This is a genomic window from uncultured Bacteroides sp. (genome assembly GCF_902491285.1).
Lineage (GTDB): Bacteria > Bacteroidota > Bacteroidia > Bacteroidales > Bacteroidaceae > Bacteroides.
In genome coordinates, this window is sequence record NZ_CABUHK010000019.1 from 1 (window position 1) to 55425 (window position 55425).

The 55425-nt window shown below is 40.3% G+C and carries 65 protein-coding genes and 1 pseudogene (1 of these 66 only partly in view); 13 read left to right on the top strand and 53 right to left on the bottom strand.

Annotation, left to right across the window (positions count from 1 at the left end; translation table 11 throughout):
• The first annotated feature begins 201 nt into the window (after window positions 1–201).
• A complete protein-coding gene (locus RDN93_RS06860) occupies window positions 202–1401 on the top strand; it encodes a site-specific integrase (RefSeq protein ID WP_308744805.1) in 1200 nt (399 codons plus the stop codon).
• 43 nt (window positions 1402–1444) lie between these two features.
• On the opposite strand, the gene RDN93_RS06865 is transcribed toward RDN93_RS06860, so the two are convergent.
• The 4 genes from RDN93_RS06865 to RDN93_RS06880 all read right to left on the bottom strand — a co-directional run bounded on the left by RDN93_RS06865 (window position 1445) and on the right by RDN93_RS06880 (window position 3472).
• Window positions 1445–2170 carry a hypothetical protein gene (locus tag RDN93_RS06865; protein ID WP_308744806.1) on the bottom strand — a complete coding sequence of 242 codons (726 nt, stop codon included), beginning with the start codon at window positions 2168–2170 and terminating at the stop codon, window positions 1445–1447.
• Window positions 2171–2289: 119 nt separating this feature from the next.
• A complete protein-coding gene (locus tag RDN93_RS06870; protein WP_308744807.1) occupies window positions 2290–2676 on the bottom strand; it encodes a hypothetical protein in 387 nt (128 codons plus the stop codon).
• Entirely contained in the window at window positions 2673–3068 is a 396-nt protein-coding gene (locus RDN93_RS06875; protein WP_308744808.1) for a D-Ala-D-Ala carboxypeptidase family metallohydrolase, read from the bottom strand. Before RDN93_RS06875 ends, RDN93_RS06870 begins: the two co-directional genes overlap by 4 nt.
• A complete protein-coding gene (locus RDN93_RS06880; RefSeq protein ID WP_308744809.1) occupies window positions 3065–3472 on the bottom strand; it encodes a hypothetical protein in 408 nt (135 codons plus the stop codon). Before RDN93_RS06880 ends, RDN93_RS06875 begins: the two co-directional genes overlap by 4 nt.
• Window positions 3473–3621: 149 nt before the next feature.
• On the opposite strand from RDN93_RS06880, the gene RDN93_RS22075 reads away from it, so the two are divergent.
• Together RDN93_RS22075 and RDN93_RS06885 are read left to right on the top strand one after the other, a co-directional pair.
• On the top strand, window positions 3622–3876 hold the full coding sequence (locus RDN93_RS22075; protein ID WP_374047370.1) for a hypothetical protein: 255 nt from the start codon (window positions 3622–3624) through the stop codon (window positions 3874–3876).
• 17 nt (window positions 3877–3893) lie between these two features.
• A complete protein-coding gene (locus RDN93_RS06885) occupies window positions 3894–4424 on the top strand; it encodes a DUF4376 domain-containing protein (protein ID WP_308744810.1) in 531 nt (176 codons plus the stop codon).
• Here the strand turns inward: RDN93_RS06885 and RDN93_RS06890 are convergent.
• The 17 genes from RDN93_RS06890 to RDN93_RS06970 form a co-directional block, all read right to left on the bottom strand.
• Window positions 4394–4933 (bottom strand): DUF4376 domain-containing protein, encoded by a 540-nt coding sequence (locus RDN93_RS06890; RefSeq protein ID WP_308744811.1) that lies wholly within the window; start codon window positions 4931–4933, stop codon window positions 4394–4396. The genes RDN93_RS06885 and RDN93_RS06890 overlap by 31 nt on opposite strands.
• A 12-nt stretch (window positions 4934–4945) precedes the next feature.
• Complete coding sequence (locus tag RDN93_RS06895) at window positions 4946–5560, bottom strand: hypothetical protein (protein WP_308744812.1); 615 nt, start codon at window positions 5558–5560, stop codon at window positions 4946–4948.
• A 15-nt stretch (window positions 5561–5575) separates the two neighbouring features.
• Window positions 5576–8080 (bottom strand): hypothetical protein, encoded by a 2505-nt coding sequence (locus RDN93_RS06900; RefSeq protein WP_308744813.1) that lies wholly within the window; start codon window positions 8078–8080, stop codon window positions 5576–5578.
• Window positions 8077–10464 (bottom strand): hypothetical protein, encoded by a 2388-nt coding sequence (locus RDN93_RS06905; RefSeq protein ID WP_308744814.1) that lies wholly within the window; start codon window positions 10462–10464, stop codon window positions 8077–8079. The genes RDN93_RS06900 and RDN93_RS06905 overlap by 4 nt, the downstream gene beginning before the upstream one ends.
• Window positions 10461–12539, bottom strand: coding sequence for a hypothetical protein (locus tag RDN93_RS06910; protein WP_308744815.1), 2079 nt, complete (start codon window positions 12537–12539; stop codon window positions 10461–10463). The genes RDN93_RS06905 and RDN93_RS06910 overlap by 4 nt, the downstream gene beginning before the upstream one ends.
• Window positions 12532–12789 carry a hypothetical protein gene (locus tag RDN93_RS06915; RefSeq protein WP_308744816.1) on the bottom strand — a complete coding sequence of 86 codons (258 nt, stop codon included), beginning with the start codon at window positions 12787–12789 and terminating at the stop codon, window positions 12532–12534. Before RDN93_RS06915 ends, RDN93_RS06910 begins: the two co-directional genes overlap by 8 nt.
• Window positions 12790–12857: 68 nt before the next feature.
• Window positions 12858–13181 carry a hypothetical protein gene (locus RDN93_RS06920; protein ID WP_308744817.1) on the bottom strand — a complete coding sequence of 108 codons (324 nt, stop codon included), beginning with the start codon at window positions 13179–13181 and terminating at the stop codon, window positions 12858–12860.
• 40 nt (window positions 13182–13221) lie between these two features.
• On the bottom strand, window positions 13222–13677 hold the full coding sequence (locus tag RDN93_RS06925; RefSeq protein WP_308744818.1) for a phage tail tube protein: 456 nt from the start codon (window positions 13675–13677) through the stop codon (window positions 13222–13224).
• A 25-nt stretch (window positions 13678–13702) separates the two neighbouring features.
• A complete protein-coding gene (locus RDN93_RS06930) occupies window positions 13703–14089 on the bottom strand; it encodes a DUF3168 domain-containing protein (RefSeq protein WP_308744819.1) in 387 nt (128 codons plus the stop codon).
• Window positions 14086–14589, bottom strand: coding sequence for a hypothetical protein (locus RDN93_RS06935; protein WP_143257516.1), 504 nt, complete (start codon window positions 14587–14589; stop codon window positions 14086–14088). The genes RDN93_RS06930 and RDN93_RS06935 overlap by 4 nt, the downstream gene beginning before the upstream one ends.
• Window positions 14582–14899 (bottom strand): phage head closure protein, encoded by a 318-nt coding sequence (locus RDN93_RS06940; RefSeq protein WP_008999302.1) that lies wholly within the window; start codon window positions 14897–14899, stop codon window positions 14582–14584. The genes RDN93_RS06935 and RDN93_RS06940 overlap by 8 nt, the downstream gene beginning before the upstream one ends.
• Window positions 14899–15195, bottom strand: a complete 297-nt coding sequence (locus RDN93_RS06945) for a head-tail connector protein (protein WP_308744820.1) — start codon at window positions 15193–15195, stop codon at window positions 14899–14901. The genes RDN93_RS06940 and RDN93_RS06945 overlap by 1 nt, the downstream gene beginning before the upstream one ends.
• A 68-nt stretch (window positions 15196–15263) precedes the next feature.
• Window positions 15264–16394 carry a phage major capsid protein gene (locus RDN93_RS06950; RefSeq protein WP_308744821.1) on the bottom strand — a complete coding sequence of 377 codons (1131 nt, stop codon included), beginning with the start codon at window positions 16392–16394 and terminating at the stop codon, window positions 15264–15266.
• Window positions 16395–16397: 3 nt separating this feature from the next.
• Complete coding sequence (locus RDN93_RS06955; RefSeq protein WP_308744822.1) at window positions 16398–16997, bottom strand: HK97 family phage prohead protease; 600 nt, start codon at window positions 16995–16997, stop codon at window positions 16398–16400.
• 19 nt (window positions 16998–17016) lie between these two features.
• Entirely contained in the window at window positions 17017–18291 is a 1275-nt protein-coding gene (locus RDN93_RS06960) for a phage portal protein (protein WP_308744823.1), read from the bottom strand.
• A complete protein-coding gene (locus RDN93_RS06965) occupies window positions 18288–20003 on the bottom strand; it encodes a terminase TerL endonuclease subunit (RefSeq protein WP_308744824.1) in 1716 nt (571 codons plus the stop codon). Before RDN93_RS06965 ends, RDN93_RS06960 begins: the two co-directional genes overlap by 4 nt.
• On the bottom strand, window positions 19987–20349 hold the full coding sequence (locus RDN93_RS06970; RefSeq protein ID WP_070750452.1) for a hypothetical protein: 363 nt from the start codon (window positions 20347–20349) through the stop codon (window positions 19987–19989). The genes RDN93_RS06965 and RDN93_RS06970 overlap by 17 nt, the downstream gene beginning before the upstream one ends.
• Before the next feature lie 222 nt (window positions 20350–20571).
• Between RDN93_RS06970 and RDN93_RS06975 the strand changes: the two genes are divergently transcribed.
• A complete protein-coding gene (locus tag RDN93_RS06975; protein WP_308744825.1) occupies window positions 20572–21645 on the top strand; it encodes a hypothetical protein in 1074 nt (357 codons plus the stop codon).
• A gap of 45 nt (window positions 21646–21690) precedes the next feature.
• Here the strand turns inward: RDN93_RS06975 and RDN93_RS06980 are convergent, their stop codons facing one another.
• From RDN93_RS06980 to RDN93_RS07050, 15 genes are all read right to left on the bottom strand, one after another.
• Window positions 21691–22020 carry an HNH endonuclease signature motif containing protein gene (locus RDN93_RS06980; protein ID WP_308744826.1) on the bottom strand — a complete coding sequence of 110 codons (330 nt, stop codon included), beginning with the start codon at window positions 22018–22020 and terminating at the stop codon, window positions 21691–21693.
• On the bottom strand, window positions 22013–22174 hold the full coding sequence (locus RDN93_RS06985) for a hypothetical protein (protein WP_308744827.1): 162 nt from the start codon (window positions 22172–22174) through the stop codon (window positions 22013–22015). The genes RDN93_RS06980 and RDN93_RS06985 overlap by 8 nt, the downstream gene beginning before the upstream one ends.
• A gap of 3 nt (window positions 22175–22177) precedes the next feature.
• Window positions 22178–22336, bottom strand: coding sequence for a hypothetical protein (locus RDN93_RS06990; RefSeq protein WP_308744828.1), 159 nt, complete (start codon window positions 22334–22336; stop codon window positions 22178–22180).
• 268 nt (window positions 22337–22604) lie between these two features.
• Window positions 22605–22790 (bottom strand): hypothetical protein, encoded by a 186-nt coding sequence (locus RDN93_RS06995; RefSeq protein WP_308744829.1) that lies wholly within the window; start codon window positions 22788–22790, stop codon window positions 22605–22607.
• Window positions 22791–23165: 375 nt separating this feature from the next.
• Window positions 23166–23921, bottom strand: a complete 756-nt coding sequence (locus tag RDN93_RS07000; RefSeq protein WP_308744869.1) for a site-specific DNA-methyltransferase — start codon at window positions 23919–23921, stop codon at window positions 23166–23168.
• 13 nt (window positions 23922–23934) lie between these two features.
• Complete coding sequence (locus RDN93_RS07005) at window positions 23935–24291, bottom strand: hypothetical protein (protein WP_308744830.1); 357 nt, start codon at window positions 24289–24291, stop codon at window positions 23935–23937.
• A 1-nt stretch (window position 24292) separates the two neighbouring features.
• On the bottom strand, window positions 24293–24622 hold the full coding sequence (locus tag RDN93_RS07010) for a hypothetical protein (protein WP_308744831.1): 330 nt from the start codon (window positions 24620–24622) through the stop codon (window positions 24293–24295).
• A gap of 15 nt (window positions 24623–24637) precedes the next feature.
• The gene (locus tag RDN93_RS07015; RefSeq protein ID WP_308744832.1) at window positions 24638–25306 is read right to left on the bottom strand and encodes a hypothetical protein; all 669 of its coding nucleotides are present in this window, start codon (window positions 25304–25306) and stop codon (window positions 24638–24640) included.
• Window positions 25239–25997, bottom strand: a complete 759-nt coding sequence (locus RDN93_RS07020; RefSeq protein ID WP_308744870.1) for a hypothetical protein — start codon at window positions 25995–25997, stop codon at window positions 25239–25241. The genes RDN93_RS07015 and RDN93_RS07020 overlap by 68 nt, the downstream gene beginning before the upstream one ends.
• Window positions 25998–26166: 169 nt before the next feature.
• Window positions 26167–26517, bottom strand: a complete 351-nt coding sequence (locus RDN93_RS07025; RefSeq protein WP_308744833.1) for a DUF1064 domain-containing protein — start codon at window positions 26515–26517, stop codon at window positions 26167–26169.
• 141 nt (window positions 26518–26658) lie between these two features.
• On the bottom strand, window positions 26659–27099 hold the full coding sequence (locus RDN93_RS07030; RefSeq protein ID WP_308744834.1) for a DUF4494 domain-containing protein: 441 nt from the start codon (window positions 27097–27099) through the stop codon (window positions 26659–26661).
• A 50-nt stretch (window positions 27100–27149) separates the two neighbouring features.
• Entirely contained in the window at window positions 27150–27962 is an 813-nt protein-coding gene (locus RDN93_RS07035) for a YqaJ viral recombinase family protein (protein ID WP_308744835.1), read from the bottom strand.
• A complete protein-coding gene (locus RDN93_RS07040) occupies window positions 27949–28434 on the bottom strand; it encodes a hypothetical protein (RefSeq protein ID WP_308744836.1) in 486 nt (161 codons plus the stop codon). Before RDN93_RS07040 ends, RDN93_RS07035 begins: the two co-directional genes overlap by 14 nt.
• A 257-nt stretch (window positions 28435–28691) precedes the next feature.
• Window positions 28692–28919 carry a hypothetical protein gene (locus RDN93_RS07045; RefSeq protein WP_308744837.1) on the bottom strand — a complete coding sequence of 76 codons (228 nt, stop codon included), beginning with the start codon at window positions 28917–28919 and terminating at the stop codon, window positions 28692–28694.
• Between the two features lie 390 nt (window positions 28920–29309).
• The gene (locus tag RDN93_RS07050; RefSeq protein ID WP_195309970.1) at window positions 29310–29489 is read right to left on the bottom strand and encodes a hypothetical protein; all 180 of its coding nucleotides are present in this window, start codon (window positions 29487–29489) and stop codon (window positions 29310–29312) included.
• A gap of 41 nt (window positions 29490–29530) precedes the next feature.
• Between RDN93_RS07050 and RDN93_RS07055 the strand changes: the two genes are divergently transcribed.
• Window positions 29531–29983, top strand: coding sequence for a hypothetical protein (locus tag RDN93_RS07055; protein WP_308744838.1), 453 nt, complete (start codon window positions 29531–29533; stop codon window positions 29981–29983).
• A gap of 26 nt (window positions 29984–30009) precedes the next feature.
• On the opposite strand, the gene RDN93_RS07060 is transcribed toward RDN93_RS07055, so the two are convergent.
• Complete coding sequence (locus tag RDN93_RS07060) at window positions 30010–30264, bottom strand: hypothetical protein (RefSeq protein WP_308744839.1); 255 nt, start codon at window positions 30262–30264, stop codon at window positions 30010–30012.
• Between the two features lie 135 nt (window positions 30265–30399).
• Between RDN93_RS07060 and RDN93_RS07065 the strand changes: the two genes are divergently transcribed.
• The 5 genes from RDN93_RS07065 to RDN93_RS07085 are packed head-to-tail and all read left to right on the top strand — an operon-like array spanning window position 30400 to window position 32990.
• Window positions 30400–31086, top strand: coding sequence for a S24 family peptidase (locus RDN93_RS07065; RefSeq protein WP_298045257.1), 687 nt, complete (start codon window positions 30400–30402; stop codon window positions 31084–31086).
• Between the two features lie 20 nt (window positions 31087–31106).
• A complete protein-coding gene (locus RDN93_RS07070; protein ID WP_308744840.1) occupies window positions 31107–31502 on the top strand; it encodes a hypothetical protein in 396 nt (131 codons plus the stop codon).
• A 19-nt stretch (window positions 31503–31521) separates the two neighbouring features.
• A complete protein-coding gene (locus RDN93_RS07075) occupies window positions 31522–31974 on the top strand; it encodes a hypothetical protein (RefSeq protein ID WP_308744841.1) in 453 nt (150 codons plus the stop codon).
• A gap of 50 nt (window positions 31975–32024) precedes the next feature.
• A complete protein-coding gene (locus tag RDN93_RS07080) occupies window positions 32025–32639 on the top strand; it encodes a hypothetical protein (RefSeq protein ID WP_308744842.1) in 615 nt (204 codons plus the stop codon).
• Between the two features lie 12 nt (window positions 32640–32651).
• On the top strand, window positions 32652–32990 hold the full coding sequence (locus tag RDN93_RS07085) for a hypothetical protein (protein ID WP_308744843.1): 339 nt from the start codon (window positions 32652–32654) through the stop codon (window positions 32988–32990).
• Here RDN93_RS07085 and RDN93_RS07090 read toward each other — a convergent pair.
• Window positions 32978–33172 (bottom strand): hypothetical protein, encoded by a 195-nt coding sequence (locus RDN93_RS07090; protein WP_308744844.1) that lies wholly within the window; start codon window positions 33170–33172, stop codon window positions 32978–32980. The genes RDN93_RS07085 and RDN93_RS07090 overlap by 13 nt on opposite strands.
• A gap of 423 nt (window positions 33173–33595) precedes the next feature.
• Window positions 33596–34420 carry a DUF3845 domain-containing protein gene (locus tag RDN93_RS07095; RefSeq protein WP_308744845.1) on the bottom strand — a complete coding sequence of 275 codons (825 nt, stop codon included), beginning with the start codon at window positions 34418–34420 and terminating at the stop codon, window positions 33596–33598.
• Between the two features lie 15 nt (window positions 34421–34435).
• Here RDN93_RS07095 and RDN93_RS07100 point away from each other — a divergent pair, with 15 nt between their 5' ends.
• Entirely contained in the window at window positions 34436–35020 is a 585-nt protein-coding gene (locus tag RDN93_RS07100) for a cyclic nucleotide-binding domain-containing protein (protein WP_308744846.1), read from the top strand.
• 34 nt (window positions 35021–35054) lie between these two features.
• On the opposite strand, the gene RDN93_RS07105 is transcribed toward RDN93_RS07100, so the two are convergent.
• The 3 genes from RDN93_RS07105 to RDN93_RS07115 all read right to left on the bottom strand — a co-directional run bounded on the left by RDN93_RS07105 (window position 35055) and on the right by RDN93_RS07115 (window position 39717).
• Window positions 35055–35957, bottom strand: a complete 903-nt coding sequence (locus RDN93_RS07105) for a helix-turn-helix domain-containing protein (RefSeq protein WP_308744847.1) — start codon at window positions 35955–35957, stop codon at window positions 35055–35057.
• 89 nt (window positions 35958–36046) lie between these two features.
• The gene (locus RDN93_RS07110; protein ID WP_308744848.1) at window positions 36047–37792 is read right to left on the bottom strand and encodes a bifunctional metallophosphatase/5'-nucleotidase; all 1746 of its coding nucleotides are present in this window, start codon (window positions 37790–37792) and stop codon (window positions 36047–36049) included.
• A complete protein-coding gene (locus RDN93_RS07115; protein ID WP_308744849.1) occupies window positions 37789–39717 on the bottom strand; it encodes a HAMP domain-containing sensor histidine kinase in 1929 nt (642 codons plus the stop codon). Before RDN93_RS07115 ends, RDN93_RS07110 begins: the two co-directional genes overlap by 4 nt.
• Before the next feature lie 117 nt (window positions 39718–39834).
• Here RDN93_RS07115 and RDN93_RS07120 point away from each other — a divergent pair, with 117 nt between their 5' ends.
• On the top strand, window positions 39835–41967 hold the full coding sequence (locus RDN93_RS07120) for a Tex family protein (RefSeq protein WP_308744850.1): 2133 nt from the start codon (window positions 39835–39837) through the stop codon (window positions 41965–41967).
• Here RDN93_RS07120 and RDN93_RS07125 read toward each other — a convergent pair.
• Window positions 41939–42835, bottom strand: coding sequence for a type II CAAX endopeptidase family protein (locus tag RDN93_RS07125; protein WP_308744851.1), 897 nt, complete (start codon window positions 42833–42835; stop codon window positions 41939–41941). The genes RDN93_RS07120 and RDN93_RS07125 overlap by 29 nt on opposite strands.
• Window positions 42836–42938: 103 nt before the next feature.
• On the opposite strand from RDN93_RS07125, the gene RDN93_RS07130 reads away from it, so the two are divergent.
• Window positions 42939–43988 (top strand): leucine-rich repeat domain-containing protein, encoded by a 1050-nt coding sequence (locus RDN93_RS07130; RefSeq protein WP_308744852.1) that lies wholly within the window; start codon window positions 42939–42941, stop codon window positions 43986–43988.
• Window positions 43989–44052: 64 nt separating this feature from the next.
• Here the strand turns inward: RDN93_RS07130 and RDN93_RS07135 are convergent, their stop codons facing one another.
• The 10 genes and pseudogenes from RDN93_RS07135 to RDN93_RS07180 all read right to left on the bottom strand — a co-directional run.
• Complete coding sequence (locus tag RDN93_RS07135; protein ID WP_308744853.1) at window positions 44053–45402, bottom strand: DUF4143 domain-containing protein; 1350 nt, start codon at window positions 45400–45402, stop codon at window positions 44053–44055.
• 117 nt (window positions 45403–45519) lie between these two features.
• Window positions 45520–45645 (bottom strand): annotated as a pseudogene (locus RDN93_RS07140) (type II toxin-antitoxin system RelE/ParE family toxin); the annotation flags it as partial.
• A 119-nt stretch (window positions 45646–45764) separates the two neighbouring features.
• Window positions 45765–46418 carry a leucine-rich repeat domain-containing protein gene (locus RDN93_RS07145; RefSeq protein WP_308744854.1) on the bottom strand — a complete coding sequence of 218 codons (654 nt, stop codon included), beginning with the start codon at window positions 46416–46418 and terminating at the stop codon, window positions 45765–45767.
• 234 nt (window positions 46419–46652) lie between these two features.
• A complete protein-coding gene (locus RDN93_RS07150) occupies window positions 46653–46883 on the bottom strand; it encodes a hypothetical protein (RefSeq protein ID WP_073348387.1) in 231 nt (76 codons plus the stop codon).
• Between the two features lie 7 nt (window positions 46884–46890).
• Window positions 46891–47556, bottom strand: a complete 666-nt coding sequence (locus tag RDN93_RS07155) for a hypothetical protein (RefSeq protein ID WP_308744855.1) — start codon at window positions 47554–47556, stop codon at window positions 46891–46893.
• Between the two features lie 57 nt (window positions 47557–47613).
• Complete coding sequence (locus RDN93_RS07160) at window positions 47614–51384, bottom strand: DUF6443 domain-containing protein (protein WP_308744856.1); 3771 nt, start codon at window positions 51382–51384, stop codon at window positions 47614–47616.
• A 15-nt stretch (window positions 51385–51399) separates the two neighbouring features.
• Window positions 51400–54549 carry a hypothetical protein gene (locus RDN93_RS07165; RefSeq protein ID WP_308744857.1) on the bottom strand — a complete coding sequence of 1050 codons (3150 nt, stop codon included), beginning with the start codon at window positions 54547–54549 and terminating at the stop codon, window positions 51400–51402.
• Window positions 54550–54651: 102 nt separating this feature from the next.
• Entirely contained in the window at window positions 54652–54747 is a 96-nt protein-coding gene (locus RDN93_RS07170) for a smalltalk protein (RefSeq protein WP_308744871.1), read from the bottom strand.
• 94 nt (window positions 54748–54841) lie between these two features.
• Complete coding sequence (locus tag RDN93_RS07175) at window positions 54842–55294, bottom strand: N-acetylmuramoyl-L-alanine amidase (protein WP_308744872.1); 453 nt, start codon at window positions 55292–55294, stop codon at window positions 54842–54844.
• 43 nt (window positions 55295–55337) lie between these two features.
• Window positions 55338–55425, bottom strand: partial view of an HU family DNA-binding protein gene (locus RDN93_RS07180; RefSeq protein WP_308744858.1) — the 3' portion only. The gene runs 431 nt beyond the window's last position; the window shows 88 of its 519 coding nt (coding positions 432–519); the start codon falls outside the window, past its right edge; its stop codon occupies window positions 55338–55340.

Sequence of the window (55425 nt, forward strand, 5' to 3'; positions counted from 1 at the left end):
GGGAAGAGGATGTTTTCATGATGCAAAAATAAGAATTTTAACGCAATCCCCCAAGTTTTCAGACTGAGCCGTTTTTAGGCGTTATAAACGGGTATCATCAAAGGAGAAAATGCAAATTTAATGCAAATTTTCATCACGCGTTTTTGTCGCGCTACCCGATTAATACGCTGTTTGCGTATATATACTAAAAATGATAATAATATGGCGACAGTTAGTTTTTACTTAGACACTCGCAGAGAAAAGAAAGACGGTACATACCCGGTTAAATTACAAATCAGACACAAAGGGCAAATAATGCTATGTACTGATTTTTGCGCTACGCCGGAAACATGGACGGGCACGGAGTATAACAAGAATGCAAAGAATCATAAAGCTAAGAACGTAGCGATTCGAAATCTTATTAATCGCGTTGAAATGCTACTCGTTATCCTTGACGACAATCAGAAATTAAAAAACATGAGCGACACGGCTTTAAAAGCATACATTTTAAAGTCAATCAAAAACGAATCAACTACTAAAGCATTCGTTAACTACATAGACGAGTTTATAGCCACTAAGACAAAGGGCAATACAAGAGAGGTGTATAAAGGTACAAAGAATAAAATTCTTGCTTATGATCCAGGGTGCACATTTGAATCTATGACTAAGAAATGGTTAGAAGCATTTAACAAGTGGCTAAAAGATACCGGAATGAAAACCAATTCAATATCTATTCACCTAAGAAATATTAGGGCGATTTTCAATTATGCGATAGACAATGAAGAGACGGAATTATATCCGTTCAGGAAGTTCACAATAGAAAAAGAAGAAACAAGAAAACGCTCGTTAAAGTCGGATCAACTTGTTACTCTAAGAGACTTCATCGGCGAAGAATATCAAAAAGAGTATCAAGATATATTCATGCTTATGTTTTATTTAATTGGAATAAACGGAATTGATTTATTCCACGTTAAACAAATAACCGACGGACGCATAGAGTACAAACGAGAAAAAACCGGAAAATTATACTCTATCAAAGTAGAACCGGAAGCAATGGAGATAATAAGCAGGTATAAAGGAAATAAATTTCTACTAAACACGCTCGAAACCAACGATTACAATTATAGAAAGTATATGGCAGCAATGAATAGAGGTTTGCAAAAACTGGGAAATTTCGAACGAAAAGGATTAGGCGGGAAAAAGATTAGAGATATTTTATTTCCCGACATCACCTCGTATTGGGCGCGCCATACATGGGCTACAATAGCGCATAAAATAGGAATATCGAAAGATGTAATATCTTTAGCTTTGGGGCATGAGTTCGGATGCAAAACAACCGGAATTTATATAGATTACGATTTAGAGCAAATAGATAAAGCGAATAGAAAAGTAATAGACTATATTAATTCGTTATTGCTTTAACTTAGTTAACCCCGCAAACTGAAATATGCGGGGTTAATATATTCTAACCATTAAAGATTTTTTTCTTTTTAATACTATATATTTCTAGCCTTCTCATCAATGATGTATAATCTATTAAAATATCACTATGGTCAAAACCTATTTTAGTTCGTTCTAATCCCATACTCATTAAATTTTCGTATAATCTAAGCCTATTGAAAAATTTACTATCCTCTATTTCTGATAAAAGTAAAACAAGATCACTATCTAATAATGAAAACTTTGATAAAATTTGCTCAACAGTCCTAGTTGTTTCGTTTTTAAAGTTGATACAATATTGATTCCATGTAGCAAAAATCGGGGGATGTGATAACCCCAAAATTAAAGGAGCATCTGCTTTAGCTTTATTCCCTGAAATTATTTCACAGATTTTTTTAAAATCATCATCTGACAAAAATTTGTAGTATTCTATCTTAGCATAGCTACACATCTCTTTTATTACTGTTTCGTATTGCCCTAAAATAAGATCAAGCTTAGGTAATACATATTTGTTTATACATTTTTGATCATACCACTCTTTATAATGTACTACCATTAAATGAAACATAAAACCTGTTACATACGCAAAAGATATATCATAAAAAATCTCCCCCCAAATGGATGCACCCGCAAATATCTCATCTATTTTTATTAAGAAAAATTTATAGATAATAATATATAAAATTGAAAGAATAAACGCTTTAAGCAATCCTTTTCTTACAGTTTTTATGAAATTAAGAAATGAGTTCATATCATTTTATTTAGTTGATAATTAATTATAATGGAGATAACTATTTAATTGAGACAAGATTTCTCTGTCACGGACTAAACACTTGTATACTCACTTTTAGCAAAGGTATTACTTATTTTTTACTTATGTACTATTCGTCCGATTATTATCAAAATAAAAACAATAACGATCCCGAAAGCCCATCCGCCTATCTCCATCTTTAAACTTTGCCATCGGTTCAACTTCTTTTCGACCGGATAAGGTACACAAATAGAATCGTTTTTAAGAATCGTATCGGTGCGATTCGTTGTTAGATAGCGATACAGATATTTATATCTATACTGATAGACTGTATCGCCCTTTACGAGCGTATAAATGCTGTCATGCTGATAGATACTATCAAATCGGATACTATCACGTGTCTTGTATTCAGTGCGAACAGACTCGACTGGGATATATTGAGTCCGGCATGATACAAAACATATTGCTAACATCAGCAATATGATAATATAGACTAGCCGTTTCATAGCTTTAAGACTTGTTTCCGGTTGCGTCCCTCTCTGAATGATACGTGCACCCAGGAGAAATCTTTTTCGTCGATTAACTGGTCGAAAGGCAATTCGCTTTTAATTATTTCGAATAGTTTCCGGTTCTCTTCTTTACTTCCTACCGTAATATCAGCGGCTTCTCCAAGTCGATGTTGGCTAGATGTCGCACCGTTCACACTGCGATTAAGAATCGCACTACGATACCCAGAACTAACGCGGATCGGCTTCCCATATTTCTCGCGTAGAGGATCGAGTACATTATCTACTAGCTTTGTTAAATTGCTGATAGCTTCCGCCGTAGGGAAATTATCAATCCCTTTCGCTAGTGCCGTGTCGGAGTGCGAAAGCTCTTTAATGGTAAAATGTTTCATTCTGTTGTCTCCTTATTATTTTGATTAATAGTTATCGGTCTACGCGGTGGCGTTCTTCGATTACACTCGCTATCTGGTCTATCACATCGGTTGTGTTCTGCATCTTTCAAGACTAATTCAAACTCGTAGTATTTTCGCATCCAGTTTTGACACTCTGTTTGTGCGGTTCTCCATTCTCGATAAATCGTATCTACTTTCTCGTCACGTTGTTTTAATCGTTCGTCGTATCGTTCGATCTGCTTGTTTAGATTGTCAATGATAGAAAGTAAATTTTGAAGTTCCATAGAATCTGCAGAAGCCTTTTCTTTTCTGGCATTCGTTTTTCGATTTGCTAGAAAAGTAACAGTAAATCGGATCGCCTCTAATCCACCTAACGCGCCTATGATTTTTAGCCATTCATCCATGTTTTTATTTGTATTCCTGCTTTTCTTGTTTTGGTAGCTTGACAATTTCGCTAAGTTCTCTCGGAACTAATGCAGCATTGAAAGACTTTTCAAATGTTACGACAAAATCGTTAGGACAGAACGGGTATTATAAGTTCCCTGATGGCTTAATGATGCAATGGGGAAACTCGAGTACATCAGGTCGAAACAAAACGGTATATCTACCTATATCATTCTATGATTCTAATTATTCGGTCATGATTGCGATGAGAAGAACTATAGATAACACTACTAATTTGACTGGTGATATCTATTCATTTTCTAAAGCATCATTTATAATGTACGGATTATTTCATGCAACAGATTCAAATAATGGCGCTTATAATGGTGGATTTAACTGGGTAGCAATCGGTCGATGGAAATAAACTAATAAATAAAAATTATGAAGTATTGGAAAAATGGATTTTACGATACACCACATAATGGTGCGGTAGAAATTAGTGAAAAGTATTATCAGGAATTGTTATCCGGTCAATCAGCAGGAAAGATGATTGTTGAGGACAAAAAAGGATTTCCAATTTTGGTAGAATATGAGCCCACTATCGAAGAGCTAAGAACACAAAAGATTGGCGAATTACGGGTGTACGACGCATCTGATGCAGTGAATCAATTCTCAATCAATGGCGTATCCGGATGGTTCAATAAATCTACCCGTGTCGGACTTATGAACTCTTTTTCGGTAGAACAAGCAAGCGAAAGAGACGAAACAAGTATCTGGCTAGGTGATGCCTTATTTGTGCTCCCTATTGATAAGGCGGTTGATGTGTTGCGTCAACTTGAATTATATGCCCTTGCATGCTACAATGTCACACAAAGGCATATTAACAGCATCAATCAGCTAGAGACGAAAGAAGCTATCAAAGTGTATGATTTCCGTACAGGCTATCCCGGAAAACTCAATTTTGCTGGATAACCTACTTTATAATCGTATTTTTCAATCTCTTCGATTGAATCAAGTGTATTAACTGCTGCGATGTGCAATTGTGTCACGTTGTAGCAGTTTAACGCATACAATTCAAGTGCATTTAACATTGCTAGAGCATCCGGTATCGGGATGACATATTTCACTGCATTATACCATAAAATCGTATCCGTTTTCCCTACTTCCTTTTCAATTGAAACTGAGTTAAATAATCCAACACGTGTAGATTTATCTAACCACATGCTTCTATCCGATAATTTAAAAGAATTGACACTGTTTGATTTGTCATATTGTTGAATTTCAGACACTTTAATTTTCCGTACTTCCTCGAGGTCGTACTCGTATTCTACCAAAATCGGGTATCCTTCATCGTTTTCTACTATTAGTTTTCCAGCTGATTGACCGGATAACAATTCCTGATAATACTCTTCACTAATTTCTACCGCACCATTTATTTTGGTATCGTAGAATCCATTATTCCAATACATTTTTTGTTTCATGATAATCTTGTTTTATTTCCATTTTCCAATTGCAATCCAATCAAATGCCTCGCTGGGATAACCGCTAGCACCTGTTGTGGCATTGTGAAAATCCCCCCTTACTTTAAATGCGGAAACGCTTTTATTATTAACCGTTATAGATGAAACGACAACTGCTGCAATCGGAGTTTCCGAGGTTAGTGATACCCTATAAGAGTCATTAGCGAATGATATAGGGAGATATACCGTCCTTGTTGCTCCTGTTGAATTAATCCATCCCCAACAGATGAGTAAACCGTTGCTAAATTTAATGTATGAAGAAGTAGCTTCAGTACTAAAACGATAGGTTGTTATATTCGACATATCAGCCTTGGCATATGTAGTTCCGAGAGAACTTAGCGTGTTTTTCTCCGTCTGCGTCATGAACTTATGTGTAGAATCTTCCGAAATGTCCGTTGCTGTATGCGTATGTGCATCAGCTGCATAATCTCCCAGTGGTTGGTATCTGGTATCATTACGCAAATCGTGATTGTGTGAATTGAAGTTCTGTAATAAATTACTTAAACCCTCTGTCAGTTGGGGCACTTGTTGAAGTCGATTAAATATTTCAATCGCTTCTAATTGAATGTTATACTTTTCTCCTGCCATATTGTTACTAATTTTTCAAAATAATTTCAATTCAAAGAAACATTCCCCATCCGCCAAACTTGCGCCGTTAGATATAGCTACGGTAAATCCTTCTACATCTAAATTTAATAATGTAGCTATTGCGGGTTTACCGGAGCTATTAGGGATATAATCATACCCGGTTAATGTTACATAACCATTTGACCCTAATTGGTATTGATGCCATTCTTCGGGAAATGTTACCTTATATTTCCCAATCGATATTTTGCTAACCGAAAGGGTAGCGCCATCGGCGGTATGTACATTATAAAGGGAAGGATTATAATTTGCAGTTATATTTATATATCCGCACGCCAATATTCTAGGTATTATGCCATATGGCGCCGCATTACTCCCCATAAATCCCCTTGACTTACCGAGTAATTTTGTATTAGTAACTTTTATACCCGCCGAATCATTCTCTATATCCATCTGAAGATATTTGCCCCATGCATCGTAATCCCTATTTATTAAGGTGATATTATTCCCCCTCTTATCCCCCATTGTCATACCATTGGCAAAAATGCGAGATACATACCCCGAGGGTATAGCTTTAACTTCAAAATGCGTTAATCTGATTCTTGAAACTAAACGTGTATCTCCTTCACTTTTTAAATTTATGGATGAAACTAGGGAACATTTTAGTTTATACCTTCCTGCTACGGGTAGTACAATATTAAGTTTAATAGACGACACAAAAGTATCGGCGCCAGTTTCTTCCGAATGCTCCCTATTAAGTAATACATAAGATTCTATGGGAGTGTTAAAATCCCCGTTTTCATATCTAATGACTTCCACCTTTATAGAGGCTTTCCCCGTTGCTCTACCGTTGAATAAAAGGGTATATGCATAATAATATTTATATTGTATAGTAGTTTCTCCTACTACATCAAAATATGATTCAGATATAGGGCTAAAGTCTATATACTTAGATACACTTTCCGTAACTAGTGATATATTAGTATCAATATTTGCCATGTGTGTTTGCATGACAGATGGCTCTAATGCAGTCAGAATAGGTACATCTTGATTGTATATATCATCAATATTATTATATTCGTTTCCTTCAACAATTGTGCAAACCTTGTTTTCTTCATTATATACTCTTAGGTCACATGTGTCGGGCGAAAGCTCCAAATGTGCGCCGGACTCATCGCCGACAATATTAAGACCTTTGTTGCTAACCGCCCAAACTTTACCTTCTTGGGATTGCAATAATATTGCGCCGCTAACCTCTACGCCATCTTCTGGGGTATACTTTATATAAGAACTTCCATCCCGAGTTCCAATATAACTACGACCGTAATTGTTAGAATAAAAAAGCTGACTAACTGAATCAAATCCTTCATCTTTCACGGCTTTACCTTCAAGCGAATAAGAGTCAATGCCTTGCAGCATTTGGGTTATAGGAGCGTTATCTCCATAAGCAGATAAAAGTATTGCATTCTGACGTGATGGATCAGTTCGATTGCCTAATTGAATGATTGTATCTCCTGCCTGTGGAATATCGCTATTTGGGACGCAATCATCTACAGACAGGTCTATATAATCATCACCAACAGCAACAACATAGCGCCAATAATAACGATTAGAAACACCCTCATAAGCCCCTTCTTTAATATTAAATTGGCGACACTGTGCAAAATCTCCTACAACAAATTGGCTAAATACTGCTTTTTCTCCATCGTCGGCAGTAAAATAACAACGATAACGCCTTTCGGATGAAAGTAGTTGAACGTCGTTTATATCGTATAGTTCTATATCATTGATATCTCGTAGGGCTAGTTCTTTTATATTATCAACCTTAGTACACTTAATACTAGCACATGATAGTATTTGTTGCCCGGATACATGTTGAGACTCTTTAATTTCAATAGAATCAAATATAGCCTTTAGCCTCACATAGAGTTCATCAACCTCAATATAAGATTTGCCCGTTTTAGGATCACGCTTTATTAAATAGCCGGAACCAAGCGCCCCGTTTGAAAATTCTTTAGACTGTAATAGGTCAGAAGTTGCACCGCTGTCAAGTATTATATGTCCTTTTGCTGTATCAGAGTTAACTTTAGATAAATACAGTTCTTTTAGAGATTCGATAGCGTCTATTAGTTTTTGGCTAATCGCATTCAGTTCCTTTTTTATACGAAGAGAAGATAAGACGTTTTCGTCTGAAAGCTCCGTTTTCGTATCTCCGTCTTTAATAATGCGTGATAAGATTTCGGAAATCGCACGCAAAGAAGAAAATGTATTATCATCGCTCGGAATAGTATCAGTATCGTGTAAAGAGATAATACGCGATTTTATTTCTAACAAAGCACGAAGAGATGAAAATACATTCTCATCTGAAACGGTACGTCCATCGTCGATTTTCAGCACATCAATATTAGCCCCGCCGCCATTTATAGGCGTTGGGGTTGTTGTGCTAAAACTTACCGAACCGGAATTGCGTAAATACTTATTCCGAAACGAATGCGGTACTTTTTTGTTTTCTATCTCTATCATGTTTCTGTTAATGACACGTTACAACTTTCATTTGCATAATCAATATTCATTTGATCGACGACCATTTCTCTTTTGAGGGAATTTTCGTAAATCCTAGACAGTATCGAAAAGCCACGATTTAAATTATTACTGTATCTAAATTTAGGAGCTTTATAATGTGTGTAAAGCTTGTCTATTAGTATTTGTTCCGGCAATACATTTTTATCGTGCAACGGACTATATACCGTTTTTAAATAATCGAATTTATCCCCTGATTTGGTAGCGCAATTTGAATAAGACGAAATATTCTTTGCATTTGAATTGATTAGTAGTTCGATGTCGTCCATTTCTGTAACATTGTTATCGTTTATTACGTTACTATATACTACGTCGGAATCATCCACTACATCGTTAAATATATCGTAAGTTACTTTGCTATTAGTGTACTTGAATGTGAAATCGGATATATGAAAGGCGTTACAAGGAGAACATCTCCCATCTGTACGATACATTGGATAGCCCCCTAAATGATTTGGAGTGCCTAATTCTAAATGTATTTTACCGCATAGAATTTTATCATCTGGCAGTTTTATCGCTACGCCGTCCGTTGAATCGTATAGATTAAATCTATAACTAACAGTATTCGTTAATCTCTTTTCTTCATCGAAAACTTTGTCACCTTCTTTATTTATATGAACCAAATAGAAACCATCTTTTAGTACACATTCATCATGATACCATTTCTCAACAAAAATATCCTCACCGTTTTCCCTATACGCATAAACCTTATTTCTATCAGAAAATCCGCCGGAAGCTTTTTCACCGCTAGTTGAATCATATTCCCCCTTGCTTACAAATCTCCAATCTCCAAATTCATCTTTATATCTATACCATGTAGCACCTTTATAAGTTAAGTTATGTGTAATCTTATAATAGTCTCGAGCGACACGATTCGTATAATACTTACTACTTCTCCACATCTCGCCATCATAATAATAATCATCTATATATAACTTACATGGTATTGTAGTATGATTAAATCCTGAACCGTACTTAGTATTCGAATATACTTCGTCAGACGTTTTTATTATATCATTCGGAAGAAGAGACGCCGACATTCTATAAGCGATATTTATTATAAAACATCCCCCTTTAAATAAAGAGTATTCTTCTTTTTGCAGCATTAAACGCGTGCTACTATTTTTCCAAAAATTATCATATTTTTCCAAAAATGAAATACAGGTTCGCCAACTTAATGAAGAGGGCTCACCTTCTTCTGTTACATAATTATCATACTTTTGCCATACTACACCAGAAGAAATACTATTCATGTTATCAATAGTAACTTCTTCAATTATTTCATACTCCAATCCAGTTTTTACAGGTTTGGGGTAATACCAATTACTTTTAGATTTAAAAAACGAATTAAGAAGAGTATAATTCTTTCCGTCTATATCCCTGCTGGATATATAATATTTGTTAGGTGCAGAGTTTTGATTTATTATATCCTTTTCGTCGTCGAGCAATTCCGGGCATAAGTTGGTTATCTGATTCATATTAGCAACAACAGATACTTTGTTATACACATCACCAAACGATATACTTCCCGCACTTTCAGATACGCCAATATTACGCACATTCAATAGTGCGGAAGGGATTGTTATACTTTCACATGTATCGCTTATTCTATCATAAACGAAAAAATGAAGCTCGTCGTTTTTGATAAAATCATAGTCGATCATATAATAAGCATCCTGATACTGAATGAACGTCATACCGATATATTTAGAGATTTCTTCTAAAACATCTCTACTATTCATCGGCTCGTTAGCTTCATCAAAGAAATTTCGTTCATGTATATAAATATCTTCTATCAAAGAAGTAGAAACATCTTTCGAGATTCTATTAGTTTTTTGATAATATAATTTGCTTAAAATCTTTCCGGGATCGGCAATATCAAGAATATGCATAATAACATCTTTGAAGCTTTTAAAATAGACCTTGGAAGGATCAATATAAGAGTATTTCTTATTTTCCAAAACGGAAATAGTATCGATTGCCTGTATCTCCACTATATTAAGCGGAGTTATATAATCGCTCGAATATAAATTAGGACTCATATATCCAAACCACTCTAAAATATCATCCGTTTTATTATATAAACGAACTTCTATATTTTGTCCTTCGGCTGTATAGAGGTCGGACAAGATTCTATCAGTCAATATACTTGTTACCGAATTAGACATTTTCAACGGTTTGTATAAAGTGTCCGATTCGTATTCAACGCTAAACGGGGCATCCGTTAGGGCGAGTTCTTCGGAATACGTTGCAAATACCGTATGAATTTCGATTCTGTATGTCTTGTCCTTTTTGCTATTAAACTCTGAATAATATCGTAACTTCATCTTACTTTGCCTTTCTGATTATAATGATTACTCAAAACTCCCTCTAAATCTCTTCCATGTATGCGGAACGTTACACTTGCAGGCTGATTTCCATTTCCTGCAGACGGTGCGATCTTTTGCGATAAGGAGCTATACGATCCACTATTAAGCATTTGGAATAAGCTGCTTTGTTGCGAACCGTTTAGAATCATCTCGCCTGAATTAAGTAAAGCAGGGACTTTATCGCCTGTAAACGATGCGCCTGGAACGATACCGCCTGTTGCGAATTTGGGCATACTAGCCATTGTTGCGATAATCGAAGCAACGGCGGCAATACCTAGGGCTATTCCGGCAAAAGGTATTCCGGCATGTGCAGACATAGCTTTTGCACCTGCATTAACAACCTCGGCGGTCGTTTCTTCTTGTGTGACAACCGTATCTACTTGCTTTACTCCAATCATTCCCGTTATAGCCGGAATAGCTTGCGCGATAGTCATCAGAAGACTCGCTCCCCATTGTAATACGGATGCGGTATTGCTATCAAATGCACCGGATAAATTGCCCATAATATCCCCTACCGCCGAAAGCGATTCGGCGTAGCGTTCGTTCATGTCTACATCTTTCTTTTTAAACAAAGGCTTATATTTTGGCAACTTAAAATTTTTACCTTCTTTCCCATGAGTAGGTACTTTATCGTAAGTTGGCGCAATAGGTACGGACAAAGCGCCGTCTTTCATTTCACCGTGAGCGATTTTAAACGCTTCTTGATCGACTACAAATTTGAGATTAATCTTTTTTTGCTCTAGCTCGTTAATTGTCGCTTGGATCGTTGCGCGTGCTTGCATGTCGGTTTCGGCAATAAGATTCTTATTTAATGCGGACAACTGAATGTTTATCGCCTCTATACTGTTTCCGCTAGTCTTAATCTGCAATTTTATTTTCTTTGCTTCGAGTTCGTTAATCGTTGCTTTGATAGTCGATTTTGCTTGCACGTCCGTAGTAGCTATAAGTTTATTATTTAGTTTGGCTATTTCGGTGTCATACCATGCGATGGAGTCTTTTTCAGGTTTTATCTTTGTATCGCTACCACTCCCACCGCCGTTTCGCTTGTTGTAGCTTCCGTTTATTTTTGCGTCTGTATTGGCTACTTCCAATTCTTTATTAGATACCGCTACTTTAAGACTATTTGCCGTAGCCCTCATTTTTAACGCCTGTGCTATTGCTGACTTTTCGTCGTCTGCTGATTCAACAAACAGCCGATTTAATTCTCCATAAAGACCAAAGCGGGATTCTTTGTACGCTTTCAATTCCGCGCGAATTTTTCCCGTTTCTTTTGTGTCTACTAGTTGCCCGGAATACGTATCCATGTATTGCGAATCCGTGATTCTCTTTTCGTATGCAGATAGCCGTGCGCTGTGATCTGATTTTATTTTCTCAATCCCCGCCCTATTACTATCTTTTAGAAGATAATCCCACATCTCCCTAGAAACATTATGCCCAAATCCGTTTTTTGAAATGTCAGCCTGTAAAGCAGTATAGGAAGTATCAGTATTGGCAGTCGCTAATGATTGCTGCAAAGTTGCCATCTGCATAAGATATTCCTTTGCTTTGGCCAAATGTTTATTGCGTTCCTCATCGCTTATATTGCGCGCTTTTGCCGCATTCAGTTCAAGCTGATATTTTGTATTAAGATCGTCTACCTCTGCTTTATTAAATAAAGTTTTTGTACCCAAATTATCTAAGGCGACGGATAAATCCCCGGCTTTGTCTATAACGTTTTGCAAGTTAGAAAGAAAGCCATCAAAGTTTCCTAATGTTATGCTAGAAAAAAAAGAATCAACACTCGCCTTTGCTTGATCCATCATTTTAACATAAGCATCTCCCGTTGTTTGTGAGCTATTAATAACTTTCATTAATCCCTCGTATGCTCCCATAGCTACACCGATAGTCCCGGCAAACTTAACGATACCCGCTCCGGCTGTTTTAGCCATATTGCTAATACCGCCCTGAAAGTTATTAACGCCCTTCTTTGACTTCTCTAAATTCGCGTCGAAGTCATTCGTTTTTAATAATAATCTTGTTACTATATCAGACATCTTTATTCGTGTTTAATTGTGATTCATATTCTTTTGCCTTAGCTCGTAATCGCTTCATTTCTTCATCCGTTACGCTCGTATCCTTCTTTTCCTCTTCATCCCACGGGAACCGGAGTATATCGGTTTGCTTTAGCGTTTTAGTGCTATTCGATTGCGCTATAATGAAACCTAACAATCTAGTTTGTTCCCACGCTTCCCGATTGCGTCGGTTCAATCCGTCTATAAACGATTCAACCTCGATAAAGTCCATTTTATCGAGGAAGTAATCGGGAGCGATGCCGCCTTCTCCGACAACACGCGAATAGAGTTCGCGAATACTTACTGCTTTCGTTTCCGCGTCGTCACCTTCTTTTTTTTTACGTCATTTCCTGCCATCTGCGAACGTAGCTTGATTTCATTCAAAATAAACTCTTTGAATTGCTCGAATAGGGTCAAGTCATTTTCGCATAATTCGATAAATTCCTCAAATTCCATTTTGAACGATTCCTGATTAGCGGCAAGCAGGAACGAGTAAAACAAAAGAAACTCGTCTAACATCTTTCCGAACTGAAACGGATAGCCGGATATAGATTCGAATACAAAGAACGCACGGAGCGTATATTTCAAGATATAATCTTTTCCGTTAAGTGATATTGTTTTCATTGAATAGTTGCTTTAGAGGGCGGCAAAACGCCGCCCATGATTACTTACTGGCTGCTTCTTTAGTTAGCGCCCCGGTTCCTTCGAAAGAAATTGAGAATGTCGCTTTATCCCCGTCCGGTGCATTTGCTTCCAGTGAAGTAATTACAGCCTTTCCGGTATATGCACCATTCGCAAGCGTCCAACCTGCGGCGGGCATTTCATTAACATCGGGATTGCCTACAATACCGAATTTCAGTGTTACGGGCTTATGTGCGATAAACAACGCAAACAATTTATCGTAACTATTTGCGTCTGCGTCCGCGCTAAATACGTTTTCACTTGAAGCGTTCCAAGAAAGTTTCTTGATGTCCTTCTCCGTCCAGATGCCCGAATCTTTGCTTTGTGTGTCGATTGTTTCAGCAGACAAACCCAGTTTGCAGGAAGTCGCCAAAGCTAACGCTTTAGCTTCTACAAATAACATCATGTCTTTGCCTAATACTGCCGTTGCTTTACTCATAATTTTATCGTGTTTTAGTTATTAATTATTCAGTTTTAAAAGAGAAAACGAGGTGTTGAATGAAAGTATCTTCGATAAAATCCTCGTCTGCACTCATTAGGTTAGCGTCTATTACATTGAAGTTGTCATATTGCCCGCGTTTGTTTTCGAGCGCCTTACGCACTTCTTCGGCAATGGTGACAGCATTTAAATAGTTATCACTAGCTACGACAACCTCAACCGAAACAGTATCGCCCGTGCCATATCTATCTTTCGTATATTCTGGAACCAGAGAACTACGCTTGTAGATAACGAACGGAAAAGATGTTTCCGTTTTGGTCGAGATAGCATATATTTTATCAGAAACCAATTTTGCCAACTCTGTAGAGTCGCTTAATCTCTTATATACGTGTGCGCCTATTGATAAACTCATTTCTTTTTATTTGCTACTTTCATTATAGAATCAATAATATTTTTCTCTAGTGAGTTCTCTGCTTCTTTCTGCTTCGATTTGACCGCATTAGAAAAGAAGTGGGAAGCATTTATAATACCCCTATTCGCTCCTTTTTTGGTAGCTCGTTCTTTTGTTCCTGATTCGAACCATTTCAACATATAAGCGCGTGATCCCTTTTTACGGCGGTCGATCAAGTCAACCCGTGCACCGGAAGCATTGCGATAAACCGCTACGTTTATTTCGTTCTTTAACGGTTTGAACGATACGCCATTCTTAGAACTGCTAAATTCTGCATCAGTAACAGCGGAAATTAAATTTTCCTGCGCCTGTTTACGAATGATAAGAATCGATTTTCTAAGAGCGGAGGAAATAGCCTTCTTTGCTTCTTTATCGTTCAACCGCTTAAGTAGCTCGTTTACTCGCGTTGCATCCACTTCGACGCGATACAAGTTGCGCCCGGTGTAATTGTCGTTACTCATTGATTACCTCCGCTTCTATAACCGTTGCTTGTTGCTTCCGGTCGTGATTGATAGATAGAATCTTGTATTTCTGCCCGTCGTATTCGATTCGCATTTTAGCGTTAATCTCTTTGCAGATGCGAATCATTATTGTATTAACGGTCGTATTATATATCTCGCCGTTCGCTTCTTTACGTGCACCCGACTTAAAGCGAATGTATGCGCGTTTATCGAATACTTTCACCCAACTTTCAGACGTGCCGCCCAGATTATCGCGCTTTGACTCGCTACGGTAAAAGCCGATCATTTCGTTTAATAATCCCGCTTGCATTACGTGTATCGTTTTAAAGGTTGAAGTAGTAGTTCTACGTGTCCCGGAATAACTTGCGGCGTGGCGAATGTTACCGATTCACGGTTTGCGTAGTAATTCGCTATGAGTATGCGGATTGCGTGCCAGATACGCCGATCTATCTTCGCGTCCTTAACGTAAGTATCTAGCGGATTATTTAGATACGATTCGATAAGAAGTTGAACAGGTTCGATAAGTCCGGTTATATATGTATCGTCAGTGTCGAAATCGACGTTTAAATGCTGTTTAAGCTCTTCAAGTGTTACGTATTGCGCCATATTCAAGTAATTAAGAAAGGGCTAAGGCAGTGAAGCCAAAGCCCTTTCAGTATCAATATCAAATAATATTAAGCCACTTTCTTCTTTGCGATGGCAAAGGCTTCCGGGCGAGCTACAACAATATCATAATCAGTATTCAACACAAAGTTTACGATATTACTTTTCGCTCCGGTGTACGGGTCTATCACTAGATCCATGTCGCCAAACTGACCGATAGCAGCGTTAGAGAATACACCGAATCCGATAGAATCAGCATCCATGTAGTTAGTAACGAGAACCGGATAGCCATTTACCATACCGTTTTGACAAATCATTTCAGCAGCCCCCGCCGCTTTGGGAGTAGACTTCAAAGCGCCATACACTTTCGGGGTGCAAACGTAGGCGGCTGTACCGTCCGTAACATCTACGCCCGCATCCATAACGGTAGATTCAAGTGCAACAATATTCGCGAATGTCAATGCGGAAGTATATTCTACGTCCGGTTTTGCTTTTACAAACACGCCATTACTTGCACTAGATAACGCCGTTCCCGAAAACATCCATTTATTCAAAGCACGGGCGACACCGAGCGAAATTTGCTTCAAAACGACATCCTGCAAAGAATAATTCGTTTGATTGATTGCACGTTTTGATACCGGGATAGAAATAGATACACGTTTGGGGGAAGCCTTGATTTTGTCGATATTCAACTCGGTATCAGTAACCGTAACATTTTCACCCTGAATTGTTGCTTCAACAGCCGCCAATGTTGGGAAAACAAGATCGCCCACGAGCCCGCTTTGCATTTTGATACCGAGCTTATCAATAATCAAGCCTTTTTCTAACGGTTCAATGATTTCACCGATTGTAACCGGAACCATGCTAGCCGCATCGGCTGTATCTGTAACAGTCACCGCACGTTCTACAACTTTAATACCGCCTTCCGATACTACTCCGTTGTATTCTTCCAAAGAACGATGATTCACGACGTCAAAAACAGCCTGTGAAAACAACACTCGACGGTCTGACACCAACCCCGCGTTAATATCTTCAAGCGCACGGCGTTCGACTTTCATTTCCAAAAGTTCTTTCTTTGTTTTCAACTGCTCGAACTGCTCCTTTTCGTTTGCATCAAGTGCTCTCTTTTCGGCTTCTGCTTTATCCAACATAGCGCGCATTTGCTCTTTATATTGAGCAATAGTTTCAAATTCTTTTCTCATGTTTTAAATTGATTTACGTAAATTATTAAGTTCATCTAAATAGTCTCTATTTTCGCCGGACAACTCCGCTATCGCATCGTCCATACTACGAACGGTTACATCCGTTCCGTAAAAAGCAGGATCAACAACAGGCGATATATCGGAAATTCTATCAATCTTGTGCACGGCACGAAGTAACATCCCGTCTTTCATAGAATATGAAACTTTGGTTTTGTCCTTTTCATTTAAAGCGTACGCAAAGGATGAACCGAAAATATCACCGCGTTTAATCATTTCTACGGCGAAATCTCCGTCGGGAGTACTAGGAGCCTCAAACCTGTATTTTAGTCCGTAATCATCAAGTTCGAGCGACAAAGTGCCCGCACCGCGATTAGAGCGGGCTAATAATCTTTGTTTATTGTGATCCAACAGGGCTTTAACATCGCTATTACGCAACAATTCTTCTGTTATAGCTCCTTTTTCGATTACCTCAACAAAGGCGCGTTGCTTTTCCCTGTCGTACAATACGCGGCTTTCCTGACCGAATACCACGGCGTAACCTTCGATTATTCTTCCGTCTCCAACTTTAGGAGCGCCTAGCTCTGTATAACTTCGTATTTCCATTTTTACAAGTATCGTTTTACTATATGTTTGTTTCCTTATTATTTGGTAGCTCTACTTTTTGACTAGCCGTTTCGATCGGTTGAACGTTGCAGGAAATAAATACTTTGTCGCCGCCTTCAACGGGTGGCTTTCCTAAAGCCCTACGAGTATCATTCGGAGAATGAGCGCCCATTTCTTCCAGAGCCTTGTAATAACTCGCTTGCGTCGTTAAATCGGTTTGATACAAGCATGATAAATCAAATGAAATACTATATAGATTAGCGACTGAATTAGGAATCAGTTTATAATTAAATTCGGCCTCGATTTGTTTTAATATTGGTTGCAGCGTATCAGTCAAGAAAGAAACATTGCTCATTTCGGAAGCCTTGTAATTAGTAGATTGCCCGGCAAATACTTTATCCGGGTGAACTCCGTAGAATCTACATATATCAAGAATGCTAAATTTCTTTGTTTCTAATAACTGTGCGTCAACTGGATTAATAGAAAGTTGATGAAATCCCACATCGCCGGGAACTGAGATAATGTCTCTTCCTGTGTTTAATTGTTCCTCGATACGATCCCCAACCGTAGAAAGTTGAATATCTGTCATACCCGCACCAGGCAACCCTTTATTAGTCTCTTTTGCACCGGAAACAAGCCCCTTTATTTTACTTCCATTTTGAAAAGTTCGCAAGTTCTGATTGTCGGCGCTCGCAGCTATGGAAAAGATACGGCTAGCGTACATTATTGTGCTTACTCCTGTATATCCCCCGTCCAAACTATTATTTTTAAGATGGATTATTTCATAGGGTTCAAAACGCCCATATATTCGGTTATATGGATCAGAGATAATATAAACATCATTCAACTTGTCATAGGTTACTGTATTATTTGCGCATAATACAAGTTCGTTAACACTACCGAATTTCCGACGAATAACGATGTAAGCATTTCCTTGATTTACAATTTGAACAACCATATTTCTAACCATTTCAAAACTATTCATTCGTCGGTTAGGCATACGGGTTAATATCGAATACAATTCGTTTTCTTCATCTGGTGAGAAATAACCATCCTTTTTTCGTTTTATGATAAGCGGCAAAGATGCAATGGTTCCCGAAAGAATAGAGGTACATCTATATGCGGCTGAAAGTTTCATCGCTTGGTTGCTGTTATGCACATCTATTGGCTGACCGGGCAATGATGGCAATCGAGTATTTATCGCCGCGTCTTTATCCGTCGTGTTTGCCTCTGTATTCAAGGCGCGTTCTTGCGTCTTTGAACGTCCCATTTCAAAATTAAAAGATAGTTTCATACTTCCATGTTATTAAATAAATAGAATGTCATTAGATTTGTTATTGTCGAATCAATCTTCGCGTTATGCGTTTTCTTGACTGGCTTCTTATTCATGTTCCTATCCTCGTCCAATACCGCATTACCAAAGCAGAACGGAGTTATCGGATTAGGGCTAAAAGTCTGTTTGTTCCGATACAGAGCAAGTTCGAAAGATTCGATAGGGCTTGTAAACGTTCCGTATGTCTGTTTAACAGGCTTTATATATTCGCTCGCACCGCCTACGGAATAAGTAAGAAGGTTCACAAATTCAGCCGATTTATACGGGTCGTATCCGATTCCCATTATTTTAAGGTATTTAGCCCGTGATAATATGTCATTTACGATTTGTTGATAGTCGATAATATCGCCATCGCAAAGAATTAAATAACCCGCTTTCGCCCAACCTTCGTAAAGTTCCCGATTCGGATGGTTCGCTAGTGCCCCAGCAGGGAAATAATAATCTGTATGCGAGTGAAAAGAAGCACTATTTTCTGAATAGATATTATAAGTGACCGTAGAAAAGTCGTCTCGAACGGATAAATCGACCGCCGCCATTGTTAACGGATAAGTACCGATATTCTCTATTCTAATATCTTTGAATCGTTCTTCGATCTGCTTCGCCTCAATCCATTTTGTTGTTTGGTCGGTAGTAAATACGTTTAGTAACTTTGTTCGAAATTCCAGTGCATCCGGTGCGCTATATAGTGCTTTTTGATACGCGTCGATATAGAAATCTTCATAGACAGTTATACCCATGTGTGGTTGCACTTTGCGCCACGTTGCCGGATCGCCTTCCTCATCGTCTACGTCCGGCTCAAAGATGTGCGCAAATATGGAATCATTTTCAATCTCACCTCGTAGGATCGATTTATACATTTTGAGCATTTCGACGAATGGAGCCGTCTCTTTATCGGATGCGGTCGTAATTACTACGGTCAAAGGGTTGAGCCGTGCGCCCATTGAGGAAGTTAATACATTCTTCAACGCGGCGCTATCGGCTTGCGAATACTCGTCTACTATTACCATGCTTGCATTTAATCCGTCGAGTTTGTCGGGATTGGAAGCCAAGCAACGGGCAAAAGAGGTTTTTCCCTTTATGCGATTATATATGATTTCTCGGTTGATTTTGAAGTGTCTAAACTTCGGATCAAGAGACTTTAAAATATTACGTATTTCATCAAAACAGACTTTCGCCTGATTGTATGAGTTTGCGGCTACGTATGTTTGCGCGTTCGCATCACCGAACAATAAATCATTAATTGAAAGACTCGCTACGCTTGTTGTCTTACTGAATTTACGCGGAACGAATAGAAGAGCTTCGCGAATCAAACGTTTGTTTGTTCCGGGCTTGTAAAACGCGAGAATGTTAGAGAACTGAAACACTTGTATCGGAGTCAGCTTGTATCTAGTTTTTCCCTTTGTGCCGGAGAATTTCAATCGCTCGTAGAACGTGACGAACTTCTTTACTTCCTTGATCCGAAATTCGTATTTGTCGAGGAATACGAAGAAGCGGCGAACGGCTAGTAATTCGTAAAGGTTGTGCGCGTCCGGGTCATTAATGCAGCCCTTTATATACACGTTTAATCTTTCGTCCGCCTTACCTAGCTTATACGAATCAACGTCGATGTTATGCAAGTCGGAGATAACCGACTGCTTTAATGCTATCAGTTTATCTCTAGTCTCCTTCTCCATCGCGATCTATCTTGTCTACCTCGTTTATTAAGTCGTTTACCTCGTCATCGTCAGACGCGGACAAAGTTTGTAGTGTCAAACCAAGTTCCCGCAACTGCTTACGAGTAACTTCGAGCGCATCAAATAAAACTTTGAAAGCCGGATGCGCTACGAGCTTCTTATTTCCTTCACGAGAAACTTCCGTAACAAACGAACGTTTCTTCTTAGCTATGTCATTGAGAGCGATTTTAAACGCAATGTAAGAGCCCGCACAAAGAGTTATACACAAATCCAAATCAGATGTATATGTTCCTTGCGAGTTCATCGCGGCGCGAATCTTTTCTTTTATATCGTCTAAATCACTCATTTTTATATGCGTTTTTTCATATATGAAAAGTCCGCAAGTATTTGGTAGCTCGGAAGATGGATAAAAAAAGTACACCCCCAACGCGCACCCCCTCGTTTCGAAAATTGCTCGCGCGTGTAAATATGAGGTGAAGTGGGTTTAGCGTATCGCGTTAAAAAATAAAAAAACCGCCCCGACATCAATAAAAAACATTACATTTGTTTCGAATTAGTAAAATAAATTATGAAAGACAACATATTACAGGAATACATCCAGAAAAAAAGTCTATTCGAAAAACTTGCCAACAAACTTGAGAAGTTAATAGATGAACTTTTAAAAGAAAATGAAATCATTATCCATCAATTAAATAGTAGAGTAAAAGAAGAAGAGAGTTTATCTAATAAAATAGATGATAAAGAAGGAAAATATCAATATTTAAATGATATTACGGATATTGTTGGAATTAGAATCATTACATATCTAGATAGTGATGTGGACACTGTCGCAAAAATGATAAAAAAAGAATTTAATATTGATGAAAAGAATAGTGTAGATAAGAGAAAGCTTGATAATGACGTATTCGGGTATCGTTCTTTACACTATGTAGCATCATTTAATGAAGAAAGATGCAAATTAACCGAATTTAAATCACTCAAAGATATAAAATTTGAGATACAGATACGCTCTATATTACAGCATGCATGGGCAGAGATTGAACACGATTTAGGATATAAGAGTACAGTATCTGTTCCAGATAATTTTATAAGATCATTTAATAGATTATCAGCTTTACTCGAAACTGCAGATATTGAATTTGACAGATTGAAAAAAGACTTAAAATCTTATGAAAAGAGATTGCCTCAATTAATAGAGAATACTCCTAACGATATAGAAATTAATCAAGCTTCAATTATTTCATTTGCTAAAAATAATAAAGTCAATCAAAGGGCGATCTCAATTATACAGTCAATAACTAATTGTGCAATAAATAATATTACGTCAAGTGAGATTCTTCTAAAGCAACTAAACTTTTTAGATATAAATACAATAGGTAAATTAGATATGCTTCTGACATCTTATCAAGAGAAATATTTATTGTTTGTGAAAGAATGCACAATGGAGTCTTTCAATCAAGAAGGATGTTTTCCTATAAGTATTAGTATGTTAACCCCGCTTTATTATTTATGTTTTTATATAGCTTTTGATAAAAACGTGTATGATGAAATGATAAAAAAGACTCGTAATGTAAATGATGACTTTGCATTAAAGAGTGATATTGCCTCTAAGTCTGCATATACTAAAGTTAATCCTCAATAACCATTTGAGAATTAACTTTAGATTTTTCTATTGAGTACTAGTAAATTAAAGGTATCTATCTACAAACCGTTCCGTAGCTCGCTTATTGTTCGCCTGTATCGCCTCTTTCGAATGGCTGAAAGCACGTCGATGCGTGTCAGAGTGGCACGAATGGCAGAGACTTTGCAGATTATTATAATCAAACATTAGTTGTCTCATTCCAAGTTCATGCGACACGGACTCAACCGGGACAATGTGATGTACTTCCGTTGCAAGCGTACTGCGATTGTTCGCTTCGCACACTTCACAAACCGGATTGCTTTGTAGTTTCTTAGCTCGAAGTAACTTCCAACGATTGGAGTTAATCATCTTAATGTAATGCGGGTTTCTACTCATGTCGTAATAAATCTAAAGGATTAATACCACCGAAATAATCATAATTCCAATCCATCATAGCATAAAAAGCCGAACGGCTCATTTGCTTTAATAGTTCTTTCTTTAGTTTACGCGGAAAGCGTTCGCGCGATGTTTTCTGCAACTTTCGTTTCATGTCTTATTTTATTAGTTCGTCATAATTAAAAAGAATCTTATCACATTGATAACAATCGTGCAACTCCTTTCGTGTCGCCTCGATGTCATCCGTTTCTATCTCAACTAAATGCGTCTCGAACACATCGCCCGATTTACATTGAATACGCCTGATTATATACATAACGTTTCGAGCCGATCCAGTCCGTTAATAAGTAATTTAATCCGGGCGCAATTCCCATCGCATCGGGTCGATTGCGTTTCCTGTTTATGAACCCGACTCGCACAACCTTTGCAGTTCTTAGACGGACACATTTGTTTATATACTTCGATAGCTTGACGCCTCGTTTCGTCTCTCTGCATCCGAGCCGCTTCGATAGCGACTTTTCGGATTAAGCCACGCGAGCGGATGCGCTCGTTTGTGGCTTGTTCAATGTACTGTTTTACTTTACTCATTTTACCGTGCTATTTTTAAGTTTGTAATTCCATCCGTTTAACTCGTAGACTTTCCGTTTCGCTTCTTCCTGTGTAGCCACACAATCAACATACGTATCTTTACCCGAATCCTGTCGATAGATATTGAAGTGATTGAAGCGAGGGGAATAATAATACTTTGGCTTATTCTGTGTTTGATTCATTACTTTATATGGTTTATAAAACCCGAAAAAGGCTTATTTATTGCTATTTCTTTTATTCCTTAAATAAAATAATTATATTTGAATCGTTATAATAACTCTATTTTTATTTTATATCTATGGAACAATATTTATTTGGTTTTATTCTCTATCAATGTGATCCCAGAAGCTTTACTACGATTATGACCGACTCAGTTTACTTTTTGTTAACCGAAGATGAAGCATTCAGAAAATACAAAGAATTAACATCTAAATTAGAGAAAGGGCAATTTATAGTTATTAAACGAGTTTAAAATACATGCAACTTTTAGATTTTAGCTATACAGTAGTTCTTCAATCTCTGTATAGCTAATCTAAATATTTTCAGTTTTTACCATTCTACACAAACATTCTAGGCTGCATCCGCGACAAAATGATTTTATTCGCATCTGCATAGAACTTCTTCTTTATCTCAAATCCGTATGCTTTTCGCCCGCATTGAGCGGCTGCAAGTAATGTTGTCCCACTTCCGGCGCATGGGTCTATCACAGTATCACCCGCATCGGTGAAAAGCTCGATCAATCGTTCAAGCAACGGAACTGATTTTTGTGTCGGATGAATTCGCGGTGTATCTGTGTCTCTAGGATAATCGAAACAATTAAATACCATCCGACCGCCATTATTGAACTTTGGCAGTTTGTCCCGATACAAGAGCACACCATATTCACAATTACCAACGACCTTCATATTAGCCTTTAAAACTTGTGCCGAAAAGTTCTTTCTAAATACGAGGTTTATATAATTGCTAAGTCCATATTCCTTCGCTTTCTGTATAAGTTCGAATTGTTGCTGAAATTCACAAAAGACAATCATACAGGGCGATTTCCCTTTTTCTTTCGGCTCCTTAACGAGCATCTTACTACAAAAGTGAAGAAATTCAGTAATTCGAAAATCCTTATCGGTATCGAAAAATTCTTTTCCGGCTAATTCGCTTTCTCCATTAGAATTGTCTCCGTCAATATACCACGATGGATTAGAGCCGTATGCGTTCTTCCCTATGTTGTAGGGAATATCCGCAATGATTAGTTGTGCTTTCGGAATACCGTATGTTTTATAGTTCTGGAAATGGTCGTTAAATAGTTCTACGTCTTTCATTGGAGTGATAATATTAATCATTAATAAATTCGTCCTCATTCTCTACTACTTCACTCTTTACAGGCTTCTTCACCGGAACGCGAATCGCCTTTTCCGTGAACTTGTTCGATAGATATTGTTTCGCCTGCTCCCAATCCGTAAAGTGTAAATTTGGATCAGTATAGAGCGAGATAATCGTAGAGTTTAATTTATCAAGTGCTCCGAAAGCGCTTGAATTTATCGTGCCGTCTAGGTGTGAAAACTTGGTAACTAAACCGTCATAATTCTCTGATACAAATCGGTCGATATACTTCCGGTTCCGTTCGTTTACTGCGACGGGGTCTACTGATACGTCGCGCAAATAATTTGTGTTTGATAGTTTTTTAACCATATTAAAATCCTTCTAATCGTTTTTGTCCGTTCATTTCGTCTACCTTGTGTTGTGGTAGTTTTCGTTTTGGTTTTATATACTCGAAATGTCGTTCCGCCTGTGATAGATCGTAGAACATTTCTTTGATTTCGTCCGGTAGTACTTCTTCTTCATCATCGCCAGGCATCGGATCGGCAACCCGGAGAAAGCAGCCTAAAATGTACTGCATAATCTCGTATGTGCTTTTAAAATGATAGTCAGCGCGAATCTTATCAAGCCTTTGCCATTGTTCCAGATCGACGCGAACCGGAATCTTTTTAAAGTACACTAATTTCTTTTTTCTACTTCGCATGGTTCGTTGTTTTAATTATCTTCTACTAGCTCCGTTCAAGTCTAAGACATTGAACATTTCATTTATTCGATCCGCGATATACGCGCCGTAAATAGTCTGTATTTCCTTAATCGTTAAGTTCGTTGTAACATGGGTTATTGCCTCATGTCTCAACTCGTACCGACATTGGAAAATATACTGCATTACGTTTAGTTCGGTACCGAAATACTTTGCCGGAATTGGTTCGCGTCCCAGTTCATCAAAACAGATCATTCGCGGCGTGCCGTTGTTGTAAGTGTACAATTCTAGTGCATCTTTTCCACGCATCGAAAAACTGTTTGCAATGCCGGAAGCCGAATCGACTCTAAAGCCACCAACCGGAAAGCCGCCCTTTGCTTTGCCGCGTGTGAAATAGCTATATCGGTTTAGAATCTGCATAATAGTGCTTTTTCCTGTACCGATGTCGCCTCGTAACAATAGCCCTTTATTCGCGTCTAGCTTCCCGGATCGCCCCTCTGTGTATAAAAATAATTGATTCATTAAGTTTTTATTCGAATCGTCAATCTTAAAGCCAGGGCAAACGTATTTACAACACGCCTTAAACCATTCCGGGCGCTTTTCGACTTCTATCGGCTCATCATAATACGGTAGTCCGTATGATAGAATCGCCGCTATCGGTAGAGTCTGTTTGCTTCTTGTTTCCATATTCGTTTTTATTGTTCTTTAGTTCAAAAAATCCCGCCCAATTATTCGCAATCGATTCATCTACGATTTGAGATGCGACCGCCGGATTACCTTTGCTCAATTTCACTAACTTGTTGTAACACGCTTTGAGTGACTTTTCCGATTTGTAATTTTCCCGCCTGTCTTTCTTGTATTCAAGCCAAAGAATAAACGTCTCTAAAAACTCGTTAGATATAAAATCAAAATCTCCATGAGAGACTTTAGAGAGTATATTTATGTTTGGTTTCTGTTTTAGTTTATTATAGTCTGTACTATCCCCTGTATCATTGACTCCCTTAACTGCTGTACTATCCCCTATACTATTGGCTGTCTCATTGACTGTTTGATTGGCTGTAAATTTTACAGTAGTTGTTACAATGGTTTTAAATTCCTTCACGAAAGAATACGAGCTAATGACACGTTTGTTTTTACCAGATTTATAATATACTAATCCTGCATTTATTAAAGACTCGCGAGCTTTTATTAGTGTTTTCTCATTCACGTTAAGCGCAAAACATAGTTCAATGTTCGAGCAATCGAAAACGTCCCGCCAATCTTCGCCATTACAAATAGCCACTAATTCGTAAAAAAGGGCTTGTTCGGTGGCGGTAAATCTGAAACGTCGTCTCGCTTTTCGCATCTTTTCGGTTAGCGTATATCCGTCTATATTCATCACACTTATAAAGTCTATCGAGAGACGTAATAACTACAAATCCTTATTCCTATCGAACGCCCTGTTTTCAGGACGGAGCAATAGCAAATAAAATTATTCTCTTTCCCGCCGTTCCTACATGTCCGGCAATCGTGTTTTACTGTCTTCTGTACTGTTTTCTTCGTCATTCTTATATCTCCTTTATTTTGATTCCATGAACGTAAAGCATGAGTTTACGTTTGATTATATACTCCTTTGTCCGAACTCCTTTCGTATCTTCGACGACATACTCACCATCCCGATAATAGACGAAATCCGCGATGTAGTAAACTCCTCGTTCGAGAAGTTCTTTTTTGTGCAACATCTTCCGCGCTCCTTGTACTTGGTAGAAATGATATTGAGGCGAAATAAGCTCGAATTTTACTTGTTCTTGAAGTCCGGTTATAATTCCCTTCTTTTCGAGTAGTTTCAACTCCTTAGCGCGTCGATATTCCTTTTTAGAGTCGTATCCGTCTATTTTTACATTGTTATACTTTGCCATATATTTAAAATTATTTGTCGTCTAACCAGATATTCACTACGCTGATTAGACGTAGAACATTAAACTTAAATACGAGGGCTTTCACCTCACGCCGTCCTTTTCGGCGACATTATTGGTTAGTAATATTATTTGGTAAAGTCTTTATTTTTTAGCTTCATACGGATAAACATCTACAATCGCCGTTTCTTTGAGAAGAATCGAAGAATAATCCGCCATCGTTCCTTTCATGCCTTCATCGAGCTTCTTCATTGCGTCGTGAATGTCCGCCGCCTGTATAAGTACATTCGTATACGTTCGTTTCTCCTTGCCGCTTTTCTCGTCAAGTGTAATGAAAGCGAGTCGCCCGGCAAACCATTTATCGGCGGAATCCTCTTCGCTAGTAAATATCTCGCTATAATGTGCGCGGGAAATGTCAGACACTGTAAACTCACCGGAGATAAACGGCGTTACTTCTTCAATTATTCGTGCTTCTGCTTCGGTAAAACTTAGTGCATCGACTAAATACGGTTCGGTTACCTTCTTTTGCATCCCGTTTTCCATTACTTTCTCGTAACGGATTTTTGTTAAAAACCAAGTGTGCATAATTTTGTGTTTATTAAAGTGTTTATAAAAATGTGATTAATCGTGTTGTGTTAGTGTTGTGACGGTACTTTCTTCATTAGCTTGCGCAATTCCTTCCGTAATTTATAAATCTGATTTTTTACTGGAACGCTATTCTTTGCTTCCGGCTTTAGCGATTCAATTTGCAACTTTAAATCTAGCACCTCTTTTGCCTTATCGACGCAATCGAACAAGTCCAGACCGGAGCGAATAGACTCGTCTACAATCTCGCTAGCTATCCGGATGCGGTCGTAGAGCTTCTTTATATTGTCGGCATGGTCGGCGCGATTCATTTCGAGTATTCGACCTTCATTTGTATAACCGTCATAAATGACATAATACAACTTGTCTACGTCCGGGCGACCGAGGAAATGACCGAGGAACTGCCAATAGTATTCATCTTTTTCGTCGATGGTATTTCCGAATTGCAGCGATTCAATCTTTCCTTGCGACATCGGGCATTTTACTTCTCCCAGGGCGATAACTTTCCCGTCGAATCCGTACACATAGAAATCTGGTGAATCTCCGAATCCTTCAAACGGTTCATTAAAAACAATATCCTTAAAATCGGTTGTACACGACTTGATTTCGTTCATTAACTGGCTCCGTACCCATTCGACCGCTAGCGGTTCGTTTTCATGTCCCCAATCAAACGCCTTGTTGCTTCCGTTTTCTCGCATCGTCCCGGTTCTCCGCTCGTATCGTACTAAATACATCGCGTCTAACGCGGCTTTACCAAAGGGACAACCTTTGCCCGCTTTCATCAGGTCGGGAAGCGTAGAGGCGGTTATTTTGCCCTGTCTCTTTTCCTTCCATTCGATTTCTTTTTGTTCACTTGATTTCATGTGCTACTAGTTCTTTTATTTGTTCTTTAGTTAGTTTATATTTCGTCTGTACCTGTGCGACCGTAAAACCACCTGCCAGACCGTCGAGGATATTTTTCCAGATTGCCGATCCGGTTTCAACCGTAGGTAATGAGTTTTCTACTTTCGGAAGAAAAGGACGAATACGAAGTGAATCAACTTTTTCGCCGAAAGCGTCAACCATTACCGAACCGATTTGGATTTGCTTATTTACCCATTCTTCGAAATTCGGATTTTTAAATAGCTTCGTCATAGTCTTGCAGTTCGTCCGGTTGAGAATCATCGGTTTTACATTTTCGAAGAAATAAGCAACGAAACATTCTTCTTTCTTTCCAGACGCGCCAACTACCTGCTCTTTTTTCGTTTCGCGGATAGTGAGAATTATATCTTTTCCGTCCGGTAGGCTGTAAGCGCCTAGATAGTCATAATTGAATTGAGTTTTCCAGTGTGTCATTATCGTGTTGTTTGGTTATTTAAACATCGCTTTCAATATGGAAACGAGAAGGATTACAGTTAGCAAAACAGTTACAGGAATCCATAAAGGAGACGTTACCCACCACCAAGACCAATTAATGTAATTTGTGAGTTTCAATACAATGAAAACAATAGTAAGAAGCCCACAAAAACCAATTTCACTACCTTTTGAATTATTATTTGTACTCATATTCTTTGTGCGGTTACCTAATACACCGGAAGGTTTTATTATTTTATTTAAAAGTTATCGTTTCCACCCTGATAAAGCGATTCGTAACAACAAGCGCAAACAGTGATTATCTTTGTGCCATGTCTGCCGCGTTCGTACGTTTCGACCTCTAATTCTATCTCTTCGCCCGGTTCAATCTCTTCGCCGCAATCTTCGCAAACTAGAGTATCAGCAGGACACGCGCCAAGAACCGTGCATATTCGGCAATTACCGATACATTGAGGATTCGCCGCCATATCGTTTCACGTTTAGATAGTTACAGACTAGCACATAGATAACCGTGATAAATACGATCAATAGTGCGATGATTAATTTGCCCGGCTTCGGTTCGCCTTCTGCGAGACTGCACGCTAAAAGCATTAAAATGATAGCGGCGGGACTTTGTTTGAGTGTTAACATGATGTTTGTTTTATACTACCTTATTACTTTGTATGAATCTATCTATGCTCGATAAATCGTACCAAATCATTTTTCCAAATTGAGAAAAAGAAATGAGAGCTTTTTCCCGTAACGTTCTCAAAAAATCATCCGAGCATCCTATATAGGATTTTGCTTCATCTTTACTAAGCCACTTCTTTACTATTGGCTCAACTTTTCCGGTTACTCTAGTTCGTCCCATTGTCGTACTATTCTTTGCGTTCAACATAAATGTTATCTCCGTCGATCCAAGTTTTAAAAATCTTTCCTTCATCGGTTTTTAAATCGGATGCGGTCGTTCTTACTGATTTTCTGCGGTTGCGGGGGAAGTAGGTTTGTCGCCCTACTTCCATCGCTTGCAGTGTCGGTTTAATTGGTGTTGTGTTCATTGTCGTAATATTTATTTTATTAGCTTTGCATAAAAAAAGAGATGAATAATACAAAGAATCCAAAAGCGATTAACGCCGCTAAAAAGTACATTCAGTCCAAGGAGCAATATTTAAAAACTCGCTCAACGTGGTTTTATAATATATTAATTGCGGGGGCTGGTCTTCTGGGGGCTTTAGTAGCATTATCCAATAATAGCCGCGAATTTTACCCGGTACGTGTCCTTTTTGTTTTGACCGTAATATTGCTAACACTGGGCATTCTAAGCGTAGCAATCGCGCTATACTATGATATTTTCCGGTCAAAACGCCACCAACTGGAAGATTATAAACGGTTACAAAATATAGTCTCCGGTGCCAATACCGATCCCACTTCTTTAAAAGGCAAGTCAAAAACCTTTTTATTTTTTGACATATTGACTTATGTATTCTTCTCATTATCATTCATTTCTTTAATAGTATATGTTATAGCGAAAAATCTCCCAGAGTGGTTTTAATAGCCCCGAAGGGCTACGGATTAATATTAAAAATCACATTCAACTTTATATTGCTTTTTCAGCTTATTCAGCACCGTTTCGGTTACTGCATAATTTCCATTTCCGTAACTTGTAACGCCGCGTCCTGAAAGGGTGATGTTCTTGTTTTGGCAACGGATTGAGTATTTATCGTCAATCGCTTGTATCAAGATGTCAGCTTGCTTTTTTTGAGCGTCCAAAGATGTTTCTTTATACTCGCCTCTTGGCTGTGCGTCTTTTGTCATTGCTATTGTTGCTTTCATAATTCTATACTTTTATTTGTTATTTCTTGATTGATTGATTAACTTTGATGCGACAAAGATAGGTGACTATATTCTACTATACAAATATTTAGTAGATTATATTCTATTAATTAACCTTTATTAGTAGACAATAGTATGACTATAAAAGAAAAAATTCAAAAATACATTGATTATAAAGGAATTAGTGTATATAGACTGGAAGCAGAAGCCGGATTATCTAAAGGTTATTGGGGTAAAACAAAAAGTATATCCGCTGATATAGCAATGAAAATTAGTAGAGTATACGGTGACATATCCACCGAATGGCTTCTACGAGATAAAGGAGAAATGATTAAAAATAATACAGACTCGATCATAGAAAGAGAGTGGAAACCACTCGAAATTTCCGAATCTGCAATAAGCAAAACAAAACGAAAAGGAGCATTAATATACGACATAGACGCAACATGCGGGCTAAGTGGTAGAGACATAGAATTTACAGACGAAAAAGTGATAGGAAGTATAGACGCACCGGAAATCAACCCGGATTCAAAGATTATATTCGCCACGGGTGATAGTATGTTACCACTAATCGCTTCGGGCGACAGGGTAGTAATTAGAAAGATTGAGAGTTGGGATTATTTCAACTACGGACAGGTGTATTTAATCATAACGAACGAATACAGGCTTATAAAAAGAGTTCGTAGACATCCCAAGGATTCAGATAATTTAATCCTGCTTCGTAGTGAGAATCCAGACTATGACGATATAGATTTGCCGAAACGGGAAATTATTCATCTATTCATTGTGGAGAACATTTTATCAATCAAAAACATATTATAAATCACTAAAAACAAAACAACGTGAAGAAGCTACTACTTATCGCATTTCTAGCGATGTGTTCTATGTATTCCTTTGCTCAATTAACAGAGGGAAAGTATAAAATTCTATCTGTAAAGGGCTTTATGAACGAAAAAACGGTTTATGAGAACACATTTGCAGATAGTACAGCAATTGTAAGAGTTACTCCCCAATTAGTTAACATAGTAATCTCTGGATATTCTGCAAATACATACGCAATCGAAAAGCCGCAACTATTAGAAGGAAACTATCTATATACAGCAAAAGAGATTCAATCAAATTCAGATGCAAACTTGTTATTCCGTCGGGTAGACGAATACTCGCAACTAGATGGGGGATTGCTTATTATAAACCGATCTGAAAACTACGCTGATATATTCATAATATCTAAAGAATAATAACGTAAAACAAAACATCATGGAAGTAGTATTAATCTTAGTAGTTGCAGGCGTTGTGATTTTAGCTATAAAAATTGCAATGACAAGCCCCAAAGAATCATCTAATATCCAGAATCAACCGGATAAACCCAACACTCCAACACCGTCGGAAGAAATCGAATTTCCACCATCCGGATACTTTTACTATGAAATGGTAGGAATGTACTATCATGGAGTTACACCTAAAGATTTCGGTATATTCAAAGGCAAAGCAATAGCCGAAACAAACAACCCTAAAGATAAATTTGCAGTCGGTATATACAGAAACGGTGATAATAAGTTAGTTGGGTATATCCCCAAAGATTTTAGAGGAGTCAGTAACGAAAAGATTCATAAGGAAATTACAGAAAGCGGCGGTAGTCGGGAAGTGGTATTTAAAATAAGCGGAAGCGAAAAGAAGTGCTACGGAACGGTTTATATAAAAAATAGCTAATAATTCCCGCCCAATAAACAAACATTATCAACCATTAAATCGAACTAAACATGAAAAACTGGATTAAGTCATATTGGAGCAACTGTTTGTCGATCGCTGCGATTATATGTAGCGTTGTCGCTATTTGCGTTTCGTTACCATCTTCACCGGAATTAGGTATGGATTATATCGGAGTGATAATAGGTATTTTATCGCTTTTGGTGACCATGTTAATCGGTTGGCAGATTTGGAATGTGATTGCAATAGATAAGAAGATAGATGGTAAAGTAAAACAAACTAGCGATTCTTTAACGGAGAGTATCAATGTTACCAAAAAAGAAATGATAGAATACATTGAAAAAGCAAATGAAAAAAGCCAAACAGAAATAATGACGTCATTATTGTTCATACAAGGAGATAATTTTTTATTTAAGAGTCAATTTGAAAACGCTTTACTTCGTTATTTAGACGTCATATCTGATATAATAGAAAAACCATATATTGAGAACTATTCAGATGCAATAAACGCATGTATATTAAAGGCTAGAGAAGCTATGCGATCAGTTAATAACAATGAATTGAAAAGAGTATTGAAAGAGGAAAAGAAAGAATCCTATTTGAAAGCATTGTTAAAAATAGAAGGATATAAAGCAATAGATATAATAATATTTCTCCGTGGATTATAACATAATAACAATATGAATAACACAGAAATAATCGCAGAAGAAATTATAAAAATCACCTACGACAAAGGAGGTCTTATAAATGCTGATGATTTGACTGAGGATCAAAGAAAAGCTACTACCGACAACGCGGTTGATTACGTCATGCGATTTTATGGAACTTTCTCCGGCGACGGAAAAAACCGATATTATGGTTTAAATGAAAAAGGATTTGAATTAGGAAGACGCGGATTCTTTAGCGGAGAAGAAAAGGAGAGAAAAAGACAACGAACAGGCGTAAATATAGCTATAATAACAAGCATTGCATCTGCCATTATAGCTATAATTGCAATAGTCGCAGATTATTTGAAGTAGTTCAAATAGACGGGTATATAATTTTGTTTTCCTGTTTTGATATACTCTAAAAGGATTTCAGTAAGTTCAAATAAGTATATACTATCTGTATTTTGAAAGCCCATGGTTCGAGGCTGTTCTTTGTGAGTAATGATTTGAATAGCTTGCTTTAAGCAAAATGCTCTTAGTTCTTCATCTGTCATAATAGTACTTTTTCTATTAGCCGGATAAACTAGAAACAGATAGCTTAAATTCAAACAAATAATATTTGCTATTTCTGATTGATTGATTAACTTTGTACTGAAAACGTTCTTTGATAAAGATGAGATATTAAGAGGTGATATTTATAAGAAAGGGCATGAGTACCGTTTTTTAATGCAAATTCGGTGCAAATAGATTTTATAAATATCATAAGATATTAGTTATAAGCGTTTTATGTGGTGTAGAAAAACGCCTCTCACGCATGTAATACGAGTTCGATTCTCGTACCCACTACTATATGAATATCAGCCTCTTACCAATAAGTAAGAGGCTTTTTTTATTGCCCTATATCTATATCAAAGTATCGTTTTTTAGACATTATAAACGGGTATCTTCAAAAGAAAAAATGTCAATTGTAGTTCTAACTACATTCCCTCTTCTAATTTATATATCTCAAAGAAAGACTCCTTATCAATCCTTAGCCGAATTCTATCTTCCCGTTTCTGCCCTGCCAGATTCACGAATAAGTTGAAATATAGCTGGCTGAAAGAAAGGTTGGAACGATCATATTCTATATCGAACGTCCAGATTCTGCGGAAAGAGTCGAAATAGGCAAAAGATTGCTCCCCGCCTTTACACATGAAGACTTCCGGGAAAGATGTAGGTGGATACGGTTGGAATAAGCTCGCCAGTTGGGCATAAACAAAGTCGATCATCCATTCATCCCCCAACAAGGCCAATTCGCCTTTCAAGCGAAGTTTGACCGCATAAGCCGTAGTCACATCCGGCGAGGTATAGATAGGAACCTGGCTTTCTTCCGGATAATTGCCATCCTTATAGCCGAGACTCATCGTCAATCCCGACTTACCGATTCCATTAAACCCGTCGGCTACCTGACCATCAGCCAACTGATTTTTCAGATTCACCATAAACGTCAGTTTGCCGAGGGTAGGATCCCCCGGATATTGCGCTACCGTATCCAGCACATAATCTTCAGTATTATAACTCCGGGCAACCAATTCACCCTTTCCGTCTTCCATAGCCGGACCGCCATTCTCAACATCCACATTGCCTACCGGATAATATATAGCATCATTATCCCTCGTACAACCACAAAAACACAGCAGTAACACTGCCAATCCTATAATCTTATTCATTATCGTCTTACATCTTGATTTAGAGAACAAATATACATCTTTTTTGCAGCACACTTGATTTATGTCAACCGTTTTTAGTATTTTTGCACACATCAAGACAGAAAAGACATGGATACACTATTAAGAGATACCGTAAATGCCGTTGTAAACTCCCGTTTTCCCGAGATGAGTATAGAAGGAAGGCGGCAGATAGAAAGTATACTGATTCGTGAAGAATTCCCTAAAGGCGCCATCGCGCTGAATGAAGGAGAAGTAGCTCATGAAATCGTATTTGTCGGCAAAGGAATGCTCAGACAATACTACTATAAAAATGGGAAAGACGTCACCGAACATTTCTCCTATGAAGGTTGCATCGTCATGTGCATCGAGAGCTTTCTGAAGCAAGTGCCTACACGACTGATAGTAGAAACTCTGGAACCCTCCATAATCTATCTGTTCCCCCGGGACATGATACAGAAACTGGCAAGAGAGAACTGGGAAATCAATATGTTCTATCAGAAAATATTGGAATACTCCCTCATCGTATCACAGGTAAAAGCAGACTCCTGGCGCTTCGAATCCGCCCGCGAACGCTACAACCTCTTGCTCGAGACACACCCTGAAATCATCAAACGGGCTCCTTTGGCATACATAGCCTCATACCTGCTGATGACACCCGAAACATTAAGTCGCGTACGCTCCGGCGTTTTATAAAAACTGCCCTCAATAACGATAACAGAACTGCCCGTTATCGGCTTTTGCGGTATTCCTTGGGAGACATACCTGTATAATGCTTGAAATACTTCCCGAAGAACGACTGGTTCGCAAAGTTCAACCGGTCCGCAATCTCCTGTATATTCATACTTGAAGAATTCAGCAACGCTTTCGCTTCCAGAACTACAAATTCGTCAATCCACTCTCCCACGGTTTTTCCACTGACCTCTTTCACCACACCCGACAGATGCTTCGGTGTCAGACAAAGCTGATCCGCATAAAACCTCACACTACGCTCAGACTGGTAAGACTCAACCAAAGACTCATAAAAACGTTCGAAGATATACTCCTTTCTGCTCTTAGTTTTCGACGCAGCAGCCGCAGCAGGAGCGTGACTGTTAAAGATATTACAAAGTTCGAAGAAAAAGCCCTGCATCAATCCCATCACGGCTTCCTTGCGGTATGCACCCTCTTTGTCCCTCAGCCGTTTCCTCACAAATGCATGATACTCTTTCACCACTTCCTGCTCATGCGGAGTAAGACTAAAACACGGGTAATCCTTCAAATAAAAAAACAGCGAAAGCATATTCCCCGCTTTGGGCAATGTCTCCAATATATTCTTCGACACAGCAAAGAATATGCCCCTATAATTAGAGCTGAAGTATCGCCGTTCAATAATCTGATTCGGCAACGCCACCATCATCACCCCCGGAGACAGTTGATACTCGCGCAAACTGATATTTAAAGCCCCTTCTCCTTCCAGACAAAGCCCCACCGTCAACACTTCCATTTTACTGGGACCATCATATAAGGAAACAACGCTCTCCGTATCGAAGAGCGCTATATCATTATCAATAACATCAATGCAGTTTGAATCTAGATGCTTAGATTGAACCACCGAAGAAATACCAATCTTCGGAATACTTTGAATATCCATACTCTCTCTTTTTTACGACAAATATACCAGCAATAAATCAGACATACAAGTCAAGATAGGATATTACAGGACAAAACGACCATTTTTGGCTACTTATTGACCACCCCGAATAAATACTCCGAATCACGTTTGGCAGCAGGCACCGTCCACTCTTCCGGAACAAATTTCCACTGATTCAACGCTTTCGGGTCCATCACTCCCTTTTTCTCGATGTAATTCATCAGATAGAAACGAAGGTCCTTATCCGTAGAAAAAACGATGCGCTCCTTCAACTTCTCCTGAGGAATCCCCGACCCTTTCGTCAACAATTCTCCGCCGCCGTTGCCCCGGTAAGAGTTCAGCGCTACCCTGTAAATCTTATCCAAATGGAAAGGAGAACCATCCGCCATACTGACAATCGTCACCTTCTCCCCTTGCGGTTTCGTGACATCTACCGTATAAATAATGCCCGAAGCCGAATCAAAGTTAAAGCTGAAATTCTGGAAAGAAGCCCTGTCCTCTGCACCCTCACGACGTTTCTCCTTGAACCAGAGCAGATGGTCGTCCGGCGATTTCATTTGGTTAGTCCACATATAATACGACATTTCCAGGAAGTCCTTAATTTCCTTTCCCGACAATGTCATCACATACAACATATTCTCATACTTATATAAGTTGAACATATCGCTGACGTACACATCCCCCTTCTTTATCTCCGCGTCGAACGAAAGCGGAGCGGCAAAGGAAATCTCAGCCCCCGTGATGTCGAGCTGCAACGTATGTATCAAGTCGATAAAAGCAGAAGGACCGAAAAACGAAGGATGCGTAGAAATATCCTCGGTAAACGTGCCAATCTTCTTGGAAACGAACTTCTGCACCGCCTCATACTGCGGAGCGAAACGCTTCATAAAGTCCTCGCTGACACCATAATCCTTCGTAGCCGTCAGTACTCCCTGAATATCCTTGCCCACTACCTTGCCGTCTTTCATCCTGACAGTTACGTCAATATTGGACAAAACAACCCCATTGCTTGCCGGGTCGATAACCAGCACCGAATCTCCGGCAACATTCACCACTTTCTTACATTCACGGGCATGGTCGTGTCCCATCAACACCATATCAAAACCCGGTACATTCTTCGCCACATTCAAAGATGCATTCTCATTATATTTTCCCGACATCTTGAACGCTTCCTGTCCCGCATGGAACAGTCCGATTACCAAGTCCGGCTTTTCCGTTTCACGGATAATCTTCATCCACTTGCGTGCCGTCTCTTCCATATCGTCGAAACGCAACCCCTTCCACAGATTTTCAGAAAGCCATGCCGGGATAGCAGGCGTAATCATTCCAAGAACAACAATCTTCACACCGTCACGTTCCAGCACCTTATAAGGCGGAAGATGCGTCTTTCCCGTAGAAGTATCCATGATATTGGCACCCAATACAGGAAAGTCACAAGTACCAATCCAACGGTCGAATACCGCGCGTCCCGTTTCCACATCATGGTTACCCATGTTGCCGGCATCATACTTCATATAATTCATCATTTCCGCGCAAAGATGCGGAGACACGGTATCAATGTAATTATAATAATAAGCGGTAGGCTGCCCTTGCAGAATATCCCCGTTATCCAACAATATCAAGTTGCCCTTATACTGCTGCCGCTCTTTCTGCACAAACGAGTAGATGCGCGCCAGACTGCCTTTCCACTCCTGGCGGGTGATAAAATTGTAAGGATAATAATTGCCGTGCACGTCGCTTGTTTCTACAATCTTCAGCTTCACTACTTTTTCCTGCGCTGCCACCGACAGCACCAGGCATAGAAGCCAGAAATAAATCAATGTAATCCGTTTCATTCTTTTTCTATTTTTAGCGGATGCGAGAATACGAAGCGAGCCCCACCGGTATAGTCGGAATCAATCCATATAGCACCCTTCCATTTATAAACAATCAATTTGCAGATAGACAACCCCAGACCTGTTCCCTGAGCATATTCGTTCAGCTTCTCAAAACGTTCGAACACAAGTCCCTGCTTCTCTTTCGGGATGCCGCATCCCGTGTCCGTCACTGAGAAAACAGCCATTTGCTTCTCCTCATCTATCGAAAAGTCCAACGTAATCTTTCCTTTTTTCGTGAACTTATCAGCATTGGACATCAGGTTGATTATCACCTGCTGCATACGCTGCACGTCCGTCACCATTCGGTAAGTCTCAACCTCCGAAGTAAACAGGAACCGGTTGTCCGACGACTGCCGCGAGAAACTGACCGAAGCGACAACCTGCCTGCACAACTGCACCACGTCGCACTCTTCCCAAGTCAAAGTCACCCGGTTGGCTTCCAAGCGTGAAAGGTCGAGAATATCATTAATCAGACGAAGCAGCAAGTCCGAGTTCGTTTTGATAATCTGATAATAAGACTGCTGCTCCTCTTCCGTACAGTCGCCTACGGCAAGCACATCCGAGAATCCGACAATCGAATTCAACGGTGTCCGTATCTCATGGCTCATATTAGCCAGAAAAGCACTCTTCAGGCGATTGGACTCTTCCGCCCTGTCCTTCGCTGTGCGCAAATCCTTTTCCGACTTCAACAGTTCATCTTTCAGACGCTTGGTGCGGAAATAAAAGAAAAGAGAAATAAACAGCCCCAACGTCACTATCACAAACAAAGCACACGCCGACCATATCTGATACATATATTGCTGATAAAACGAAACCGGCTGATTGACAAGCTGCACATCGAAAGGCAACCCGTTCGGATTCACTCCCCACTCTTTGACCTTCCGGCTGTCCAGCACCGCCTTACTACCGATAATCTCCAGATGTTTCTCCACATCGCCCGCCTGATTATCCAGCCGGACGGATTCCATCGCCATTTCTCTTCCCACCTTCCGATAATCCGGCAACACGCCGCCGATAGCCCAATACCCCAGACTCACCGATGAAGGCGTAAACGCCGGAATAGTGGGAGTCGCTTCCATCATCGCATACGTGGCGTTCCGCATGAAATATCCCTCGTTCATATCCACCCGCCAAGTTCCCACCATAATCACCGTATTTTCCGGCAGATGCCTCAGTTCCTCGACAATAGTATAAATCGTATGTTTCCGCCCGTCCATCAGAATCAAGTCCAGATCGGGGAATTTCTTCATCTCCCTTCGCACCAATGCCTGCATGGTCACTCCGCCATAGGTATTGTCCGAGATAAAAGCGATATGCTTCGTCTTCGGATAAAACGCCTGAATCATGCGGATATTATCCTCTATATTATAATGGTTGATAAAGCCCGATTTCAGTTCGGGGATATTCAGATGGTCGTCAAAGATATCGACCGATTCGGGCATCCAGCTATCGAGGTCCGCCATCGCATCCTTCGGCAATATCACCACATTGCTGCTGACCAGGCTACACATCACAGGCACTTTCACCTGCATCGAATCCCTCTGCGACAAATAAGCCGCCCATGCTTCCTGTCCCAACAAAATAATCTGAGCCGGACGGCTCTCCCCCTTATATTTAGAAAGAATCTGCGTCATCATATCGCTCCACAAAGGAGACTCGGAGAAACTTTTGCAGTTCATGTTCTCGATGATAATATCCCGCTTTCCATCCAACTTCTTATACTCTTCCATATAATCTGAAATCGTCACCGAAGTCTGGTGCGCAGCCGGATTATAAGAACAGATAATCAGAATCGGATTCTTATCTTTAGAGACAGCAAAAACTTCCATTGACTGTAGAAGCCAAATGAAAAAGATAAAAAGATGCCCGGAATATCTTAGCATAATAATGCAGTTTTGATGTGTCAATTCATTTATTTAAACCGCAAATATAATAAAACTTGTCGGGTTTATGAGATTTATATGTATTTTTGTCGCTCATTCATTTTCAAAAAATTGTTTATGGAATTATTTCACAAAATGATTTCCGGACTACTGGGAATACCGGAAAAACAAATAAGCAGCACACTCCGCCTTTTGGGTGAAGGTGCTACGATTCCTTTTATCAGCCGCTACCGTAAAGAAGTTACGGGCGGGCTGGATGAAGTCCAGATAGAGCAAATCAAGGAACAACACGATAAGTTGTGCGACATAGCCAAACGGAAAGAGACGATTCTCAGCACCATCACCGAACAGGGAAAGCTGACCGCCGAACTGGAAAAACGTATCAACGACACCTGGAATCCGACGGAACTGGAAGACATCTATCTCCCCTACAAGCCCAAACGGAAGACACGTGCCGAAGCAGCCCGCCAGAAAGGACTGGAACCGCTTGCCACTATCCTGATGTTACAAAGAGAAAACAACCTCGACGCCCGTGCCGCATCTTTCGTGAAAGGTGAAGTGAAAGACGTGGAAGACGCTCTGAAAGGAGCCCGTGACATCATCGCCGAACAAGTAAACGAAGACGAACGTGCCCGTAATGCCGTACGTAACCAATTCGCCCGACAGGCCGAAATCAGCGCCAAAGTACTGAAAGGCAAAGAGGAAGAAGCCGCCAAGTACCGTGATTACTTCGACTTCTCCGAACCGCTGAAACGCTGCACTTCGCACCGCCTGCTGGCCATCCGCCGGGCAGAATCGGAAGGACTGCTGAAAGTCTCCATCACCCCGGACGACGAAGCGTGCATCGAACGCCTGGAACGCCAGTTCGTACGCGGCAACAACGAATGCAGCCGGCAAGTGAACGAAGCCACCATTGATGCTTACAAACGCCTGCTCAAACCTTCCATCGAAACAGAATTTGCCGCCCAATCGAAAGAGAAGGCGGACGATGAAGCCATCCGCGTATTCACCGAAAACCTTCGCCAACTACTTCTCGCAGCTCCCTTGGGACAAAAACGGGTGCTCGCCATCGACCCCGGATTCCGTACCGGATGCAAGGTCGTCTGTCTCGACGCACAAGGAAACCTGCTGCATAACGAAAATATCTACCCGCATCCGCCGGTCAACAAAACCAGTGAGGCGGCAGCAAAACTCCGCAAGATGGTCGAAGCCTATCAGATAGAAGCCATCTCTATCGGCAACGGAACGGCAAGCCGCGAAACGGAAGACTTCATCAGCCGCCAAAGTTTCGACCGCCAGATTCCCGTATTTGTAGTCAGCGAGCAGGGAGCTTCCATCTATTCGGCTTCCAAAATCGCCCGCGACGAATTTCCCGAATATGACGTGACGGTCAGAGGAGCTGTTTCCATCGGACGCCGACTGATGGACCCGTTGGCGGAATTAGTGAAAATAGACCCAAAATCCATCGGAGTCGGTCAGTACCAGCACGATGTAGACCAGGCGAAACTGAAGAAAGCGCTCGACCAGACCGTAGAGAACTGCGTGAACCTCGTCGGAGTCAACCTGAACACGGCAAGCAGCCATCTGCTGACCTATATTTCCGGTTTAGGCCCGCAACTGGCGCAAAATATCGTCAACTACCGGGCAGAAAACGGCGCCTTCGGCTCACGTAAGGAATTGATGAAAGTCCCGCGCATGGGCGCAAAAGCCTTCGAGCAGTGTGCAGGATTCTTACGTATCCCCGGAGCAAAGAACCCGCTGGACAACACAGCCGTGCATCCCGAAAGCTACCACATCGTAGAGCAGATGGCAAAAGACCTGAAATGTACCGTCGACGAACTAATAGCCGACAAGGAACTTCGCCAGAAGATTAACATCTCCGACTATATCACTCCCACCGTCGGTCTGCCTACCTTACAGGATATCCTGCAAGAGCTTGACAAACCGGGACGTGACCCGCGTAAAGCTATCAAGGTATTCGAATTTGACAAGAACGTGCGCACCATAGCCGATTTGCGCGAAGGCATGATTCTTCCGGGCATTGTCGGCAATATCACCAATTTCGGCGCTTTCGTCGATATAGGAATCAAGGAGAACGGACTCGTGCATCTCTCCCAGCTAGCCGAACGGTTCATCTCCGACCCGACGGACGTTGTATCCATCCATCAGCAAGTCATGGTGAGAGTGATGAACGTAGATACCGACCGGAAACGGATTCAACTCAGCATGATCGGGGTACCGCAAGACTGATTGCCTCTCTCTTCTCTCCCCACCAGACTATCAGAATCGTTAATACAATCATAAGTACTGTGCAAATGAGCGAGCCTTCAAACCCGAAGGCTCCGCCATTCAGCACATTTTCTTCGGGCATATGCAATTTCAGCATCGTAGACATGAAATCGTTTCCGCTCACCTGGTAGCCCAAAATCGGGCCTTGTATCCAGTTCCAGAAAAGATGCAGTGAAATGGGGAAACAAAGATTCCGGGTATATAAATAGGATGCCCCCAACAACATACCTGCCAACACAAGATTTATCATCGGCAGGAAGTCTATCTCCGGATTAAAGATATGCAGGAATGCGAACAACGCCGCCGAAATGAACTGCGACAGAAATTTATTTAAACGAGTATGCAGCAGATGCCCCAGAATATACCCGCGCATCAGAATCTCTTCAAACAGCGCGACTAACAGAAAAAACAGCAACGCCCCCAGTAAATCCAACGGTTTGAACTGAAACCCGGTCACTTCCACTTCTCCCATGACCAGAGACAACCCGAAACCTACCAGATACAGCAAAGCAGCTATCAGAAATCCATACCACAACCCTTTGGCGTGCCCCTTGACGGACAATCCCAAATCGGAGAACGGACGCCGCTCCAACCGGAGCATAATGACAGCAGCAGTAAGAACAGCCAGCAGCATACTGCCTTCCAGCAGAATATATCCCACCATCCCCGGATGACGTGCTTCCACACCAAGCACCAACGACAAGAACCCTTGAGCCAATATACCATACAATCCCATAAATACCAAAAACACCACAATAAACAGTGGGATGCATACCCATACAGGGAGTCTCTTAGGCTCTTTCTTCTCTACGATGTTGTCTGCCGTCATTTTTACAATTTGTTAATCCGGCTACAAAATTAGATATAAAACATAAAAAAACATCATGTAATCTCTATTTTTCCTATATTTGTCAGAACAAATCCGCAAAATTATGAAATTTAAACTACTATTGATAAGCTTCTTATTGGCTGCCAACTCATTAGGGGCCACAGCGCAAGTGAGTAAAACGTATTATGTAAGCAAACCGGGAACACTGATTTCCATGATGACTGAGGACGAAGCAAATGCCGTCACCCACCTCACCCTTACCGGGAAATTGAATGCCGAAGACTTCAGACACCTGCGTGATGAGTTCGACAACCTGAAAGTGCTGGATATTTCGAATGCCGAAATAAAGATGTACAGCGGGAAATCGGGAACCTATCCCAACGGCAAGTTCTACATTTATATGCCGAACTTTATCCCTGCCTATGCTTTCTCCAGCGTAGTGGACGGAGTGACCAAAGGCAAACAAACTTTAGAAAAAGTAATCCTCTCCGAAAAGACCAAGAATATCGAAGACGCCGCTTTCAAAGGCTGCGAGAATCTGAAAATATGCCAGATTCGCAAAAAGACAGCTCCCAACCTGTTGCCGGAAGCATTAGCAGACAGCGTTACCGCTATCTTCGTCCCGCTGGGCAGCAGCGACGCTTACCGCTACAAGGACAGATGGCAGAACTTTGCTTTCATCGAAGGTGAACCGGTAGAAGCTACTTTGCAAGTAGGACTTATGGGCAAACTAGAAGAAGAGATTCTGAAAGCAGGTCTTCAACCCCGCGACATCAACTTCCTGACCGTTGAAGGTAAACTGGACAATGCCGATTTCAAACTAATCCGCGATTATATGCCGAATCTGGTATCGGTCGATATTTCCAAAACAAATGCAACGGCTATCCCCGATTTTACTTTCGCGCAAAAGAAGTATCTGCTGAATATGAAATTGCCTCATAATCTGAAGTCTATCGGACAGCGCGTGTTCAGCAACTGCGGTCGCCTGTGCGGTACTTTGGAACTGCCGGCTAGTGTGACAGCTATTGAGTTCGGGGCATTTATGGGATGCGACAACCTGCGTTATGTGTTGGCTACGGGAGACAAGATTACAACGCTGGGCGATAGTTTGTTTGGAGACGGTGTGCCGAGCAAGTTGGTTTATAAGAAATAAGAAGAAAAGAATTGCCCTGATATCGGTTGAGTTTAATCAGCCTATATCAGGGCAAATAATCTCTTTAAAACGTTCCAATTACCGCATCATCAGGCTCAAAAAACATAATATAATAAATAGGAATATAAGTAACTCCGCTTTTCTGATAAACCTTCTGCTCATTAGACAGGACAAACGCCTGGTGAATATTATATGTTTCTACTTTCAAGAACTTAGTGAGCGCACTATGAACAGTGTAGTCTTTGCCTGATTTGATTTCCAAAGGTATCACACTAAGATTATCAGCATCATCTATCAAGAAATCGACTTCTCCATTATTTTTATTATCATAGTAATACAAATTAAATCCATGTGCACGCAACTCTTGAGCAACAACCGTTTCATAAACCGAACCTAGATTTATGCTTTGTACGTCCTGCATAATAGCCTGTATATTATTCTTAAAGAACAAACCCGTGAGTAACCCCACATCATTCAAATAGAGTTTGAGCAAGTTCTTGCCACAGTTCTCCACTAAGGGATAACTGGGAGCACTGATAGCTTTCACTTCCAGAACTACTCCGGCAGAGATGAGATAATCAAATTCTTCCTCATAATCTGCCATTCGCTTACCTTTCTTCCCTTCAATATCTTTTGCCACCATACGTTTTTTCTTGTTCTCCAAATTGGATGGAACCAAGCTATACACACGCTGTATCTTCAATTTTGCATGGTCTTTTTCATACTTTGAAGCATCTACGCCATAAAGGGTGAGAATATCTTCCTGTATTTTACGGATAGCCATCACATTCTTCTCTTCAACAAATGTCTTCACAGCATCAGGCAATCCGCCTACAATCAAATATTTCTTGAATAAGTCGAGCATTTTAGCATGTAGAGAATCAGGTAAGGACTGGCTTTGCAGAAACTGAGTCCTCATAGTGGAAATAGCAAGTTCACCTATACCATTGGCAATGATAAACTCTTCAAAATCCATAGGATACATGTGTTTAATCTCAATACTTCCTAAAGGAATAGAAGATGTATTTTTCAATGTTACACCTAATAATGAACCACTCGCTATATAGGTAAATCGGTTGTCCGCCTTCAAGAACTTCAACAAGGTGAGCAGATGGTCATAAGCCTGAATCTCATCAATAAAAACAAGCGTATCCATACGCTCTTTCATCCTGTCACCCGCCACTACACTCAATGCCAGGTAGAAATCATTCACAGTCTTGGCATCCGCAAAGATTCTATCTCCCAACTTATCCTCTTCCATGTTTACCTCTATATAGTTCTTATAGAGTTTCTGTCCGGCATGACGGATAATAAAAGACTTACCTATCTGCCGTGCCCCATCGACGATCAATACTTTGTTAGAGTCCGTCTGCAAATAGTTCTCGATATAACTTTCAATCTTACGATATAGCATATTACACTTTTCTATAATTTATCAGGCCACAAATATACACTTTTCGAATAATATTAAGACTGATAAAATACACTTTTCATATAAATATAACTATTTCATGGCATACTTTTCGGCTAATTATAGAAAACCAAAAGAATTACCCTGATATAAACTGGTCATAAGTCGTTCGGCTCTTTTTATTTCTTCGGGTGGGGTCTTTTGCGTCTTTTTCTGAAAGCCACTTAACAGAACCACCAACTTATTACATTCGAGCAAACTAAAAAAGGCTTATTTTATACAAATACAAACATTTAATATTCATATCCCCCCTGACATAAGGTTGATGTATAAGATGGACAACCTTCGTCTTTCATATGTTCTTATTAGAAAAAAATAGCTATCACATTAGGATTCTGCTTCCCCCATCCTTCATTTTCCCATCTTTTTTTCAATTCGAGAGACATTAAGATAGTTAGTTCTTGAATATTATTCTCATTGTCAGTTTGCGGGTCGAAGTATAAAATATTAAGTTTGTTACAATCTCGCATATCCAATTCTTTGATTCGATTGTTTCTGCAATCTATATGTATCATCTCTGTACATTCTCTAAGTTTTAAATTCTGAATTTGATTGTTTGAGCAACAAAGTATCCCTAAATTAGCACATCCACTTGCATTAATGGTTTTCAAATAATTATTTGAGCAATAAAACTGGCGAAGGTTTCGTAGATAACTAACATCAAGAGATGTCAATCGGTTGCCGTTACAAGATAATCGAGTGAGACTGACCAGATTATTAATACCTGTCAGACTTATGCATTGTACCTCATCAAGATTTAAAGATTTAATCTCCCCCAGGGCTCTTAATGTAGTTTCGTCGTTCAAGTCGATATGTCCATTTTCTGTAATAGGAATATCATAATGATCATGAAGATAAGTAATAAATATCGGGTCATCAAATTCTTCCCATTCACTCTCGGATTTGCATGAGACAAGACAGAATATTATTAACCCTGCTATAAAAAGTTTGTGTGCCATAGTATAATAGTATATTAGTTAAACTCAACATTCTTATTTTACTATCAATCAAGAGGGTATATTGCAGTGTTGAGTGCTTTCTATCCTGGAGATTAGTTTTGTATCGTAAAGGTAGAATAAATTTATTGGATAATAACACTTTTTATTCAAAATCTGAGAAATATATTTCAAAGGATAAGTATGAACCCTGATATAAGTTGTTTTTAGTTCAACTTATATCAGGGTGGATAACTGCTACTTTAATAAAGAATGTATCCATTCACGAGGTATACCGATAAAGTGGTCATAGCCTACAATATGATTATTAAATGCGACAACAATTATAAAAATAATTGCTGCAATAAGTATCATCCATGATCCTATTTTTGCTACCCATCCGGTGAAGTCTTTATCATAATATTCTTGTTTTTTCTTCCTTTCAATATGGGTGTTCTTAGTCGTCCATTTTTTCTTTCTTTTCCTCATAAATATATTAATGTTGAATAATTGTCGGCAAAACCCGTCTTACTGTTACTCCAGGCTGAAATCTTTCGGGATGAATATAAAATTCAGTCTGTATAATTTCTTTTGGAGATAAGCCGAGTCTATCTTGTATGACTTGTTTACGTTCGGCAAGCATTTCAATAATTTCTATCATTGATTTACCTGTAAAATCGACTTCTCCCAATTCCTTTTCGATATCTCTTGCTTCTGCTTCATACTCAAGCTGTTGCATAGCCAATCGAGGGTCATCAATTACTATCTCTGTACTGTTTTGAACGACGCCATTTTCTCCATAACGTACAGTACTAACGAGACTAATCAGCAATTCTTTGAAATCCTTATAGCTATTTACAAGATCTATGCCGCCAGAGATTTTCATTCCCCACTCATTATTATTACTCATCTGCACCTCATTTCCCCCAGGAGTATTGACTGTTTGTAAAAGAATAGGTGGTTCCATTGCTACTATTTGCCTTGTTCCTTTCCCACGATAAGACACAGAAGTCTTTTGCGTATAAGACTGCGGTCTCACACCTCTTGGATAAAATGCATAAGGATTAGGTCTGCCCGCATTCCTATATCCTCTTCTTACAGGTGGTCTTGTAGGTCTTGGTTGATTCCCATCCGGATCGACATGTTTAATTGGGTTATCCAAACAATAATTGTATGCACTTAATGAAGGAAACTTTTCAGCCGAAGGATCTACTACATGTCATCTTCCTATCGCTGCATCATACATTCTTGCTCCGTAATCATGCCAATCCAACCCGTTCTTTCTGTCTAGTTCCTTACCATTATATTTATAGTCCTGAACTGAACCAAAAGAAGAAGCCATCAACCCACCGAACGGATAGTAATGATTCACCTCTTCCACTAGCCCGTTTTGGTCAATAACTACACGATTGTTTCCTTGATGATCTTGTAAGAAGTAATGATAGACAGTATCCGAAAGAGTGATGTATCCTTGTCCGGTCAACAACTTGTCAAGCATTCCATTTTCATAGATCGCATTGTCACAGTAGTTGGTGGTAGTCGTGTTTCCATCTATTATGTGTGTAGTACGAAGTTTTGTTCCGTTTGCATCATAAAGATAAGAAATGCTATTCCCATCCTCAAACTGTATCCGACTGGGTAAATTTAAACAATTATACTGAATACCAGTAATCTTTTTGTTTAAATCTTGTGTTAAATTACCATTGGCATCATAAGAGTATTCCACATCATGCTTTGCCCCGTCTTTGAAATCGAAGCCATTGGCACACACCGAACTCACAGAGTTGTCATTTACAACTTGCAATTGATTACCATTATAAGACAAAGACAAATCATCAATCAAGCCATATACAGAAGAAGCGGTCTGTCCGTATCGTTTCAAACCAAGGATATTTCCCATCTTGTCATATGCCGTCACCTGCTCATTAAACCGGTTTGAGTTATCGGTCAAAGAAGCTCCTTCACCGTAAACGGCGTCTTTCAATCGTGAAAGGCCATCGTAGGAGAATTTATAACCATATGTTGTCAATGTATCCGTCTGCCAGGTCATGCTGCTGACATCACCGTTGTAGCAAGGAGTACCCGTACCATCCGTATAGTGAAGCGACTGTTTAAAAACGGGGCTGTCGATAGCCGTCAACCAATCACGAATGTTGTAGCAGTTGGTAGTGGTCAGAGAATCTTTTCCGTTGATGCGGGTAAGCCTTTTCATTCTGCCGATTTCATCGAAAGAGTAGAGGAAGCCGATGGTATCGTTTCCACATACATGATTCTCACGGGTCAGCCTTCCCGAATGGTCATAAGTGTAGTTCTTGCTTAAAGCGATATCACCACCATATTCTTCACAAACAGCAGTAGGATTTCCGCTAAAGTTAAAGAAAGACTTTTTCACCAAAGTAATGCCGTTCAAAGTAGTATGGCGTGACTGGATTAAATTTCGGTTGTAATCGTAATAATAACAACCGTATAATTCTTCACCGCTTTCCAGCGTGCGGGTCATGCTTCCGGTAAGCAAGCCTTTGCAATGCAGATTGGAATTGTCTGCATATTGCTTGCCGTAATTCTCATCCTCCACATAGTCCAGCGAAGCATTGAAGCCTGGCAAATACCCTTTAAAATCATATGCATCATAATAATTCGCTTTCAGAACTTCAAGGCTGTCCGGATTGATTCCCGACGGATAATGAAGCACGTAGCCGTAGAGAGCCGAAGTGTTTTCCGGTTCAAAACTGGCGTATACGTTTAATGCGTCATAATGAGAGGCGTTTAATGTTCCGTGATAGATACCCGATAATACAGACCGTTCCGACAAGTCTGAAAGTTGGAAACTCCATTCATCACGTTTCCTTTGATTGCCGTCGCGGGTGAAAAGCAAGCGGTCAGTGGTGTCATAGATCATTTCCTGCCAGTCACAGCCCGGAAGCTTCTTTGCGATGCAGCGGTTGCGATAGTCGTAACAATACTGATAGGCGTATTTATCTAACATAGTCCGGCAAGCTTCGCCATCCGGTAGTTCTCCCGTCTGAAGAAGTGACGAGAAATTATCGGTAGCTACGGGCGGCAGGACGAAGCACAAGTTACCGTAGTCGTCATACACATGGTAGGTGTCCAGTGTATCATTATCAGCGATGTTTCGGTTTAAAATGACATGTCCTTGCTTGTCGGTGAAGCTGTAGGCCGTATGTCCGTCTTCATCTTCCGCCGACTCTGTTTTTAGTTCATAGGCAGGATATGTGCCATGCTGTAGGAGCCGGGGAAGCTCCCTTGCTCCCCCGCTGCTCAACCATAGGCAATGGTCGTCGGATGTGTTGACACGGTAATCATGCTTGATGCCGTGTCCGGAAGTTTGCCATTTTTCTCCGGGGCCGTATTCTTCCTTTATGAGGTTTAATGACGAACCGTCATAAACAGTAGAGTTACAGGCATAGTTATCACCATATAGTTTGCCGGCATTCGAAATGAAGTCTTCCGGTTGCATCCATACTCCCGATGTGTTCCCGGCACGCTCGGCAGGTAGCCATTGGCGACTGTCACGTCCCAGTTCGTCATATTCGCGATACGTTATCAAATCCTTTCTCACAGGCGAGGCTTTATATTCAATCTCCTGAACAGGTCTTCCCAAATGGTCGTAATATCGAATCTGATGCCGGGCTTTGCTCAAGTAGGAGAAATTGGCTACGGAGTCACTGCCGATAGTCGGGGCAATCGTTTGAATGTAGTTTCGGGTGGCGGAAGGAATATAACTTTCCGGCTGCTCGGGGATTTCAGGTTCAGGTTCAGGTTTTGGTTCCGGATCAGGTTCTGGCGTTGGTTCAGGTTCCGGATCGGGCTCCGGATGGATGAACCCATTTAAAACTAAAGCTCCGTCAAGTCCTTCTCCCCCTTCGCAAAACAGATAATATATGCCCGGTTCAAGGTCGCAGTACAGTTCAGTACTATACATACGGAAGGGAGCCTTCATTATCACCTCTTTTCTTTCATTAAGCAAGGTCATGAAAACCCGACTTTTCTCGGGTCGAGATGAATAATAAACATAGAAATGACACCATGAGCTCATTTCCAAATTGAAAGAATAGAAAATGTCTTTTTCCTTTTCGCCGTATGTATCAGCCAGTTGAGATATATCGGTGCTGATATAGATAGATCCGTTTTTGTCTATTGGAATAGGATTATCTATCGTATTGCCCATCTGATCCGCCACAGTGATTCTTATGTTCGCATTGCAGTATCCGTCTTCCACAGGAACGCTTACCATATATTTGCCGGGAGCCAATACCTGTTGTGTTATCTTACTTTCTACGCTTTGCGCTATCATCCCGCCTTTTTCATCCTTCAAAATCAGTGTGCTGCTTCCGGTTTCATATGCTTCTATGTCAATGGTCATATTACATTCCACGGAAAGTTGATAGTATAATGTTCGTTTTCCCCGATATGCTGCATTCCAATTGGAAATCACCGACTGATATAACGGAATCACTATCGGAGCATTCTGTGAAGCCGACGCAGCTTGCGCATAAATATTTGTTTTTAGTTCCGGCAGACAGTCCGAATGGAGCTTTTCTCCTTTTCTTGTTCCGGTCAGTTTGTAGTATCCCGCCGGTAATGACATACAAACGAATGCTTGTGCATCTGTCAGATTCAATGTATCCCCTCTTACTTTGCCTGCGGCATCAGTGCTGGCCCATAAACTGGCGGTGCGTTTAGCGCGACTATAATCATGAGCTTCCGTTATCAAAGCATAAGCTGTCCCTTCTTCCGCCCTCTTCCATAAACAAAGAGAAGTGCTATCTGCCAAAGTTCCGGCATGATTGACCGTCACTACCATCGGATACTCCAAGTGGAAAAGGTATTCTGTTGAAGCATCATTGGTTTCTATATGGTTTTCGTATATATAACGCAGTTCTTTGAGGTCTGTTTCTTCTGCCGAAGTTGTGCTTGCCGCCAACAGAAAGGCAAATGCCAGTATCAATCTTGAAAATGTTGTTTTCATGTTTCGGATAGATATTTATTCATTAATAATATGGTAATTGTTCAGTTGAAGAATCTCTTGCTTGCCGTTTTCACCGGTACGATAAGATTTTATAAGCCGTCCCTTTGCGTCATAATCATAATAAGTGGTTTTTCCATCGGGAGTGGTTTCGCTGCTTATCCCCGCATACGGATGATAAGTATAGGTAGTCACCTCTGCTTTAGGCAAACGTGCTTGCAGATCTGCAACAGATGAATCGGAAGAATATAGCTGGGACAAACTCTCAGGAGTCTTGCCCAACGCACTCCCCACTTCGCTATAAGTCGCATTTTTTATCTGTGCCACCGGATGTTTTCCGTAGTATCCCCACAGATAAATGATATGCTCCGAATGATTGGTCACTATCTCTGTCGGATTGCCATAAACGTCACGGTGAAGGTATTCTTTCATGTTTTGAACCTTTCCGCTTCCGTCAAAAGAGGTGACAACTTGTGGCACGTACCACCTATCCGAAGCGTTGGCAGACTGACAGACACTGTAACTGACGGTGTCTCGCTTCAGCAAGATATTCTTGTCCGAACCGGTCATGCGGTGGGAATATTCGGAAGGAAGTACTTGTATGCCATAGCCGGTATTTCGATGAATACGGGTATAGCTATCTACAAGCGAGTCTCCGTCACTTTTTAAAACGGAGTGGCGAGATAAATATCCGTCTTTGTCATATTCATACCATTCCGGTGTTCGCAGGGCTTTGATATCGTTGTCCGGCATATAGCGTGAAGTCGTCTTTTTCAGTAATGCATACTCGTAAAAGGGCTCGTTGATGATGTGACTATACAACCCTGTTTTCAGGCCAAAATGAGGCGCCGGTGTATAGATTCGGAGCGCACCTTTATCTCTATTCAGATAGTTGTATTCGTACTCTGTCCGTGCCACCAGTTTCTTTTCGTCATTATAAAAACTCTCTTTCTGAACTTTGCCGTATTTCAGGGAGACATCGACGGTTGGATGTGCCAATAGATTGCGATTATAAAGCTTTATGTCTTCGTATTTGAATGTATCATCAGGATCGAGACCGAAAATATTCGGAGCAGTGACATATGAAAAATCATCCTCGTAGTTGTTGATACTTGCCAGGTTGTGTACAAATTCCGTAGTTTTATAAGGGTGCTTCTCAGACAAGTCTTTAGCAGCAGGATCCACATAGTGTTCCGTTACCTCCGGATAGCGAATATGTACCGATGGGTAAGGAATATCGGTAATTCCCTCACTGTCTAAACTGATGTAGCTAATTACATTCTCTCCTTTCCTATTGATTAAATGGGCAAGATATCTATAATAGGGCATGTATGTAAGTTCTCCCATACACGCAGTGTAACCGTAGGTATAAATGACCTTTTTCACAGCTTTGTTTTGCTCGTAATGGGTAACGGATTTCACACGTGCTCCACCTGCAGGTGCGTCTTGCACCCCATCCGGATACTCCGATTTGATGTAGTAACTACTGTTAAATGACGGTCGGGGGACGATGGAATACCGGTGCGGTTCATATTCGAAACGGGTATAGCCTCCGGTAGGGTACGTCATCTCCTGTAAGAGGGTGTAGTCATAGCATTCTCCTGTGGCATCCCGGTCGTTGCTAGTAATGATGTAATCCTGATCGAAAAGTGTACCCGGTTTCATGCGGGGGATGATACCCGAGTTGTTTTGCAATCCTCTCCAGAATCCCCAATGGTCAATGTTGTAAGTCAGCGGAGTCGGCGGAGAGACAATGCCGGCAACTTTATATTGAAAATCATATCTCCCTTCATTGTTTTTCACGCTGCGGAGAAACATCCGGTCGCCAAACTCATAGGTATAAGATAATTGAGCTTTCTCCGAATAAGACCGGCACGAGAGATTCACTTCGTCCAATTTGACTCCGCAGGTATATGGAAAGCTTTCCTGAGTCAAGCTTCCCCTCCCATAGTCCGTGTACTTTTCACGGGCAGAATAAGTGAAGCTTATTTCGCAATCTGTTGTTGATATACGGTCAATCAAAGCCACTTTGGTGAGTGCGTAACTTCTGGGAAGTTCCGGTTCAAAAGCCTGGTTTTCATCAAAGTTATGTGGCGCACTTCGATAAGATTGGCTCTTCGACATGCCCGACAGTGAATATTGCAGAGCTGTTCTTTTTATCTCGGAAATTGGCTTTTCGTATAAAGTGCTCAGCATCTCCGGCTTTTTATGATATTCTTGATTAATATCATCCTTATATTTAATAGTTAGTTTCCGTCCGTTGGGAGCCTGTATCTCTGTCAGATAATAAGCGCTGATTTCATTCCGGCTATATTGAGGCTGGATGTTTACAGAGGAAATATGATCTTTCCAAGCGAGTGCATTGTATTCCAGTGAAGAATATCCTCCTCCACCGAAAGTATAGATATATCCGTCATCGGTCATGATGCGTATCCGGGTTTCCCGGGACGTGGTAGAATCAAATATCGCCATATCGCTCAGGTCTACTTTGTATTTACCGCCATTGTTGCCTGACACGCTCACGCTACCGTCAAAATTAACCATAAACTTGCCGGAATGTTTGCCTACAGAAAAATAGAATATGTCTGCCGATACTTCAACGTCCTTCGTTCCGGGAATGAAAGGCAAGCAAGATACATCATCTTTATAAGCAGCATATTTATAGGGATTTGTGCGATAGTTCTGCGACATTTCGTCGCGATTGAACTGATGTTTTCCCAGCATATTGAGAAAGCCGTTGGCATATTGGTAATTCGACGGTCCTGCATCGCCCGCTATGGGTATCAACCCCCAGTTGATGTCGTCCGGCACGCCATTCACTTTTCGATAGACGACTCCTCCTACGTTCAACATCCAGTTCCGCCCCACGTAGTTGTCTTGTTCTCTCGGTCGGAAACCGGCCGAACTGTACGAAAGAGATACGGGACATTCAAAATCCTGGTCATTCCAACTGACTAAGGGAATTTCCAAGCTTATCCCTCCCGTGTTTAAATCTACCGGTAGGTTATCATGACGTTTTATAGCTGCCAGTTGGGGAGATTGTACAGACGGATCGTGTGTGGAAGCAGGAATAAACGCTGGTACATTATCTTGCGCACATATCGGCATAGCCAATAGAAGGAGACATATCAAAGAGCCTCCTAATTGTAAGATTGCTTTTCTTTTCATTGTTTTGCCATCTTTGGTTGAATAATAAAATTGTATAAATAGAATAAAATAAGAAAGCGGGAAACGATAGACTGTCTCCCGCCCTGTTCATGAACTTTCTTTTTACAGATTCATCGCATTACCGCCCAGCGCACCGAGCACTGCCGAAGCCACCGCGATAACTACCTTCAAAATAGTATCCCAAAGGGAACTTTTCATTGCCATAATTTTACACACCTCCTTTCCGACTCTTTAAATGATTAGTTACTCTTGTTCTTTGTTACCCTTTTTCTTTGGTTACTTTTTCCCTTAGTTACTCTTTTCCTGAAAACTCGTCTTTCACCTCAAAGCACGGGCACGCCTTGATCCACTCTTCCGGTTCGATTTCCCCGTTTCCGTTGCGGTCCGGCGAGAGGTCGCGATGACCACATACGCGGCAGCCGGGAAGTTTCTCAAGCAGCAGATTCACTAGTTGCCACAGCGAAGACCATTGAGCCGGTGTCCGCGTGTCCGCCGGACATCCCCGGCAGTCCAGACCACCTTCGTAGCAGATGCCTATCGAGTGAGCATTGAAACCTCGGGCGTGTGCCCCGATGCGGTCTACCGGACGGGTGAGGTGGACTGTCCCATCCTTGCGGATGTAGTAGTGATAGCCCGTGCCGTTGAATCCGCGGCGGCGGTGCATCGTTTCCAAGTCATCCGGGGTAAGCGAACGGTCCTCGCGCGTGGCGGAACAGTGAATCACAATCAAATCAATCTTTCTCATAGCATAACTAAATGTTAATTGTCTACTGCCAGTCGGCAATTACTTATGCTGCCGGATCCGGATCGGGAGTTTCACCGCCATCGTCTCCGCCGCCACCGGGATTCTCACTGCCACCGTCGTCGGGGTTGCCC

What these genes read in the sequence shown, in the direction of transcription:
- RDN93_RS06985 (WP_308744827.1), bottom strand. Translation starts at nt 22,174, where the DNA reads ATGAAACGAAAGTTGCAGAAAACATCGCGCGAACGCTTTCCGCGTAAA.
- RDN93_RS07075 (WP_308744841.1), top strand. Translation starts at nt 31,522, where the DNA reads ATGGAAGTAGTATTAATCTTAGTAGTTGCAGGCGTTGTGATTTTAGCT.
- RDN93_RS06975 (WP_308744825.1), top strand. Translation starts at nt 20,572, where the DNA reads ATGAAAGACAACATATTACAGGAATACATCCAGAAAAAAAGTCTATTC.
- RDN93_RS06970 (WP_070750452.1), bottom strand. Translation starts at nt 20,349, where the DNA reads ATGAGTGATTTAGACGATATAAAAGAAAAGATTCGCGCCGCGATGAAC.
- RDN93_RS06915 (WP_308744816.1), bottom strand. Translation starts at nt 12,789, where the DNA reads ATGGACTTTATCGAGGTTGAATCGTTTATAGACGGATTGAACCGACGC.
- RDN93_RS07045 (WP_308744837.1), bottom strand. Translation starts at nt 28,919, where the DNA reads ATGGCGGCGAATCCTCAATGTATCGGTAATTGCCGAATATGCACGGTT.
- RDN93_RS06930 (WP_308744819.1), bottom strand. Translation starts at nt 14,089, where the DNA reads ATGAGTTTATCAATAGGCGCACACGTATATAAGAGATTAAGCGACTCT.
- RDN93_RS06870 (WP_308744807.1), bottom strand. Translation starts at nt 2,676, where the DNA reads ATGAAACGGCTAGTCTATATTATCATATTGCTGATGTTAGCAATATGT.
- RDN93_RS07010 (WP_308744831.1), bottom strand. Translation starts at nt 24,622, where the DNA reads ATGCGAAGTAGAAAAAAGAAATTAGTGTACTTTAAAAAGATTCCGGTT.
- RDN93_RS06900 (WP_308744813.1), bottom strand. Translation starts at nt 8,080, where the DNA reads ATGATAGAGATAGAAAACAAAAAAGTACCGCATTCGTTTCGGAATAAG.
- RDN93_RS07035 (WP_308744835.1), bottom strand. Translation starts at nt 27,962, where the DNA reads ATGAAATCAAGTGAACAAAAAGAAATCGAATGGAAGGAAAAGAGACAG.
- RDN93_RS07095 (WP_308744845.1), bottom strand. Translation starts at nt 34,420, where the DNA reads ATGTGTGCAAAAATACTAAAAACGGTTGACATAAATCAAGTGTGCTGC.
- RDN93_RS07060 (WP_308744839.1), bottom strand. Translation starts at nt 30,264, where the DNA reads ATGAAAGCAACAATAGCAATGACAAAAGACGCACAGCCAAGAGGCGAG.
- RDN93_RS07040 (WP_308744836.1), bottom strand. Translation starts at nt 28,434, where the DNA reads ATGACACACTGGAAAACTCAATTCAATTATGACTATCTAGGCGCTTAC.
- RDN93_RS06935 (WP_143257516.1), bottom strand. Translation starts at nt 14,589, where the DNA reads ATGAGTAACGACAATTACACCGGGCGCAACTTGTATCGCGTCGAAGTG.
- RDN93_RS06925 (WP_308744818.1), bottom strand. Translation starts at nt 13,677, where the DNA reads ATGAGTAAAGCAACGGCAGTATTAGGCAAAGACATGATGTTATTTGTA.
- RDN93_RS07000 (WP_308744869.1), bottom strand. Translation starts at nt 23,921, where the DNA reads ATGAAAGACGTAGAACTATTTAACGACCATTTCCAGAACTATAAAACA.
- RDN93_RS06920 (WP_308744817.1), bottom strand. Translation starts at nt 13,181, where the DNA reads ATGAAAACAATATCACTTAACGGAAAAGATTATATCTTGAAATATACG.
- RDN93_RS06955 (WP_308744822.1), bottom strand. Translation starts at nt 16,997, where the DNA reads ATGGAAATACGAAGTTATACAGAGCTAGGCGCTCCTAAAGTTGGAGAC.
- RDN93_RS06990 (WP_308744828.1), bottom strand. Translation starts at nt 22,336, where the DNA reads ATGTATATAATCAGGCGTATTCAATGTAAATCGGGCGATGTGTTCGAG.
- RDN93_RS06965 (WP_308744824.1), bottom strand. Translation starts at nt 20,003, where the DNA reads ATGGAGAAGGAGACTAGAGATAAACTGATAGCATTAAAGCAGTCGGTT.
- RDN93_RS22075 (WP_374047370.1), top strand. Translation starts at nt 3,622, where the DNA reads ATGATGCAATGGGGAAACTCGAGTACATCAGGTCGAAACAAAACGGTA.
- RDN93_RS06940 (WP_008999302.1), bottom strand. Translation starts at nt 14,899, where the DNA reads ATGCAAGCGGGATTATTAAACGAAATGATCGGCTTTTACCGTAGCGAG.
- RDN93_RS07055 (WP_308744838.1), top strand. Translation starts at nt 29,531, where the DNA reads ATGAATAATACAAAGAATCCAAAAGCGATTAACGCCGCTAAAAAGTAC.
- RDN93_RS07110 (WP_308744848.1), bottom strand. Translation starts at nt 37,792, where the DNA reads ATGAAACGGATTACATTGATTTATTTCTGGCTTCTATGCCTGGTGCTG.
- RDN93_RS06945 (WP_308744820.1), bottom strand. Translation starts at nt 15,195, where the DNA reads ATGGCGCAATACGTAACACTTGAAGAGCTTAAACAGCATTTAAACGTC.
- RDN93_RS06885 (WP_308744810.1), top strand. Translation starts at nt 3,894, where the DNA reads ATGAAGTATTGGAAAAATGGATTTTACGATACACCACATAATGGTGCG.
- RDN93_RS07115 (WP_308744849.1), bottom strand. Translation starts at nt 39,717, where the DNA reads ATGCTAAGATATTCCGGGCATCTTTTTATCTTTTTCATTTGGCTTCTA.
- RDN93_RS07150 (WP_073348387.1), bottom strand. Translation starts at nt 46,883, where the DNA reads ATGAGGAAAAGAAAGAAAAAATGGACGACTAAGAACACCCATATTGAA.
- RDN93_RS07165 (WP_308744857.1), bottom strand. Translation starts at nt 54,549, where the DNA reads ATGAAAAGAAAAGCAATCTTACAATTAGGAGGCTCTTTGATATGTCTC.
- RDN93_RS07105 (WP_308744847.1), bottom strand. Translation starts at nt 35,957, where the DNA reads ATGGATATTCAAAGTATTCCGAAGATTGGTATTTCTTCGGTGGTTCAA.
- RDN93_RS07175 (WP_308744872.1), bottom strand. Translation starts at nt 55,294, where the DNA reads ATGAGAAAGATTGATTTGATTGTGATTCACTGTTCCGCCACGCGCGAG.
- RDN93_RS06905 (WP_308744814.1), bottom strand. Translation starts at nt 10,464, where the DNA reads ATGAAGTTACGATATTATTCAGAGTTTAATAGCAAAAAGGACAAGACA.
- RDN93_RS07085 (WP_308744843.1), top strand. Translation starts at nt 32,652, where the DNA reads ATGAATAACACAGAAATAATCGCAGAAGAAATTATAAAAATCACCTAC.
- RDN93_RS06950 (WP_308744821.1), bottom strand. Translation starts at nt 16,394, where the DNA reads ATGAGAAAAGAATTTGAAACTATTGCTCAATATAAAGAGCAAATGCGC.
- RDN93_RS07030 (WP_308744834.1), bottom strand. Translation starts at nt 27,099, where the DNA reads ATGCACACTTGGTTTTTAACAAAAATCCGTTACGAGAAAGTAATGGAA.
- RDN93_RS06890 (WP_308744811.1), bottom strand. Translation starts at nt 4,933, where the DNA reads ATGAAACAAAAAATGTATTGGAATAATGGATTCTACGATACCAAAATA.
- RDN93_RS06860 (WP_308744805.1), top strand. Translation starts at nt 202, where the DNA reads ATGGCGACAGTTAGTTTTTACTTAGACACTCGCAGAGAAAAGAAAGAC.
- RDN93_RS07125 (WP_308744851.1), bottom strand. Translation starts at nt 42,835, where the DNA reads ATGACGGCAGACAACATCGTAGAGAAGAAAGAGCCTAAGAGACTCCCT.
- RDN93_RS07135 (WP_308744853.1), bottom strand. Translation starts at nt 45,402, where the DNA reads ATGCTATATCGTAAGATTGAAAGTTATATCGAGAACTATTTGCAGACG.
- RDN93_RS07090 (WP_308744844.1), bottom strand. Translation starts at nt 33,172, where the DNA reads ATGACAGATGAAGAACTAAGAGCATTTTGCTTAAAGCAAGCTATTCAA.
- RDN93_RS06960 (WP_308744823.1), bottom strand. Translation starts at nt 18,291, where the DNA reads ATGAAACTATCTTTTAATTTTGAAATGGGACGTTCAAAGACGCAAGAA.
- RDN93_RS07080 (WP_308744842.1), top strand. Translation starts at nt 32,025, where the DNA reads ATGAAAAACTGGATTAAGTCATATTGGAGCAACTGTTTGTCGATCGCT.
- RDN93_RS06880 (WP_308744809.1), bottom strand. Translation starts at nt 3,472, where the DNA reads ATGGATGAATGGCTAAAAATCATAGGCGCGTTAGGTGGATTAGAGGCG.
- RDN93_RS07005 (WP_308744830.1), bottom strand. Translation starts at nt 24,291, where the DNA reads ATGGTTAAAAAACTATCAAACACAAATTATTTGCGCGACGTATCAGTA.
- RDN93_RS07145 (WP_308744854.1), bottom strand. Translation starts at nt 46,418, where the DNA reads ATGGCACACAAACTTTTTATAGCAGGGTTAATAATATTCTGTCTTGTC.
- RDN93_RS07170 (WP_308744871.1), bottom strand. Translation starts at nt 54,747, where the DNA reads ATGAAAAGTTCCCTTTGGGATACTATTTTGAAGGTAGTTATCGCGGTG.
- RDN93_RS07050 (WP_195309970.1), bottom strand. Translation starts at nt 29,489, where the DNA reads ATGAACACAACACCAATTAAACCGACACTGCAAGCGATGGAAGTAGGG.
- RDN93_RS07100 (WP_308744846.1), top strand. Translation starts at nt 34,436, where the DNA reads ATGGATACACTATTAAGAGATACCGTAAATGCCGTTGTAAACTCCCGT.
- RDN93_RS07020 (WP_308744870.1), bottom strand. Translation starts at nt 25,997, where the DNA reads ATGAATATAGACGGATATACGCTAACCGAAAAGATGCGAAAAGCGAGA.
- RDN93_RS06910 (WP_308744815.1), bottom strand. Translation starts at nt 12,539, where the DNA reads ATGTCTGATATAGTAACAAGATTATTATTAAAAACGAATGACTTCGAC.
- RDN93_RS06980 (WP_308744826.1), bottom strand. Translation starts at nt 22,020, where the DNA reads ATGAGTAGAAACCCGCATTACATTAAGATGATTAACTCCAATCGTTGG.
- RDN93_RS07120 (WP_308744850.1), top strand. Translation starts at nt 39,835, where the DNA reads ATGGAATTATTTCACAAAATGATTTCCGGACTACTGGGAATACCGGAA.
- RDN93_RS07015 (WP_308744832.1), bottom strand. Translation starts at nt 25,306, where the DNA reads ATGGAAACAAGAAGCAAACAGACTCTACCGATAGCGGCGATTCTATCA.
- RDN93_RS07065 (WP_298045257.1), top strand. Translation starts at nt 30,400, where the DNA reads ATGACTATAAAAGAAAAAATTCAAAAATACATTGATTATAAAGGAATT.
- RDN93_RS07160 (WP_308744856.1), bottom strand. Translation starts at nt 51,384, where the DNA reads ATGAAAACAACATTTTCAAGATTGATACTGGCATTTGCCTTTCTGTTG.
- RDN93_RS06875 (WP_308744808.1), bottom strand. Translation starts at nt 3,068, where the DNA reads ATGAAACATTTTACCATTAAAGAGCTTTCGCACTCCGACACGGCACTA.
- RDN93_RS07025 (WP_308744833.1), bottom strand. Translation starts at nt 26,517, where the DNA reads ATGGCAAAGTATAACAATGTAAAAATAGACGGATACGACTCTAAAAAG.
- RDN93_RS06995 (WP_308744829.1), bottom strand. Translation starts at nt 22,790, where the DNA reads ATGAATCAAACACAGAATAAGCCAAAGTATTATTATTCCCCTCGCTTC.
- RDN93_RS07130 (WP_308744852.1), top strand. Translation starts at nt 42,939, where the DNA reads ATGAAATTTAAACTACTATTGATAAGCTTCTTATTGGCTGCCAACTCA.
- RDN93_RS06895 (WP_308744812.1), bottom strand. Translation starts at nt 5,560, where the DNA reads ATGGCAGGAGAAAAGTATAACATTCAATTAGAAGCGATTGAAATATTT.
- RDN93_RS06865 (WP_308744806.1), bottom strand. Translation starts at nt 2,170, where the DNA reads ATGAACTCATTTCTTAATTTCATAAAAACTGTAAGAAAAGGATTGCTT.